This window comes from Komagataeibacter xylinus, from assembly GCF_004302915.1.
GTDB classification, from domain to species: Bacteria; Pseudomonadota; Alphaproteobacteria; order Acetobacterales; family Acetobacteraceae; genus Komagataeibacter; species Komagataeibacter xylinus_C.
Map to the genome: position 1 here is coordinate 170,569 of NZ_QQBI01000002.1, position 57,671 is coordinate 228,239.

Consider the following 57,671-nt stretch of genomic DNA (forward strand, 5'->3'; position numbering starts at 1 on the left):
AGGCAGCACCTGCCCGCGTGGCACCATGGTCAGTGACACGCCATCTTCCGCCGCCAGCGGGTCGAGGTCATCAAAATTGGCGATCATGGGCAGGCACGGCACGGCAATGCGCACGCCCGCCCCACGCGGGCCACTGGCGGCGGCCAGATCGGCTGCATCTTCCGCCGGCAGGGCGCGTACGTTGTCGAGGAATGGTACAAGGCCCACGGCCTGCCAGCCGGTCATGCGGGCAATCGTGCCCATGCCCGCGGCAAACAGCGCGGGGTCGCCGCGCATGCGGTTGACGATAAAGCCCCTTATGCGCCGCGCATCATCGGGCGCCACCACCACCTTCGTGCCCACGAGGCTCGCGATCACGCCGCCCCGGTCGATATCACCAATCAGCACCACATCGATATCCGCCGCCTGTGCAAAGCCCATATTGGCGATGTCATCGGCGCGCAGGTTGACCTCAGAGGCAGAACCCGCCCCTTCCACCAGCACGATATCGGCCTGTTCGGCAAGGGTGTGGAAGCTGCCCAGCACCTCGGGCATCAGCCCGCGCTTGAAGGACTGGAAATCACGCGCGCGCACCTGCCCGCGCATCTGCCCGCGCACCACAAGCTGCGAGCCGGTCATGCCCTGCGGCTTGAGCAGCACCGGGTTCATATGCACCGAAAGCGGCACCCCGCACGCCCGTGCCTGCAATGCCTGCGCGCGCCCGATCTCGCCGCCATCAGCAGTTACGGCGGCGTTGTTGGACATGTTCTGCGGCTTGAACGGGCGCACGCGCAGCCCGCGCCGGGTCAGGGCGCGGCACAGGCCCGCCACCAGCACGGACTTGCCAACACTCGAGCCCGTGCCCTGAAACATGAGTGCGCGCGCCATGCTCAGAACTCGATCCCGGCCTGCGCCTTGACGCCCTTCTTGAAGTGATGCGCCACCTGCGTCATCTCGGTCACGAGGTCGGCAGCCTCGATCATGGCCGGGCGGGCGTTGCGGCCTGTCACCACCACGTGCTGCATGGGGGGGCGGGCGGCGATATCGGCCAGCACCTCGTCAATAGGCAGGTAGTCGTAGCGCAGGGCGATGTTGAGTTCATCAAGGATCACCATGCTTACATCATTGCGCTTCAGCGCGGCCTTGGCCTGATCCCATGCGGCACGGCAGTTGGCGATGTCCTTTGCGCGGTCCTGCGTGTTCCAGGTAAAGCCCTCGCCCAGTGCATGCCATTCCACCTGATCGCCAAAACGCTCCAGCGCCTTGCGCTCGCCAGTGTTCCACGCGCCCTTGATGAACTGGATCACCACGATCCGCCCGCCATGGGCCAGCGTGCGCAGCGCCATGCCAAAGGCCGCGGTGGACTTGCCCTTGCCCGCCCCCGTATGCACGGCCAGCAGCCCCTTCTCGATGGATTTGCTCTCCACCTCGCGGTCCTGCATGGCCTTGCGCTTGGCCATTTTTTCACGGTGGCGGATTTCTTCGGGGGTCAGGGTCATTTCATCTCCATTGGCAGGCCTGCCACCACAAAGACAACACGAGCGGCCTCACGCGCAATAGCCTGATGCATAAGCCCCGCCTCATCACGGAAGCGCCGCGCCAGCGCATTGTCGGGCACGATGCCCTGCCCCACCTCGTTCGAGACCAGTACCGTAGGCCCCGCGCGGCGCTCAAGGGCTGACAGCAGGGCGCGGGTTGCTGCCCTGATATCGTGCCCGCCCAGCATGAGGTTGGTCAGCCACAGGGTCAGGCAATCAACCAGCACGGGGCTTGCGCCCGCCCCGTCGAGCGCGCGGGGCAGGTCGAGCGGCTCCTCTATCGTGCGCCAGTTTTCTCCCCGGCGGGCGCGGTGGCGGGTGATGCGGGCATCCATTTCGCCATCATGGGGCTGGCAGGTGGCAAGATAGGTCCATGGGGCAGGCCAGGCGGTGAACAGCCCCTCGGCAAACGCACTCTTGCCCGAGCGCGCGCCGCCGAGCACGAAAATGCAGCCCTGCAGGCCTGCTGGCATGGTCCGGGCGCCATTGGCGGTCATTTTATTCTCCCCCATCTTGCATCGGCGCGCATAAGACCACACAACGCTGCCCATGCCATCCCGTCTTTCCATACCGCAGGACATGGCCGCGCTGCGCGCGCTGTGCCGCGACCTCCCCACGGCCGACATGGCCGCCAGTGCCGTCATTGCCGCTCATGACAGCCAGCTGACCAAGCCGCCGGGCAGCCTTGGGCGGCTGGAAGAACTGGCCCTGTGGGCCGGGCAGTGGCAACGCACCGACCGACCGCGGGCTGAGCGGGTGGATATCATTGTCTTTGCTGGCAATCATGGCGTGACCGCGCAGGGTGTCACGCCGTGGCCCAGCGATGTCACGCGCCAGATGGTCGAGAATTTTCGCACCGGTGGGGCGGCCATCAACCAGATCGCCCGCGTGGCGGGCGCCCGGCTGCGCGTGGTCGAGGTTGAAAGCCTGCGCCCCACGGCCGATTTCACGCACGCCCCCGCCATGGATGAAGCCACCTTCCTGCGCGCCATTGCCACCGGCATGCGCGCGGTCCAGCCCGGCACCGACCTGCTGTGCGTGGGCGAGATGGGCATTGGCAACACCACCCCTGCCGCCGCCATGTGCGCCGCCCTGTTTGGCGGCGGGGGCGCGCGCTGGGCCGGGCGCGGCACCGGGCTTGACGCGGCTGGCGTGCGCCACAAGGCGGCGGTGATCGACCGCGCCCTGGTCCATCACGCCGGTATGGGCGACCCGCTCGAAATCCTGCGCCATGTGGGCGGGCACGAACTCGCGGCCATATTCGGGGCGGTGCTGGCCGCGCGGTACAGGAATATTCCCGTGCTGGTTGATGGCTTCATCTGCACGGCCGCCGTGGCCCCGCTGGGCGTTATGGCACCCGATGGGCTGGCCCATACGCGGCTGGCCCACTGCTCGGCCGAAGGAGGGCACGCCCACCTTGCGGCAGAGCTGGGGCTGACCCCGCTGCTGGATCTGGGGCTGCGGCTGGGCGAAGGCTCGGGCGCGGGGCTTGCCGTGGGGCTGGTGCGCGCGGCGGTGGCGTGCCTGTGCGGCATGGCCACGTTTGCGCAGGCACAGGTCAGCGGGCGGGAATGAGCATCGCGGCCCGACTGCGCGCCGATCTTGTGTGCGGGCTGGGGCTGCTGACCCGCCTGCCCACGGGCTGGCTGGCACGCGACGGACTGCCCTACAGCATGACGCGCTCGATATGGTGCTGGCCCCTGATCGGGGCTGCCATCAACGCACTTGTGGCCCTTGCCTACGGGGTGGGCCTGCGGCTTGGCCTCGCCCCCCTGCCTGCGGCGGGCTGGTGCGTGGGCGGGCTGCTGCTGCTATGCGGCGGGCTGCATGAAGATGGCCTGGCCGACATGGCCGATGGCTGCGGCGGCGGCCGCGACCGGGCGCGCAAGCTCGAGATCATGCGTGACAGCCGCGTGGGCAGTTATGGCGTGATGGCGCTGGTCGTGGCCCTGCTGGTGCGCATCACGGCCCTTGCCGCCATGCCGGGACCGGTGGCGCTCATGGCCCTGCCGGTGGCGGGCGCGCTGGCCCGCGCCGCCATGGCGGGCGTGCTGTGGCGGCTGCCACCCGCGCGGCGCGATGGGCTGGCCAGCACCATGGACCACCTGCCGCGCGCGGCGCTTGTGGCCTGCCTGGGCCTTGCAGGCGCGCTGGCCGCACTGCTGCTGCCCGGCTGGCGCGCGCTGGCCGCCTGCGGGGTGGCCATGCTGGCCAGCGTGGTCATGTGCCGCCTTGCATGCTGGCAACTTGGCGGACAGACCGGTGACGTTCTTGGTGCAACGGCAGTCGTGACGGAATGCGCAGTTCTGACGGCCCTGTGCTGAACGGGGCGCCCCCCTGCTCGATCACCCGCACCGACCCCATGGGCGGCGAGGGCGCCAGCAGGTTGCCCGCACTGCCCTGAACCATGCCGTGCATGAGGCGCAGCGGGCCGCCATGGGTAATGATGGCGCAGGACTGGCCGCGCTGGTGCATCTCGGTCCAGAAATGGCGCACGCGGGCCCGCAGCGCGGTGCCGCTCTCGCCGCCGGGCGGGGCAAACCCGCTCACATCCGCCGCCCATGCATCGAGTGCCGCGCGCGAGATTCGGCTCCAGGGACGGCCCTCCCACTCCCCGAAGCTGATCTCACGCAGACGTGAATCCACCCTTAAGTCCAGATTCATGAATTGCGCCACCCGCTCCGCCACCATGCGGCACCGCCGCGCGGGCGACGAGAACAGAATCCGGCACCCCACACCCTGCATGACGGTACGCAGGCCATCGGCCATGCGCTCCCAGCCCTCGGCCAGGGCAACGTCGTGTTGGCCGTAACACACGCCTTCCGCGCCGATTACGGCGGGATGGCGCGCCAGCACTACTGCAAAACGGTCAGTCATCCGCTCCTGCTTTCCAACATGTCGCGCTGAGCATCCGCGAAGTTCGTGAACATCGCCATAAGAGCGGCAAGGGGGCAGATACCCGATAAGCACATGCCACTTTTTTGTCCCACCCTGTTCGGCAGGATGAAGATTCAAACATACAGGACTAAATAAAGCCTGTTTACAAGAACAACCGTATTCTGCATATCGGCATCTGCACGTTAAAACATCTTGATTTGCTGATACCCAGGGTCTGCGCCAGTCATTACACCAGACCGGAAGGATAAAGAGCATCATGCGCATATGGGCGAGTGCCTGCCTGCTCCTGTGGCTGCCTGCCAGCGCCAGCGCCGCGGGCCTGTTCAGCGCGACCCATCCCACCCTTGCCTGTGGGGATGATGCCGCCCTGCGTACCCTGTCCGATGCCACCGAGGTTGCCCGGCACCCCCCCGCCTGGCGCAGGACGCTGATCAGGCAGGGCGACTGCCATGCCGTGACCCCTGATATCAAGTGGGAAAAGATCGCCAACCGCAACGGGCTGCCGCTCATGCGCCGCGTGCCGCCGGTGCCGGGGCTGGCGCCGCAGTATTTCATGACCGGTGACATCACGCCCGTTGGTGCGCCCGCCCCTCCGCCGGTTCATGTCGCGCCGCCGGTTATCGTGCAGAACCGGGAAACGCCGCTGCCCACCGACCTGTTTTTCATGACGCGCGGCTTCCAGAAGCTCGGCTCGCTCATCCTGACGCTGATGCTCATTACCGGCGCCGGGTGGATCATGATGCGGGTGCTGCGCACGGTCTGGATCATGGCGCGGCGGCGCAAGGCCATCAACACCTGCCTAAAACTGGCCGAGCGCCATCGCCCCATGCTCGCGCGCTGGTACCAGCAGGCCGATGATGACAACGCCGCCACCCTGACCCACAGCCGCATGCCATGGAGCACGCATGTGGAACGCTTCACGCGCACCACGCTCCTGCCCGCGCTCGCGCGTGACGGCCAGAGCGCGCTCTGGCCTGCCATCAACAAGACGGTGTGCGCGCATCTTACCACGCTTGCGGCCAATACCGCCCGCACGCCCTCCGCTACCGTGCTGACGTCTGGCATTTACCACCCGGACATGAACCAGGCGGAATATGCGGCCTTCTGCTCGCAATGGATTGAGAAAGCGGGATGGGAAATCCGCCCCCCGGTGGCCACCGGCCTGGGCTCGGTCATCCATTGCAACCGCAACGGGCTGAAAATGCTGGTGCATTGCTGGATCGACCGCAAGCCCGTGCATGATGATGTGATCTGGCAGGGCATAAAGGAAAAGACCGAAAGCCGCGCCGATATTGGCGCCATCGTCTCCAACGCGCCCTACACGCAGGAAGCCCTGCTGCTGGGCAAGAAGCACCGTGTCTTCCTGCTGCACCATGAAGATGTCTATAAATTCGTCTCGGGCATTGAAGTGCCCGATGTGGCCTGAACGCCCTGCGGCCTAATCGCGCGCCTGGCGGGCCGCAAGCGCATTGAAGCACAGCGCCACGCCATCCGCCTGGGCGGGGTTGGCATCGAAAAAGATCGTATCATCCGCCCGCTTCTGCCCGGTAATGCGGGCGGCGCAATAATCGAACACGGCCCTGCTGTCATGCCCGCGCGCGCAGTTGAGCAGGCCGGCAAAGCTGACATAACCCGCATGTTCGCGCCGCCCCGTAACATAGGCCGCGCACTGCCTGAGCACGGGCGGCGCGATCTGGCGCGCCATGATGGCGGCATAGGCTGATTCCTCGCGCGCTGTGCAGGTGGCCTGCGTGTCATGCGCGTGATGGCGGGCGCAGTACTGCGCCACCGCCCCATGCAGGTAGCCGCTCTCGGCCGGGCTATGCGCCCAGACCGTATCGGTGGCGCGGGTGTAATGAAAGACGGCAGCGCTGCGCCCTGCGCCAATCGCACGGAACGGCACCACGCGCGAGCTGCAGTACAGCGTCATGTCATAATGCGCTTCGTCATCGTCATGGGTGACAAAATCAAGGTAAAGCGGGTTGAGGGGGGCTGCGCACAGCAGGTTCCCCGTCGGTGTGACCGGATTCTGCCCATATTCCACCCGGTAGAGCAGATGCCCCGCCCGGCCGCTGGGATCAAGCGTGACGTCAAGCCGCTCGCCATTGCTCAAATCAATGCTGTTTTCAGACAGGCGCAGCTCGCCCATCTGCGTGGTGGTGGCCGCATCATCGGGGCGCAGCACAAAATACTGCGGCGCATCCTGTGCAAGTTCGCCACCGTCAAAACGCTGGTTGTCGGCATGGGCCGCGACCGGGGCGATGAGAATGCCGAGCAGGCCAGCAATCACGGCGGCGGCGCGGACTCTCACGGGGCCAGATTCCGGTTCAGACATGGTGCAGCGGCTCTCTTTCATGATTAAATATAATGCATTTTCTGCCAAAGCTTTAAAAATAATGTTCATTTTTTAATCATAACGCTTTTATCAAGGCATCTTTGCTTGTCAGCAGTTAACGCGTCTGACAATGTTCGCGACAGAACAACTATTTGATGCTGCATGATATTTCTTTCTGTTTCCTCTCCACCGCACAGGATCCGCCCCCTAGAGGCCGGATCTGTACGGACCAGGCCAAACCATTTTTATCATACAGCAAAACTGCATATTTTTTGTACATGGTTTAGGCCTGCCCCGAACAATGCCACGCCAGACAACCGGCTGGCCCCTCCTTCACCCTCCCATCTGCGATGACCACGGCGGAGACGACAGCATGAGCATACCGGACCACGCGCAGGAAGACAGCACCCCCATTTTGCCGGCAGAAGATGACGAGGGCTATCACAAGGGCCTGGGCAGCCGCCAGATCCAGATGATCGCCGTGGGCGGCGCGATCGGCACGGGCCTGTTCCTTGGCGCGGGCTCGCGGCTTCAGGCGGCGGGGCCATCGCTCGCGCTGGTCTATCTTGTGTGTGGCATGTTCTCGTTCCTGATCATGCGCGCACTGGGCGAACTGGTGATGTACCGCCCCACCTGCGGCAGCTTCGTGTCCTACACGCGCGAGTTCCTGGGCGAGAAAGCGGCATTCGTGGCAGGCTGGCTGTCATTCATGAACTGGGCCATGACCGGCATTGTCGATATTACGGCGGTGGCGCTGTACATGCATTTCTGGGGCACGTTCGCTTTCGTGCCGCAATGGGTCTTTGCCCTCATGGCGCTGTGCGTGGTGACAACGCTGAACCTGGTGGGCGTGAAGTGGTTTGGCGAGATCGAGTTCTGGTTCTCGCTCATCAAGATCGTGGCTTTGTGCCTGTTCCTTGTCGTGGGCAGCATCATACTGGGCGTGCGCATGCCCGTGGATGGCCACCAGACCGGCCTGCACCTGATTGCCGATAACGGCGGCATTTTTCCGCACGGGCTGATTGCCAGCCTGCTGCTGGTGCAGGGCGTGGTGTTCGCCTATTCGGGCATAGAACTGATCGGCACCGCGGCGGGGGAGTGCGCGGATGTGCGCACCGTGCTGCCGCGCAGCATCAACAGCGTGATCTGGCGTATCGGCCTGTTCTATGTGCTGTCGGTGGTGCTGCTGGTCAACCTGCTGCCCTGGACCGCCTATCACGGTGGCACCAGCCCGTTTGTTACGTTTTTTGAAGCCCTTGGCGTGCCGGGCGTTGATACGATCATGAACATCGTGGTGCTGACGGCGGCCCTGTCCAGCCTCAACTCGGGGCTGTATTCCACCGGGCGGGTACTGCGCGCCATGGCGCTGGGCGGCGCCGCACCCGAGCCGCTGGCCCGCATGAACGCAAGCGCCGTGCCGGCCAACGGCATCCTGCTTACGGTTGCGGTGTACCTGGTGGGCGTGGTGCTCAATTACATCGTGCCCTCCCAGGTGTTCGAAATCGTGCTGAACATGGCGGCGATCGGCATCATCAGCACATGGGGGTTCATCCTGCTCAGCCAGATCAAGCTGCGCCAGGCGGTACGCAGCGGACGCATGGCCTCATCCGGTTTTGAAATGCCGGGCGCGCCCTTCACCTCGTGGCTGACGCTGGCCTACCTGGCCGGCGTGCTCGTGCTGATGCTGTTTGATTACCCCAATGGCACCTACACCATTGCCAGCATGTCCATCGTGGCCGTGCTGCTGGTGATCGGCTGGAAATGCCTCAACCCCGCGCACCCTGCCCCGCGTGACGGGCAGGAGCCGCCACACATGACCACGCCGTAAAGGAAAACGGCGGGAGAACTGCCATTCCCCCGCCGTCTCACCGGTCTGTCAGCCTGAGGAGCCCTGTCGTGATGTCCTGATCCCTTCCCTGCGACTGCAGTTTGTATAGCAGGCACCCGAACACTTACCCCCCATAAGACCCGGCATGCACTGCCATGCATGCAGGGACGCCCTGAGCAGGAAATGGCCGCAACCATGATTTCCCTGACACGTACCCACGCCGCAAGGCCGGGCACCACATCCCCTACCCGCGCCCTGACAGCACGGGAAAAAGACGCTGGTCGCCCCTATGGAAGAGCATCATACATTCCGCTACCGGAATCAATATTATTCGTTGCGATTCCATTCCTTATTGCTTTTTCCAGCTTTTCATCCGCGCAGGCGGCGGGCACGGGCAATGGCACGGCGGCGGGCTCGCAGGGCGTGAACGAGCATTACACCCAGTGGTACACCGGCTCGCTCGTCTCCCCCTCCGGCGCGCTGACCAAGAAGGGCGTGTTTGCGTGGGAGCCGTATTTTGCCTACAGCCAGCCGGTGGGCAACCTTGATAGCGTGGGCCGTGCGGCGCCCATAAAAGACAGGGCCCACATGGTCTCGAGCTTTACGCTGTACAAATATTCCATCACCAATTCGATCAGCCTGCAGATGACGCCCACCATCAGTTACGGCTGGCGGCATGGCGGCTATGGCGGCACGACAAGTGGCGCGAAAATGGGCGACCTGCCGGTGGATGTGATGTGGCGCTACCTTGATGCCGACCCAAAGCGCTACATCCCGGCACTCAGCCTGTTCGTGGGCGTGGCCTTTCCTTCCGGGGATTATACAAAACTGGGCCGCGCGGAAGATGGCGTGGGCACCGGCACCTACACCTTCCGCGTGGCGCTGACGGAGCAGTCAACCTACACCCTGCCCGGCCACCATGAACTGCGGCTGCGTACATGGGGCACCTTTCGCCGCGCGCTGACGCAGGCGCATATTGCCGATATCAGCAGTTACGGCACCTCGGCGGGGTTTCGGGGGCTTGCGCATCCGGGCATGTATGGCGAGAGCGGCTTCTCGCTGGAATATGGCGTGAACCAGAAATGGGTCATCGCCATGGATCTGGCACGCGACTGGGCCAATGGTGCGCGGGTGCGTGGCTATAACGCACAGGGCAAATACCAGGACATACTGGGGCAGGCCTCGGGTGACTGGGTGATCGCCCCTGCGGTGGAATATAACTGGTCGCCGCGCTTTGGCATCATTGCCGGTGTTACCGCCATCTTTGCGGGCCATAACACCGGGCAGATCATCTCGCCGCAATTTGCTTTCAACAGCGTGTTCTGACGGCAGCCGGGGATGCTTTTTTAAAAGGTTTTGTCCATAAATGGTCCCGGATCAGGGTCGGTCGAACAACGCCTGGATGGCATCGGTATCCGCGCCGGTCATGAGCGCAAGGGCCAGCAGGATGCGCGCCTGCCGGGGGCGCATGTGGCCCGCGGCAAGCAGGCCGCGCTGGCACAGCTCCTGACGCCGCACCACGCCGCCACAATACCCGCTGCTGGCCTGCACCACCACAACGCCCGCCGCCACGGCCTCATCAAGGGCAGCGTTCTCGGCGGGCGTGCACATGCCGGGCAGCATGCCTGCCGCGATGAGGCCACGCGCACCGGCGCGCATAAAGGCGCGTATGCCCACGCCATCGGCGCCTGCATGACTGTAGGTTATGTCAACGCGCGGAATTTCGCCGCCCGCGCCATAAGCGGGTGGCCAGCCCACATGCCGGCGGTAGCCGCTTGCGCGCCCAAAGAAGACCCGGTTGGCCTCGATCATGCCGAGTGGGCCGAAATCGGGCGAGCGGAAGGTTTCAAGCTGGTACGTGGAAGCCTTGGTCACTTCCTGGGCGGCATGGATCTCGTTATTGGCCACCACCAGCACGCCGCGACTGGCCGCCTGTGGGGCTGATGCCACCAGCAGGGCGGCATACAGGTTGGCCGGGCCATCGGCGCTGATGGCGCTGGCCGGACGCTGCGCGCCCACTACCACCACCGGACAGGGCACATCGAGCACGAGATCGAGGAAGCAGGCGCCCTCCTCCAGCGAGGACGTGCCATGGGTCACGACCACGCCGCTCAGATCAGGCTGGCTTGCAACCGTGTGGTTGATGACGCTGGCCAGTTCAAACCAACGGGGCAGGGTCATTTCCACGCTGTCGCAACTGGAAAAAGGAATGCCCCGCACCGCAAAGCGCGCCCGCACGGCCTCGGGCAGGGCCGCAAGCAGGTCGGCCCCACCAAGACTTGTGCCGATCTCGGCATAATCGACCGTATCGCGCGGGTCCATCGCCTGGCGGGCAATGGTGCCGCCGGTTGATATGATGGCTATGACGGGTCGCTGCATTCCGCTCTACCTTCTGGTTCAGGCACACTCAGGCGCGATCAATCACGCAGGCGGGTCGCCTGTCAAACCCGTAAATCAAAGTTTCGGGGTGCTTCTTTTTTTAAAAAAATCAGTATCTTTCAAAGCTTTTTGAAAAAAGCTTCACCAAAAACTTTTTACTGATATGGCCCCGGCTCCGGCACCCAGCCCGTCAGCAGGTTGCGCCCGATTTCAGCATTTTTCCAGTCCACGGGGTCATGCAGCGACAGGGTGCGGGCATCGCGCCAGTAACGGTCCAGCCCTTGGGCTGCATCCGTGCCCCGCGCGCCTGCCGCAGCGGGCGCATCGCTGGCCGCACGCAGGGCCGCGCGCGTGGCGACCGAACGCGCAGCACTTGCCGCCATGGCCACCGTTGCGCGGGGCACTTCGCCCTGCTCATGCTGGTCAAGCAGGCGGCCCGCCTGCGCCACGCTGCACCAGGCGCCGGACAGGTCGGCCCCGATCTCGCCCAGCAGGCGGCGCACATAGGGGTCCTGATCCGCGCTTTCCACCCCTGCCGCCCCCCACGGGCGCGCGTGTTGCGGCACAAAGGCACAGACCGCGCGCAATGCGCCAATGCCGATACCGGTCAGGATGGCGCTGAAACCGGCCTGAAAGCGCAGGGCGACATGCTGCGGCAGGTCGGTATCAGGCGCGAGCGCGTTCCAGAAATCATCAACCACCACATTCTCCAGCGTAACGGTGCCGGAATCGGTCGCGCGCTGGCCCATGCGGTTCCAGTCATGGTGAAAGCGCAGCCCCGCCGCCCCGCGCGGCACGAGGTCCATGCGCACGCCCGCGCGCACGTTCCCCCCCATCTGCTGCGCCCGCAAGGGATCGAAAGAGGACACGGCCACAAGGTCCGCGCCCGAGGCCCCCGTGGCATAGATCTTGCGGCCTGACACGACATGCGTGCCAGCATGACCTGGCCTGGCCAGTGTCTGCATGAAGCTGTCGGCCCTGCGCCCGTTCTCGGCCACGGCCATGCCAAGAATGACGTGCTCATGCACGATGCGGCGCGCCAGCACGGGCCTGAGCGCTGCGGGCGCATAGGCAAATATCTCGCGCACCAGATCGTCATGCACCTTGTAGATCTGGGCAATGGCGGGGTCCGCCACGGCAAGGCGCAGCATGAATTCGAGCGAGAGTTCCTGCGTCACCCCAAGCCCACCCCAGGCGCAGGGCACCGCAAGGGCCAGCACGCCGGTGGCCTTCAGCGCCGCCATGGCCTGGTGGGGGTAGCCACCCGCGCGGTCACGCTGCGCTGCCGTGGGGGCGATGACCGTGTCGATCACCGCCTGCGCCCGCAGCAGCACGGCACCCACGTCACCCTGCACGGAACGGGCAGGAAACAGGTCACCTAACAGCGGGGGCAGGCACGGATCCTGTGCCGATGAAATGCTCATGCGGCACGATAGGAAGGATGGCATGGCGCATCAACCATCCCCCTGATTTAAAAAAACAAATGTTTCCGGGTGTCGCCTTTTTTAAAAAACGATGTTCTTTCAAAGCGTTTTGAAAAAGCTTCACCAAAAACTTTTACACCAATCAGCCACCGGCCTGCCTGCGGGCTGCGGCGCGGATGTCGCTTAGCGACAAAAGCCAGATCACGAAGCCGCCCATGGCCAGGCAACTGCCCACCCAGCCCACGGATTCCCAGCCCAGCCCGGCGCTGATCGCCATGCCGCCCAGCCAGGGGCCAATGGCGTTGGCCATGTTGAAGGCGCTCTGGTTCATCGCTGCCGCCAGCGCCTGGGCATCGACCGCCACACTGAGCAGGCGCGACTGGATGACCGTGCCCAGCCCCCCGCCACAGCCGATCAGGAACACGATGGGCATCATGCCCCACACGGAATGCACCGAACCGGGAAAGCCCGCGAGTGCTGCCGCATTGACCAGAAGTGTTCCGCCAATGGTGGGCATCATCTTGTGGTCGGCCGCCCATGCACAGGTCATGGTGCCAACCGTCATGCCCACGCCAAATACCGCCAGCAGCACGGGCGTCATGTAGGCAGGCGCATGCGTGACCTCCTGCAAGATGGAGGCAAGATAGGTATAGACGCAGAAGATGCCGCCAAAACCTACCACGCCAATGCCCAGCGTCAGCCACACCTGCCGGTTTTTAAGGGCGCGTATCTCGGTCATGGCGCTGGCGTTGGGGCGCGGCGGGTCGGTGGGCACGAAGCGCATGATGAGCAGCATGGTGCATAGCGCCAGCCCCGCAATCAGCACGAACGCCCAGCGCCACCCCACCAGCATGCCCAGCCCGTTGGCCATGGGCACGCCGCCAATGGTCGCGATGGTCAGGCCCAGCACCACGCGGGCCACGGCCTGCGTGCGGCGGTTTTCAGGCACGAGGGCGGAGGCGACAATACCAGCCGTGCCAAAATAGGCCCCATGCGGCAACCCGCTGATGAACCGGCACAAAAGCAGGCACAGGTAATTGGGAGCGAGTGCTGTCAGCCCATTACCAATGACATAGAGCACCATCATGCCAATCAGCAGGTATTTACGGCTGCATCTGGCCCCCAGCATGGCAATGAGCGGCGCACCCACGCACACGCCTGCGGCATAGGCCTCGATGGCGTGGCCCGCCTGCGGCACGGTCACATGCATGCCTGCCGAGATCATGGGCACGAGGCTCATAGCCGCGAATTCAGCCGTGCCGATGGCAAAGCCGCCAAGGGCAAGAATAAAAAAGATCAGGCCGGGGCTGCCAACGTGGCGGATGGGCGCAGGCGCCCCTCCACGGTCATGGATCATTGTCTGTGTCATGCATATGCTCTGGACGAATGGAGTAAAGCGCGCGTGTTGCACGCAACAGGTTGCGCGCCGTTACACCCATGCCGACATGCCGACAAGCCCCGTTGGGCAATGTATTTCCACCCGCGCCCAGGCCATGCGGGCAAAAGGGGCGGTAAACGCCCGCCATGGCATTTTACAAAGCTTTTTGAAAAAATCGTCGCCTGGAACGCGCTGATACTGGTCCCGCGCAGGCAAGCATGACGCCTGTACGTGCAGGCAGGCGCTTCATGGTCGCTCAGGCAAAATTCCGGGCACAAAAAAAGACGCCGAAGCGCCTGTCATGGTCATTCTTTTTGGCCTGCTGGCTGCCGGCCATTCCCACATTAGCGTGGGAATTCCGGCGGCAGGGGTGTCAGGACAGAAACCCCACAGCTCAGGCAGCGCGATCGGACACGATGGTAGCGATCATCAGGGCAGCGATCATGGGCAGGAAAGCAACCATGGTCAGGGAGGACATGGCGTCAACGGAGTGGGCAATCATGGTGCTGATGTTTTCAATAAACATGTTTTCAGTTCCTTTGGTGTCGTGTTGGTGAGACGGAAGGAACACCAGAACCGAAATACTGGCAATAAAAAATCTGGAACAGTTGGCGATAACCAGCAGAACATTACAGTATCGGCATATTATTATTGTTCAATAAATACGCACAACCTCAAGGCCACCCTGATCCTTTTCCCGGTGCCCGGAAAAACTGTGCCATGCAAAGCAGCATAATGGCCGCGCGCCTCATCAGAGGGGCACGAGGCCAGATTAAAATCTGTGCAAATGCACAATATTTAATCTTCTATTATCACGATTTCGTGAACTGTCTGGCTATCTGACAGGCCCGGTTTTGGGCCCTGCCAGCCCGTTTCAGGCCACTCCAGACGCAGGCCCAAAAAAACTGTCCTGTTTTCAATAGCCTGCGTTGCAGCACCCGTCCAGCATAAAAACAGGTCATTTTTGCCCGCAGGCAAAAAAGTGACCTGCCCGCGGGCACCGGCCCCAATCAGCCCTGCTCAGGCAGATCGATTCCATAATCATAGCGCCGCACCGCCTCCCCCATCCTGGCCATGCCCGCCGGGGCATCCATGGGGGTGAACAGCACCTCGATAAAGTTTACGCCCTTATGGGCCGCCGCCTGGTCCAGCGCGGCTTCGAGCTCATCCATGCTGACCACCCTGAACGCACGCGGCGCCCGGTCCGGGCCAAAGACCTGCGGCAGGTCGGCATAACGCCAGTTGGCAACGTCGTTATAAGCCGATTTTGGGCCAAGGATCATGCGCTCGATGGTGTAGCCACCGTTATTGATGAGGAAGATGGTGATATTGGCCTCATGGCGCAGCAGGGTGGAGAGTTCCTGCACGGTCATCTGAAAGGAGCCATCGCCAATAAACAGCACATGCCGCCGCTCGGGCCGGGCGAGGCACGCGCCAAGGCTGGCGGGCAGAGAATACCCGATCGCAGCCCATACCGGCTGCACCAGCAGGCTGCACCCTGCCGGCAGGCGCGCATGCAGCATGGCCGTCATGGAGGAGCCGTTATCGGCCACCACCACGTCAGCCGGTTGCAGGAAGGTTTCGACCCGGCGCCAGAACGGGGCCTGTCCCCAGCCTTCATCCTGCGGCGCGGGCACCGTGGAGGTGGCGGGCGCGGCTGTCCGCTCGGGCCGCGCCATGCGCACGCTGGCCAGGCGCTGGTGCACGCTGTCAAGCAGGTCGGCAGCCGTAATGCCCTGAATGTTCTCGCCATTACAGTTCAGGCTGAAGGGCTGTACATCCACCATCGCCCCCGGCGCGATCTGCTGCGAGAAATACCCCGATGTGGAGTCAACGAACCGGACCCCCAGCGCAATCACGCAATCCGCGGCCTTTACGTAATCCGCAACAGCCGGGGCGGAGGCAGCTCCCCCATACTGCCCCAGCCATTCAGGCCCGGATTCAGGCAGCAGCGTGCGCGCGGTGGACAGCGCGGCATAGGGAATGCCGAAGGTCGTGCACAGCGCCTGCACGCGTTCGTGCAGGCCATACTGGCGCACCATGGCATCAACCAGCACCACGGGCCTGCGGGCCTGGCTGATGCGCCGGACCACCTGCTCCGCAGCACGGGCAAGCAGGCCGGGATCGGACACGGCAGCGACCGTGGGCGGCGGCGGCACATCAACCGCAACATAGCAGATATCGGAGGGGAACTGGATATAGACCGGGCGGCGCAGCGCCTGCACGGCCTGCAGCACGCGGTCGGTCTCGGCCACGGCGGTGGCGGGGTTGAGTCGCGCGCAGGCGACCGTGAACTGCCGGTAGCAGTTCAGCACGTTGTCATAATTGCCATCGGCCAGGGTATGGTGCACCAGCGCGCGCGACTGGATGGCATGCCACGGCGGCATGCCTGAAATCACGACCAGCGGCACGCCCTCCGCACTCGCCCCCGCCACGGCGGAGAGGCATGACAGATCGCCCACCCCGTAGGTGACCAGCACGGCCCCGATGCCCGCCAGCCGCGCATCGCCATCCGCCGCATAGGCCGCATTGAGTTCATTGCAGGTGCCGATGAACTCAATGCCCGGCGTGCGCTCGATGAGCTCGAGGAATTCAAGGTTGTAATCACCAGGGACGCCATAGATACGCGAAACACCAAGATGCCGGAGCCGGTCCAGCAGCATACTACCGATTGATCCGCGCATGCCGTCTTTCCCCTATCTGTTGCCACCTCCGCCGAAATTGGCGGGGGCAAGGTCAATAGATATCAAAATCATTGTTTCCGGTGGATGAAAAGGCCATACGGCGTTCCGTCATGTTCAGGATCCATGATGACATGTCCGAGCGCGTACGCGGGAAGGGCAGGCGATGCACCATGGAGCGCATGCTGTAGAATTTGCGGTACATGCTCTGGATGCGCTGCTCCATCTGCCCCGGCGTGCAGTTCTTGGGCCAGATATGGCAGACCTGGCCGGGCCAGCGGTCGATATCCTCGGGGTCGATGATGCGGCCCGCCTTCTTCATCCGCTCGAACAGGGCCGTGCCCTTGGTTGGGGTCAGGATATTGAAATAGGCCGCAGGCACCTTGTGCGCCTCGAGGAAGGAGAGGGTCGCCTCGTACACATCGGGGTGCTCGTCATCATAGCCGAAGATGAAGTTGAGCGAGTAGCTGATGTCACGCCGGCGCAGGTTGTCGAACATCTCGCCATAGCGGCTGGCCTTGTTCCATCCCTTCTTCATGCCCTGCAGCATTTCCTCGTCAATGCTCTCGATGCCGATATTGACGTGCATGACCCCGCTGCGCCGGGCAAGGTCGAGGAAGTTCGTATCAAGGCACAGGTTGGACGACCACAGCGTAGACCAGCGGATCCTGAGCGGTACCAGCCCTTCCATCAGTTCCATGGCGCGGCTTTTCTTGCCGCCGAAATTGCTCTCGCCAAAGAAGAAGTGGCTGCCCTTGTCCTTGATGCGCTCAAGCTCGGCCACCATCTGGTCGACCGGCCGCCAGCGGAAGCGCCCGCCAAGATAGAACCGCTCAGAACAGAAATCACACACGAACGGGCACCCGCGCGAGGACTGCACGGCAAAGGTGCGGAAGGGGCCGAACTTTTTCAGGTCCAGCAGGTCGTAGCGCGGGGGCGGCAGGTCATTGAGTTCCTTGAGCGGCGTGGCGCGGTAGATCTTTTGCAGCCGGTCGGCCGCCGCATCCTCGAGCATGGTGCGCCAGATGGGTTCGGCCTCGCCCACGCCCACCGCATCACAATGCTCGGCCGCCTCCTCGGCATAGAAGAACACGTGCGGGCCACCCATGATGACCTTGACCCCGCGCCTGCGGAACTCGGCGGCAATATCGTATGCGCGGGGGGAATGCAGCGTCCAGGCGCTGAGTGCGACCACATCGACCGGCACCTCGAAGTTGATGTCCTCCAGCTGCTCGTCAAGCAGGGTGACGGTCCATTCGCGCGGCGTGAGGGCTGCAAGATAAGGCAGGGCCAGCGGCACCATCTGCCGCCGCTTGGTCTTGAAAATGGTCCGGTCGGTCTTGGAACGGTAATGCGATGGCTGGATGATCAGCAGCTTGAGATCTGCCTTGGACATGCTTCAACTCCATGGACCGGGACGTGAAGGAAAATGCTTGATAAATAACTGTCAGGCATATCGTACGGTTTTTGTCCCACATGTCCACCACGCACAGTAAACACGATTATATTCAGGCGCGGCCATATAGAGCATTCATATTTCATATATCAAAAATTTGCATGATTATTTATTGAACAGATTTTTTATTACTTATTTATTATTTATTTTGTTTTTCTTACTACAAACCATAAGGCCGCAACTTCAAACCAGCCACATATCAGGTTTAAGCCTGCTGCATGCCTGCGGCCCCTGCATGCAAACAGGCCCGCTCCTTGCGGAACGGGCCCCTGCAATGTCACCCGATTTCAGGGTACGCGTTGATCCACAACATCCCCGTAACCTTCGGCAATCAGGAATCGCCAGCCGGGCGACAGGCCCAGATAGGGGATGACCAGCGCGCACCAGTTGCCAATGTGGCTGGTATGGAGCGGCACGAAAAAATTGACATCGTCCGAAGTCTCCTCGCCTGCCCATATGTACCAGCCGCCCGTGCCATTTTCAGGTTCAAGGCGCACGCCGTTTATGGGCCGCAGGCTGTCCTGACATTGCAGGCAATGCCCGGCTTCAGGTGCCGTCCACAATCCAGATAGGGCACCTTGAAGCGTGTGCAGGTTTAGGCCTGGATGGCCTCATAAAGGTGAACCGCCATGGCGGCTCCCTTCAACCGATTTCACGCACGGCGCCATAGATGTGGTACAGCGAGCTCGCGGGCATGTAGCCATCAAGCGGCGTGCCATCCGCCCCCAGCCGGTCAAACCAGCCGCCGCGCAACCCGGGCGGCACATAGGCGCGTGCAAAACGGGCGCAGGCCGGGGCCAGCAGGTCCTGTGCCCCGCCATCGCCCCCTGCGGCGCGGCGGGCGAGCTGGCGGATGAATTCGGTCTGCTGCCAGATGCGCGTCGTGGCTTCGAGCGGCGCGCCGTGATCGGTCACCGCATCGCACACGGCCAGCGTGCCAGGGCAGACGCCATGGCGCATGCCAAACGCATGCAACCGCGCCGAGGCATGCATGAAGGGCGAGTCCGCCCCCTCCCCCGCAAGGCGTGCATATTCCGCCAGCAGCCAGGCCCATTCAAACACATGGCCCGGCTCGGTCCGGTTCTGCCCCGGCGGCGCGCTCGGCTGCCACAGCGGCGTGAACAGTTCGCCCACGGCACCGCCGGGCAGCATGAAATGCCGCATGCCCAGCACCGCAAGGGCGCGGGCGTGATCGAGATACATCTCCCCGCCACCCACCTCGGCCAGCGCGAGGAAGGCTTCAAGCAGGTGCATGTGCGGGTTCTGGCGGCGAAAGCCATCCTGCCCCGGCACGGTATCAAGATAGCCGCCGGGCTGCGGCGTGCCGAACAGGGTGGTTATTTCATCCACCGTCTGCCGTGCCGTCTCCAGCCACGTCCGCTCGCCCGAAAGCCTGTATGACCACGCGCAGGCATAAAGAATGAAGGCATGGGCATACAGGTCGCGCCGCGTATCGGCCAAGGCGCCATCGGGGCCAAGCGAAAAGACCCAGCCTGGCGCGCCATCCGCCCGCCAGTACCCTTTACGCACCTGCGCCATGCAGGCCAGCGCCGTGGCGCCGGCAGAACTATGGCCATCATCGGCGGCCCGCACATAGGTCGCGATCTGGCGGGCCTGCACCATAAGCCGCAGGGCGGGCGGGTTGCATGGCGCCGCGTCAAAGCCCAGCCGCTCATGAAACAGCTTGCGCACGGGGTCGAACCCCGCCTCGATCCATAACGGCAGGGCGGCCTGCGCCATCCAGTCGCGCAATGCCCCAAAGGGTTGTGCGCCCACGGGCTGCTGCTCACCCATTGGCCGGACCCGCGCCTGCGCGCTGCACCAGCGATGTGGTCGAACGCCCATCAATCAGGTCAATCAGGGCCACGCGACCGCCATAACCACGCACGAAGGGCGCGCCCACCACCTGCTCTTCCGTATAGTCCGCGCCCTTGACCAGCACATCGGGGCGCAGGGCCCTGATGGCCTCGATGGGCGTTTCCTCATCAAACAGCACCACAAGGTCGACATCACGCAGGGCGCCGAGCACGGTGGCCCGGGCCAGTTCATCCTGCACGGGGCGCGACGGTCCCTTGAGGGCTGCCACCGAGCGGTCGGTATTAAGTGCCACCACCAGCCTGTCGCCCTGCCGGGCCGCACCACGCAGCAGGGCGATATGGCCGGGGTGCAGCAGGTCGAAACAGCCATTGGTGAACACGATGCGCGCGCCATGGCGCCGCCAGTCCGCCACGATGCGCGTAGCCTCGCCCAGGCTGACAAGGTTGCCGTGGCCCGTGGTTTCCCCGTTAAGGGCGTGCTGCAGTTCATGGCGCGAGACCGTGGCCGTGCCGTGCTTGCTGACCGAGATCGCCGCCGCCGTGGTAGCGATGACCACCGCCGTCTCGAGCGGCAGCCCGGCAGAGAGCATGGTGGCGATGGTGGCCACCACCGTATCCCCCGCGCCGCACACATCAAACACTTCCGAGCGCTGGGCCGAGACATGCCGCACGGTGCCTGCCTGCTGCCACAGCGACATGCCCTGCTCGGAGCGCGTGACCAGCACGTCACCGCCAAACTGGCTGCCCGCTGCGCGCGCCGCCGCCTCCACCTGCGCATCGGTGTCGGTGGGCAGGAAGGTGGCGCGGCTGATCTCGGCGCGGTTGGGCGTAATCAGCGCCGCCCCTGCGTAAATGCCGAATGTCGGGCGCTTGGGGTCCACGATCACGGGCACGCTGGCTGCGGCCGCCCGCGCCATGATGCCCCGTATCACCTCATCCGACAGCACGCCCTTGGCGTAATCCGAACACACCAGCACCCGCGCGCCCGGCAGGGCCGCATCAACGGCGGCGAGCAGGCGGGCATTGGTTTCGGCGCTGAAGGGGGCGAGAATTTCCTCATCAATGCGGATGATCTGCTGCTGCCCACCAAGGATGCGGGTCTTGGTGATGGTGGTCCATGCGGGGTCGATCACCCATCCGCCCGTGTCGATGCCGGGCCACGCGGCCAGTTTTTCACGCAGGGTGTGGGCCGCGCCATCAGCACCCGCCACCCCGATCAGGCTGACCGGGGCGCCAAGGGCTGCCGCGTTGGCCGCGACATTGGCAGCGCCCCCCGGCGTTGCGTGCTCGCGCGCATGCAGCAGCACGGGCACCGGGGCCTCGGGCGAGATCCGGTTGACCGAGCCGGTAATATAGCGGTCCAGCAGAAGATCACCCACGACAATAATCCGGCCGGGTGTGAGTGTATCAATCATCCATGATCCATCAGGACAGAAAAAAGGCAGGCGCACGCGCTATCGCAGCAATAGGATATGGCGGCGTATCTGTCACGTCGCCCCGGTTGGATACGACCTGCCCCCCTGGGCGGATTTCAAAAATGACAAAAGTTTTTGGGTGCCGCCTTTTTTCAAAAACTTTTATCTCACGCCTTAAACGGCAGGCAGGATGCTGCTGGCGCCGTCATGCTCGAGCATGTCGATGATGGCGGCTGCCGTTTCCTCCACCGAGCGGTGGGTGACATTAATGACCGGCCATTTATGCCGCGTGCACAGCCGTCGCGCCCAGAGCAGTTCCTCCTGCACGTTGACCGGGTCGATATAGGGCTTGACCGATGTTTCCGACATGCCGGGGGCCGCCATGGAGCGGCCGGGCAGCATCATGCCCACGCGTGAGCGGCGGATTTCGAGCAGGGTATGCGCATCAATGGTCAGGCCCACCACAAGGCCGGGAAAATGCTCCAGCCCCGCAGGCAGAGGCGCATGCGGCACGAGTGGAATATTGGCGGCCCTGATGCCCCGGTTGGCCAGATAGAAACAGGTGGGTGTCTTGGATGTGCGCGAGACCCCCACCAGCACCACCTCCGCGCGGGTCAGGTCGGTTGTCTTCTGCCCGTCATCATGGGCGATGACGTACTGCATTGCATCGATGCGGCGGCGGTAGCTGTCATCCATAACGTACTGGCCGCCGGGGTGGCGCTCGGCGGGGATGCCGGTCTGCTGTTCAAGGAAATGGATGGTGCCATCAAGGATGTTCTTGACCTGCACGCCAAGGCGCGCGCACCCCACCCGCAGCATGGTCTGCAATTCGGGTGATGTGAGCGAGGACAGGACCGGCCCCGGCTCGTGGCTGATCCCGGCCAGCACGCGGCCAACCTGCATGCGCGTGCGCACGAGGTTCCAGTTACGCAGGGCAAACTCGGCATCCTGGAACTGGGCGCCACAGGCGCGCATGACCGCCTCGAGCGCCTGTCCCGTCGCCTCGGATACAAGATGCAGGATAATCGGCTTTTCGCTCATGGTCCTGCCTGACAGGCGCGCCGCTGCCTGAAGGCAGGCGGACGCGCCATTTTTTTCAGTCTCTAGGCCACCACGGGTGTCAGGCGGGGTTGCCGACCCTGTTGCGGGTGGCAAGGGCCGCCTGGGCCGCCGCAAGGCGGGCCACCGGCACGCGGAAGGGCGAGCACGATACGTAATCCAGCCCGACTTCATCAAAGAAGGCGATGGAATCCGGGTCACCACCATGCTCGCCGCAGATGCCCAGCTTGAGGTCGGGGCTGGTCTTGCGCCCCCGCTCCACGCCAAGGCGCACGAGCGCGCCCACGCCATCACGGTCGATGGACACGAACGGGTCGCGCGGCAACAGGCCGTTATCGACATAATAAGGCAGGAACGAACCCGCATCATCACGCGACAGGCCAAAGGTGGTCTGGGTCAGGTCATTGGTGCCGAACGAGAAGAAATCGGCATATTCCGCAATCCTGTCCGCCTGGATGGCGGCGCGCGGCAGTTCGATCATGGTGCCGATATAGTAGTTGAGGTTGGTGCCCTCTTCCTTCAGCACGCGGGCGATCTCGTCTTCGGCAGCGCGGCGGGTGGTGGCCAGTTCGGCCTGTGTTGCCACCAGCGGGATCATGATCTCGGGGCGGATCGGCTTGCCGAGTTCCTTCTCCACGATCACGGCGGCCTGGATCAGCGCGCGCACCTGCATGGCATAGATTTCCGGGCTGGTCAGGCCAAGGCGGCAGCCCCGGTGGCCAAGCATCGGGTTGGTCTCGGCCAGTGCCGCGCAGCGGGCACGCACCTCTTCCACGCTCTTGCCCAGCGCCTGCGCCACTTCGGCCATCTCGGCTTCCGCATGCGGCAGGAACTCGTGCAGCGGCGGATCGAGCAGGCGCACGGTTACCGGCAGCCCCGCCATGATGCGGAACAGGCTGGCGAAGTCATCACGCTGGAAAGGCAGCAGCCCCGCAATGGCCTTCTGGCGCACCAGTTCGTCATCGGCAATGATCATCTGGCGCACGAGGCCAATGCGATCAGGGCCGAAGAACATATGCTCCGTGCGGGCAAGGCCGATGCCCTCCGCGCCAAAGCGCCGGGCGGTGGCGGCATCGTCGGGCGTTTCGGCATTGGCGCGCACGCCAAGGCGGCGCACGCTGTCGGCCCAGCCCATGAGCGTGTTGAAATCATCGGACAGGGTAGGTGCGATGGTGGGCACGCGGCCCAGATAGACAGCCCCCGTGCCGCCATCGAGCGTGATCCACTCGCCCTGCGCGATGGTATGCGTGCCGATGGTCATGGTGCCGGCGGCGTAATCGACATGAATGCTGCCAGCGCCTGCCACGCACACGCGGCCCATGCCACGCGCCACCACGGCGGCGTGCGAGGTCATGCCGCCACGGGTGGTGAGCACGCCACGGGCGGCGTGCATGCCGTGCACGTCCTCCGGCGAGGTCTCGATACGGACCAGGATCACGTCCTCGCCCTTGGCGGCCCGTGCTTCACATTCCTCGGCCGAGAACACGACGGCACCGGCAGCAGCCCCCGGCGAGGCGGGCAGGCCGCGCGTGAGCTGCACGCGCTCGGCCTTGGGGTCGAGCGTGGGGTGCAGAAGCTGGTCAAGCGAGGAGGCGGGCACGCGGCGGATCGCATCCTCCTGCGTGATCAGGCCTTCACGCGCCATGTCGATGGCGATCTTGAGTGCTGCGGCAGCCGTGCGCTTGCCGCTGCGGGTCTGGAGAATGTAGAGGACATTGCGCTGGACTGTGAATTCGATGTCCTGCATGTCCTTGTAATGGGTTTCGAGCACCGAGCGCACGCGCATCAGCTCGGCGTATGCCTGCGGCAGGGTGGTTTCCATCGGGTGCTGGCCCGCCTCGGCCCGCGCGCACGCCATGGGCTGCGGCGTGCGGATGCCCGCCACCACATCCTCGCCCTGCGCGTTGATGAGGTATTCACCATAGAAGATGTTCTCGCCCGTGGACGGATCGCGCGTGAAGCACACGCCCGTGGCGCAGTCATCGCCCATGTTGCCGAACACCATGGACTGCACGTTCACCGCCGTGCCCCATGAGGCCGGGATCTCGTGCAGCCTGCGGTAGGTGTTGGCGCGCGGGTTCATCCACGAGCCGAACACCGCCCCGATCGCACCCCAGAGCTGGTCCTGCGGGTTGGTGGGGAATTCGGTGCCGGCATGGGTGCTGATGAGGTGGCGGTAATCGGCCACGATGGTGCGCCACTGCTCTGCCGTGATGGCAGTGTCGTCTTCCACCTTGCTGGCGCGCTTGAACTGCTCGAGCACGTCCTCGAAATGGTGGTGGGGCACGCCCATCACCACCGAGCCGTACATCTGGATGAAGCGGCGGTAGCTGTCCCATGCGAAGCGGGCATCGCCGGAGGAGCGGGCAAGGCCTTCCACCGTCTCGTCATTGAGGCCGAGGTTGAGCACGGTATCCATCATGCCCGGCATGGACACGCGCGCGCCCGAGCGCACCGAGACCAGCAGCGGGGCCGCGGCATCGCCAAAGCGCAGGCCCATGGATTTTTCAACCCGGGCCAGCGCATCGGCTACCTGGGCGCGCAGGTCATCGGGATATTTGCGGCCATTTTCGTAGAAGGCCGAACAGACTTCCGTCGTAATGGTGAAGCCAGGCGGCACGGGCAGGCCGTTGGCCGCCATTTCCGCAAGGTTGGCGCCTTTGCCACCCAGAAGGTTGCGCATTTCCGCGCGCCCTTCGTTCAGGCCATCTCCGAAGCTATAAACCCATTTGGTCATGTCTGTTCGTTCCTACGCGCGTCCGTCTGTCAAGGGTAACGCCTGCTCCGGCACAGGGTAAAAACAGACGACCGTGCTTTAATATTGTTTGTTGTTGGCAGGTCCGGGCAGTGAATTTAACCGGCACGGGCAAGGGCGGGCAATCACTATTTTCGCGCGCCCCGGCCCGCCACGCAGCCCGGCTCCGGGCGCGAGAAGTCGGACATGATGCGAAAAATGAAAATAATATCGTTTAATTACAAAGATATATTTTTATAAACTGTCATAACAAACACAGGTGCCCGGAAAGTGGGACACACATTATATTATTTTAATGATTTTAGTTATTTGATTTATGAATGAGTTTTTCCGTGCCGGGAAATGCCTGATTTTGCTGCATTGCGTTGTGCGTTGCAGCAAAAACGTTGCGCACCGCACAATAACGAAATGTAATTACAAAATAACCCGATCAATTCTTCAAAAAATACTTTAAAAATACCTCCAATCATGTTGACACCCTACCGGGCTTTCCAGAAAAATTGCTGACGGCCACACAAAAACAAGAAGTTCGGTCAACATGAAAAAAACCATACTCCTCCTGCTGCCCTTTGCCGGGCTGCTCTGGGTGCCGCTGTATAACCGGCACGATCCGGTGCTGCTCGGCTTCCCGTTCTTTTACTGGTACCAGCTTGCCTGGGTGCCCGTCACTTCCGTCCTGATCTGGATGGCATGGAAGGCGGACAAGCAGTCATGAGCATCTCCCTGCCTGATAACGCCGCCATTGGCGTGTTTATCCTCTTTTTTGTCGCGACCATCGTGCTGGGCAGCACGGTGCGGTTCTGGCGCCCGCTGCTCAACCGCCGCAAGGCCGCGACCCACCACAGCCAGGGCGAGGAATGGGGGCTGGGCGGGCGGGAATTCGGCGCCTGGGTCACGTGGTTCCTGGTAGGGGGTGACTTTTATACCGCCTATACGGTCATCGCGGTGCCGGCGCTGGTCTATTCCACCGGGGGCTTCGGCTTTTTCGCGCTGCCCTACACTATCATCGTCTATCCGTTCATCTTTGCCGTAATGCCAAAACTGTGGACCATCGCGCGCGATGGCGGGCACGCCACGGCGGCTGACATCGTGCGCGCGCGCTTTGACAGCCGCACGCTGGAACTGGCCGTGGCCATAAGCGGGCTGGTGGCCGTGCTGCCCTATATTGCGCTGCAGCTGATCGGCATCCGCACGGTTGTCGAGGCGCTGGGCTATACCGGCATGCTGCCGCTTTTGTTCGCGTTCGTGTCGCTGGCGGCCTATACGTGGCTGGGCGGGCTGCATGCCCCGGCGCTGACCGCATTCATCAAGGATGTGATGATCTATATCGCCGTGCTGGCCGCCGTCATCATCGTGCCGATCCATCTTGGTGGCTATGGCGCCATGTTCCATGCGGCGACGGAACACCTGCCCGCCATTCCCGGCGGCCGCGTCGTGAGCCAGGACCAGACGGTGCCCTATGCAACACTTGCGCTCTCCTCGGCTTTTGCAGCCTTTCTGTACCCCCATACGCTGACCGGCATCCTGGCGGCGAAATCCGCCGATACCATCCGGCAGAACGCCGTGTTCCTGCCCATCTACACCATTGTGCTCGGGCTGATCGCGCTGCTGGGGCTGATGGCGCATGCGGCGGGGATCGTGACCACCTCGTCCTCGCAGGTGGTGCCGCAGCTTTTCCTGGCCATCTTCCCCTCATGGTTTGCCGGCTTCTGTTTTGCGGCCATCGCGGTGGGGGCACTTGTGCCGGCCTCGGTCATGGCGATCGGTGCGGCCAACCTGATCATGCACAACATCCTGCCCCGCCACAGCGAATCGGTTACCGGCTCGCGCCTGGCCGGGCTGGGGGTAAAAGTGGGCGCGCTGGGCTGTGTCGTATTCCTCAACGCCAAGTTCGCCATCGACCTGCAACTGCTGGGCGGCGTCATCATCCTGCAGACCTTCCCCGCCCTGATCATGGGGCTGCTGCCGCTGCGACTTTCGGCGCCTGCGCTGATTGGCGGCTGGGCCAGTGGCTCGCTGTTCGGGCTGGGGCTGTGCTGGCTGGATGGGCTCAAGCCCGTGCACCCCATTGCGTTTGGCGGCTTCTCGGCTTCCGTTTCAACCGGGTTGCTGGCGCTGGGCGTCAATATCGTGGTGACGATGGTACTGGGCAGCGTGATCCGGCTGGCGCTGGGGGCATCGCCCTCCACCCTCCAGCCCCGCAGCGTGCGGCGGCAGGGCTGACGGGCGGCTATTAACAGACAGCGCTTCGGGACGCCGTTTTTTTCAAGGGAATGCGGCGCTTCCTGAAGTCTGCTGAAAAAGCTTCACCAAAAAATTCTTTTATTTCGATCTTGTGAAACATAGCGGCACGCCTGGCAGGCGTGCCGTTTTTTTCATGCCTTCAATCAGACTGGCGCCACACGCCTCTATCCCGATGAGGCGCCCCGCCCCGCGCGACGATGGCAGGGCAGGAAGAACCATCACAAGCCGGAAAGCGGGTCAGATGGCCTGCATATCAGATGGTACATGCGGCACCTCGGGCATGACCATGCGCCCCTGGCGGGCAAGCTGGCGCAAAATGCACACCACACCGGGCACGCAGTTGCCGCACTGGGCCCGACAGCCCTTGGATTCATAGACTTCCTTGGGCCTGACCGCGCCATTGCGGGCTGCGGTCTCCACGTCTGTGTCAGTCAGCATATTGCAGGAGCAGACAAACATTTATCCATCCCATTCATGATGTGGCAGCACCATAATCACGAATGAGAACAAATCGCAATACCGGAAAACCTTAAAAAATAGTGAGTTCCTGCGTGGTAGGCTCCGCATCATGCCTGCTATATTTCCGTCGTGAGCGATAACATTATTTTTTTGACAGGTAGACCCACCAGGGGAACAGGCTCCATGCCCTTCCCGTGCGGATGCCAACCTTTATCTCAATACATATTTGTACAGTCCATGCGCCGCCCTCCTGCACGCACCCGGATGACGGCAGGCGCAAAATACCATACCCCTACAATCCTTTTTCATGATGCAGGGGTTCACACGCATGCAGCAGTATTCCGCGCCCGAAACACGCGCCCTTCTCCCCTTCCCTGCCCTGATCGATGCCCTGGCACAGGCAGCGCTTGATGTGGCCGCAGGGCAGATCCTATGCCCCGAGCGCACCACCATCCGCACCCGCAACCAGCACGGCGCACTCATGAGCATGCCCTGCGTTGCCGATGACATCATGGTCACCAAACTGCTGACCCTGTTTGCCAACAATCCGGCCGCCGGGTTGCCCACCATACAGGGGCAGGTCATCTGTGCCGAAGCGCAGGCCGGGCGTTTCCTGTTCACGCTTGATGGCCCCACCGTCACCATGCGCCGCACCGCGGCCATCAGCCTGCTCGGTATCCGCACGCTGGCCCGCGCGCCCGTGCGGCGCGTGCTGCTGATTGGCACCGGCACGCAGGCCATTGCGCATTTGCAGGCCCTTGATGCCGTCCATCCCGGCATTACCGTTGCCATACGCGGGCGCACGCCCGAGCGGGCGCAGGCCTTCTGCGCGGCACACGCCATGCCCGCACTGAACATGCGCCCCGAACAGGCGCATGAAGAGCCCTTTGATGTGGTGCTGACACTCACGGCCAGCACATCGGCCATCTATAATGAACCTGCCCGCGCCTCCTGCCTCGTCATAGGCGTTGGCGCCTACCGGACCGACATGGTGGAAATTGGCCCGACCACCATTGCGGGCAGCACCCTTTATGTTGACGACCCCATCGGCGCACCCACGGAAGCAGGCGACCTGTATCAGGCCGGAGTAGACTGGCAGACCGTCCACCCCCTCTCGCTGGCGCTGCAGGGCAGGCTTCCAGCCCCGGACCAGCCCGTGTTCTTCAAATCCGTCGGGTGCGCGGCGTGGGATCTGGCCGCCTGCCGGGCGGCCCGCCTGCAGGGAGGATAGCCCCCTCCTCCGGCCGGGCATCGGTCACACAGAATCAAAAAGGGCTGGTCGGGTCGACTCTCCTGCCGCAGGCGCGGGCACGCCGATTCCAGCCCTTTCCCAGCCGTCGGGAACAGCCCATGCCCCACATCCGCAACCGAGGCGACAGGTGCGCCTCCAGTGCTTCGGCACAGGATGTGGGCTGCCACCAGCACACAGGAGATTGTATCTTTTATATCACATTTCTTTAAGACATATGGAAACACGCAATACCTTGTTTTCAAGTTGTTATTACAAAGAACCAAATAACTTTTTATCCCCCGTCAACCACGAAAATGCATCAAAATAGCGGAGCATGCTGGAAATTATTAGTTTATTGAAAATAAAAGATATTATCAGGGCATGCCCAGAAATTTCCAGGCCGCCATTAGTTTCGTTTTTCTTAAAGTTAACTTAAAGTAATGCATAACATTGTGTTGCCATGTCGCAACACACCGCATCCGCAATGACCGGGAGGCATTTTTCCCTCTCGTCAATTGTTACGAGCAGCCAATAAATAGCATGACGAGCTATGGATTGCGGGGCCATCAATGAACAGACGCACTTCTCTTTTGATTACGACTATCTGCTCTTTTGTTTCCTGTGGAGCGGTAGCCGCCACACCATCTGGTAGCGCGACGACAGCGGATCAGAAGGGAAGCACCGTGCGGGCGCACCACACGGCAACCGCACAGACACAGGCGCACAGCCGTGCCGCTACCACCCTCAAGGCCAACAGGGCAGATAATGGGGGCGTGAACAGTTCCGGTGTCGAGCAGATCAGCGTCTCCACCGGCACGCACTCCACCAACCGCAAGGCGCGTGACAGCATGAGCCCGGTCTCGGTCATCAGCGGGGCAGCACTGCGCCGCTCGGGCCAGATGAACCTTGCCGATGCGCTGACCCGCACCAATGCCTCGATCAATGTCAGCGCCATGGGCGCCGATGCGGGTGCGCTGACATCCGCCATCCGCATGCGCGGCCTGAACCCCAATGAAGTGCTCGTGCTCGTGGATGGCAAGCGCCGCCACACCACGGCCAACCTCTATGCCGATTCAGGCCCGGAATCAGGGTCCACCCCCGTTGACCTGAACATGATCCCCGCCAACGCCATCGACCATATCGAAGTGCTCGAGGATGGCGCGGCCGCCATGTATGGCTCGGACGCGATCGCGGGCGTGGTCAACATCATTACCAAGAAGCAGGATCACGGCTTCAATTTCAGCGGCCAGACCGGTGCCAACGCCTATAACGGTGATGGCTGGAACTACCAGCTCAACGCCGATGGCGGCATGAAGCTCGGCCAGGACGGCTTCCTGCATATCAGCGGGCAGATGTACCACTCCGACCATTTCGTGGCCAACAACGCGCGTGATCACCGCCTGCTCGGCTCACAGCCCGCCAGCGCCTCCAGTGCGACCTATACAGGCCCCAATGCTGGCAAGATTGCCACGAACTCCAACATGATCATGAGCACGCCGGAAGAAACGCGTGAAAATCTGGCGATTGAATGGGGCAAGCAGTTCACGCCTGGCATTAATTTTTACGGGCTTATCACCTATGCCCATCGTCACTCGGAAGCTTATGAAAACTACCGTACACCTTCCGTAGGCGGTAGCTGCACCGCGTGCGAAAGCATCGCCCCTTATGGTTTCTCCCCTCTGGAAACCATGGAAGAAAACGATTTTGCCGCAACACTGGGCCTGAAGGGTGACAACTTCATGGGCTTCAACTGGGATCTCAGCACCACCTACGGCGAAGATATCGATAAGATCGGCAACAAGAATACCCTGAACACCAGTTATGTTACTGCTTACGGCTCCAGCCCCCGTACGGCACGAGCCGAGACCTACAGCATGACGCAGTGGACCAACAACCTCGATTTCCGCCGTCACTTCAAGATCGGTGATGTCGTTCCGATGACGCTGGCCTTTGGTGCCGAAGAGCGTATGGAATCCTATAACATTACCGCAGGTGAGCCGGTCTCCTACGAAAACGGTGGCACGCAGGGTTATGCCGGTATTTCACCAGGTTCGGCCGGCACGTGGTATCGTGACATCTGGGCGTGGTACATGGATGGCGACTTCCGCCTGACCAAGAAGTGGGAGCTCGATTTCGCGGGTCGACTGGAGCATTACACCGACGTCGGCAATACCGAGAACGGCAAGATTTCAACCCGCTACAATTTCAACAAGCGCATTGCCATCCGCGGCACCATCAGCACTGGCTTCCGTGCGCCCACACTGGCTGAATCGCACTTCAGCGCCGTCAACGTCTCGCCTACCGGTGCAAGTGGCCTACTGGCCGCCGATTCCGCCGCGGCACAAGCTATTGGCGCAACCAAGCTGAAGCCTGAGCGCTCGACCAGCGTCAGCGGTGGCATCGTGCTGGAGCCTGTCGATAACTTCCATGTGGAAGCCGATGTCTACCAGATCAACCTGCGTGACCGTATCGTGCAGGATACCAACTTCGGTGGCAGCACCCCCTACGGCAACACGACGGAGGGCTATATCGCATCCCAGGCCATTGCCCAGCTTGCTTCGCTGCCAACTGGCTTTACTGGCTACAACAATGTCTATGCCGACTACTTCACCAACGGCGCCAGCACCCGCACACAGGGTGTAGACATCAAGGCGGATTATCTTTTCCGGCTGCACAAGTATGGCAACCTTGCACTGTCGATGTCGATCGATCTCAACCGCACCCGCCTGCACCATAACGGTGCCAACCTGAACCTGGCGGATATTGCCTCGATCACATCTGACAACCCGCGTAGCAAGATCATCCTGAACGCCTACTACACCTATAAAAACTGGGACTTCAACATCCGTCAGACCCGGTATGGCCAGACGACTTCCATGCTGCAGTACCAGGACTGGGGCCCCTCTGCCCTGCAGTATTCCAACAATGCCCTGCAGCAGTTCATCAACACCCCGCACTGGATGACCGATATCGAAATTGGCGTACGCTTCCAGAAGAACTGGCACTTCGCCGTCGGCGCGAACAACGTGTTCAACGTCCGCCCGCGCATGATGTCGCAGGAACTCAATGCCCTTGGCGCCGAGCCGTATGACGAGAACTCGGCGCAGATCCCCATCACGGGTGGCTACTACTACGGTCGCCTGAACGCCAACTTCTGACCGTTTCCACCTGCCCTGACGACAATGCCCATGGTGAAAGCCATGGGCATTTTTTTGTCCCCTGCTGGAGCCCAATCCACGCCCGGGCGCAGCCCTGCCACGGCGATTCCCTGTCGGGTAACCGTTATTGAGACCCTTGCATGTCCGGATTGCGCCCGGAAGCCGCCTTCCCCCGCAGTCGCACCGCCAGCGTGCAACCGGCCTGATGATGTTGATCTTTTCCCCCTGCCAGGCTGCCCTTTCCCCCACCCCTATCGGACGCAGCCGGGACGGAGAATAGCATTAACCACTGGAATTAACGGGAAAACTCTATATATCTCCTTCCATGCGCCTGACCCTGCATACCGATTACGCCCTCAGAACCCTGATCTACCTGGGCACCCATACCGATCGCCTGACATCGATCAGGGAGGTTGCGCAGGCTTATGGCATTTCGGAAAATCATCTCATCAAGATCATCCACCGGCTGGGACAGGGCGGCTTTGTGGAAACCATCCGTGGTCGCAACGGCGGCCTGCGGCTGGGGCGGCCTGCCGCGACGATCCTGATCGGTGATGTCGTGCGCTATACGGAAGAAGACATGGGGCTGGTGGCCTGTATGCAGCCACCACCGCCTGAAGGCGTGAACCGCAGGGGAGGCTGCCTCCTGAGCGATGTGTGCCGCCTGCGCGGCGTACTGCATGAAGCGCTGGGGTTATTCATCTCCGTGCTCGACCGCTACACGCTGGCTGATGTCATAACGGACCGGGAACGCAAACTGCTCGGTAGCCCGCTTTCCGCCTGAGCGCCTGAAACCCATGGTGCGCAGATGGTAAATTCCATTTTACCATAGCCACCCGCTACCGGCACAGGGCAGGCCAGAGGGCAGAAAAGTCAGGTTTTCCGTAAAGAATCCCGCCATCTTTTCTACCTTGATGGAAAATCAGCTTTTGCACGTTCGGGGCGTTGGTGATAGCTGAAACGATTCTTGCACGCCTGCACGTGGAATATATACTTGACGAAACTCTAAGGAACAGATTGTCCATGGCTTATGCTACGACCAACCCTTATACTGGTGAAAAGCTGAAGACTTTCCCCGATGCTACGGATCAGGAAGTCCAGGCCGCGCTGACCGATGCCTATGATGCCTTCAAGGCATGGCGCCACACCTCGTTTGCCAAACGTGCGGAAGTGATGAAGGCGGCAGCAACCATCCTGCGCCGCGACATTGACAAATATGCCCGCCTGATCACGCTGGAGATGGGCAAGACGTATGCGGAGTCCAAGGCCGAGACCATCCTGTCGGCAGAGATCTTCGAGTATTACGCCGAACATGCCGAGCGCCTGCTGAAAGCCGAAAAGCTGCCGGTCGCCAGCCCCGATGAGGGCGAGGCCATGATCATCCACCAGCCCCAGGGCATCGTTTTCGCCATCGAGCCGTGGAACTTCCCTTACTATCAGGTAGCCCGCATCATTGCGCCGCAGCTTTCCGCCGGTAACACGGTGCTGCTCAAGCATGCCTCCAACGTGCCGCAGTGTGCCGCAGCCTTCGATACGCTGATGCAGGAAGCAGGCCTGCCCAAGGGCGGCTTCCGCAACCTGTATGCCGCCCGCCACCACACCGAGGTGATCCTGAGCGATCCGCGCGTGTGTGGCGTTGCCCTGACCGGCTCCGAAGGCGCTGGCGCCATTGTGGCAGGCATTGCGGCCAAGGCGCTCAAGAAATCCACGATGGAACTTGGTGGTTCCGACGCGTTCGTGGTGCTGGAAGATGCCGACCTGGAAAAGACCGTGAAGTGGGCCGTGTTCGGACGCCACTGGAATGCGGGCCAGGTCTGTGTCTCCGCCAAGCGCCTCATCGTGGCTGACGCGATCTATGACCGCTTTGTGGAGCTGTATAAGAAAGGTGTTGCCAGCCTGAAGGCAGGCGACCCGATGGACCCGGCAACACAGCTGGCCCCCCTCTCCTCGCAGAAGGCGGCGGACGACCTGCGCGCGCAGGTTGAGGAAGCCAAGAAGCATGGTGCCGTTGTGGAAGTGATCGGCGCGCCCGTGCCGGAAAAGGGCGCCTTCTTCCAGCCGCTGCTCATGACCAACCTGCACGAGAACAATGAAGCCCGCCACTGGGAGTTCTTTGGCCCCGTAACGCAGCTCTACCGCGCCAAGGACGAGGCTGATGCCATCCGCATCGCCAATGATTCGCCCTACGGCCTGGGCGGCGCCGTGTTCACGAAGGACACCAAGCGCGGCGTGAAGGTAGCCGAGCAGATCTATACCGGCATGGTCTATGTCAACCACCCGACCATGGTGAAGGCCGACCTGCCGTTTGGCGGCGTGGCGCGCTCGGGCTATGGCCGTGAACTGATCGGCCTTGGCATCAAGGAATTCGTCAATCACAAGCTGATCGACGTGGTGGACATCGACGCCCCGTTCTGATCCGGCAAAAACCGGGCGCTGGTCGAGGCATGATGCCTTGGCCGGTGCCCGTCCGGGCCATCTGGCCACGAATAATGCAAAAGTTTTTGGTGAAGCTTTCTTTCAAAAAACTTCAAAGAACTTTGTCTTTGAAAATAAAGCCTGAAATTTCTATTCTTCCAATTTGATCATGTAATAATTTTCCTGGGTAGGAACATGGAGCGTATTGCACCTTCAATACCCAGATGCGCCCCATGGAACAGCACGGCCACGCACGCCACTCCAGGCAGCAGGTACAGCCATAACCGCTGCGGCACAGGCCCGCAGGCCCGCCCCAGCACCAGGCCTGCAGCACAGCCAACCACACCCCCTGTTACAACCTCGAACAGGGTATGGGTATGCAATGCCACGCGGGTACATGCCACGCCAATGCCAATACCCGATAACGGCACCAGCATAAGCGCCGGGAAACGCACGAAATACCGCTGCCCCAGCAGCACAAGCAGCCCGCCATACACCATGCACGCTGCCGCGACATGCCCGCTGGGGCTGATGATGGTGGTCTGCTCTATCGCGGCATAATAAAGACCGGCTATTTTAAGCAGCAGCATGACCGCCAGCATCGCGATGGCAGTACCCGTCCAGACCATGGCACCGCGCCGCCATCCGTACACAGCCATGATAAGGACTACAGTTACCATCACCGGCAGCATTACGGCCTGATCGGCAAAATCGGTGATGAAATGCATCATGATGATCCGGGACCCCGTTTTGCACCTGTCGTGCCTATCACAGACACCACCAGGTCGCCAGACGACCCATGAGCAGGCACGCCTTCCCCTTCCGGCAGCATCCGCCCTGTTTTCGCAACTGTAATAAACAAGAACGCCGCCTTTTTTACAAAAGGCGGCGTTCTCGTGATGAACAGCTTTTGAAAGCACAGACCCGGCAGCCCCGCCCCTGTCAAAGGAATACAGGCAGCCACCGGATTATCTGGCCTCAGGGCGTCTTGGGCAGTTCCTTGCCCATTTTTTCCACCTGCTCGGCGGTGACACCGTGGTCGCCGCTGCCAAATGTGGCCGTGACGTAGTTCACCACGCTGGCAACCTCGGCATTGCTCAGGCGCTCCACGTCGGAGCTCTGGTTGAAGGCAGGCATATGCACATGCACCCCACCCGCATTCCGGTCCACGCCGTTGAGCACGGCCATAATCAGGTCATCGGGCCGGGCCGAACCCACAACCGAGTTATGGAACAGCGAGGGTGCATAATGGTCGGCCGTGCCCGCGCCGTTACCGCCATGGCAGGCCGCGCAGTTCGCATCATAGATCTGCGCGCCATCCATCGGGTCAAGCTTGTCGATACGGGTGAGTTCACCCGAACGGACATCGGCCTGCTCCAGCGGCTTGCCAAACTGCTCGCGCGGGCTGTGCTCGGCCTCGTCATCCTTGGCAGGAACCTGCAGGATGTAGGCCGCAAGCGCATGCAGGTCATCATCGGTCAGGTGACTGGTGCTGTGCTCGACCGCCTCGCCCATCGGGCCGGCCGCCTGGCTCAGCCCGGCCACATGGCCGGTCTTGAGGTATTCAACGAGATTGTCCTCGCTCCAGTTCCCGATGCCGCCGGTCTTGCTTGAGGTGATGTTCGGGGCATACCACCCGAGCAGGCTCGCGCCGGCGAGGTAGCTGTCCTCTTTCTCGCTCAGCATGATGTTGCGCGGGGTATGGCAGGTGCCGCAATGCTCAAGGGCATGGGCGAGGTATTTGCCCCGGCGCATCTTGTCAAAGGTGGCGGAATCACCCGTCTCCGGGGTTTCGCTGGTCGCCACCATGTTCCACAGGCCCATGGTGATGCGCAGGTTGGCCGGGAAGTTGAGCGATGTGACCGGCGGCGTCTCGGCCACCGGCTTCACCCCGTGCATAAACCACGTGTACAGCGCCTTCACGTCGCCATCCGTCATGCCGGCATAGGACACGTAGGGCATGGCGGGATAAAGCCTGCTGCCATCACGGCGGATGCCGTGGCGCAGGCTCTTCTCGAAATCCTCTTCCGTGTATTTGCCGATACCATGATCGGGATCAGGCGTGATGTTGGTCGTCACCACATCGCCCATGGGCGTGCTGATCTTCAGGCCACCGGCAAATGGCTTGCCGCCGGGTGCTGTATGACAGGCAACGCAGTCACCTGCCGTGGCGATATATTCGCCACGGGCCATCAGGTCGGCAGAAGGGTCATCCGCCCGGGCGGGAACGGCAGAAAATGTTGCAAGAGCAGTGCCTGCGGTCAGGACCGACCACAGGATCTTGCGCGTCACGTCAGGCATGGGCGAGTTCTTTTTTAAGCGTATCAGCCACGCGCAGGGCAAGTGCGGCGACTGTCAGGGTGATGTTGCCGGTTCCGACCGAAGAGAAAACGGACGAACTCGCGATGAACAGGTTCTCGTGGTCATGCGTGCGGCAGAAGCCGTCCACCACGGAATCCTTCGGGTCGGTGCCCATGATGGTGCTGCCCGCGGGATGGTCCTGCGGGAAGTAGCCGGGCGTCCATTCCTCGTCCGTGCCATGCATGAGGCCGATCAGGTCGCGGAACAGGCCACGCGTGTGCTCGCAGCTCTTCACGGTATATTCGGGCAGCTTGTAATAGACCTCGGGGTGCGGGATGCCGAGGATGTCCTTGTTGGTCTTGCTCAGCGTCAGGCGGTTATCCGGGTCGGCCAGGCCTTCGTTATGGCTGAACAGGCGGACCGTGTGCGAGGCGAGATAGCGGATCTGCTCCTCAAGCTCGCGGCCCACATACCCCTTGGCGATGGCAAGCTGCGTGGCCAGGTCGACCTGGTTGTCATCAACCATGTGCACGAGGTACGCGCCGCGCTCGTTGCGCCAGTCACCATCGCGGAAATTGTCGATCACGTTGGTTTCGAGCGGGCCACGACCGGGCCACAGGGCCTTATCGCCACTGATGAAGCTCACCTGCACGCCGGTGTGATCCATCATGTTGCGGCCAACATGGCCCGAGCTGTTGGCAATGCCGTCCGGGCTCTGCTCATCGGCGGAGAACAGCATGAGTTTCGCGGTCTCGATGCAGTGCGCCGCAATCACGAAATACTTGCCGGTCACGCGATGCGAGCCCTTGTCGGGATCATAATAATGCACCGCGGTAACGCGCTTGTTGGCGCTGTCACGCTCAATTCGGTACACCACGGCGTTGGGCACGAACTTCGCCCCTGCCGCCTCGGCATGGTAGACGGAGTAACTGCCGTTATACATCGCCCCGATCGGGCAGATGGGCATGCAGTTGTTATGCCCCTCACAAGTCGGGCGGCTGTCATACGGGCGGGTGTTGCGGGCCTGCGGCTCATGCACCACGCGATACGGCGTCTTCTCGCCAATCAGCTTGCGGAACTGCTGGGCGGCGTAGGAAATGGGCAGCGCATCCATCGGATAAGGCTGCCTGCGCGGCGAGCCGAGGTCTTCCACCTTCGGGTCCGGGCCGCACACGCCCATCATCACCTCGGCCTGGTAGTAGAACGGCTCGAGGTCATCATATTTCAGCGCCCAGTCACGGCCCTGGCCATAGCGGGTCTTGAGCTCGAAATCCGATGGCAGGTAACGCCACGCACAGCCCGCCCAGTGCCAGGTGGTGCCACCCATCATGCGCAGGTAGACCTGCTGGTAGGCCTCGGCATCGGGACCGGTGGTGTGCAGGTAATCGTTGGGGGTAACCTGGTCGGGCGGATGACGCGCCCATGGCACCGCCGGGAACGGCCCCTGATAGGAGGGCTTGTTCTCGAGGTTGCGGAAATTCTCGACAAAGTGCTGGCGGTCGACCCGGGGCCCCGCTTCGAGCACGATGACGGAAATACCCGCGCGCGCCAGTTCGTTGGCAATGGAGCTGCCAGCGACGCCGGAGCCGACGATTACGACGTCAGCAGATAGGTCTTGTTCGGACGGCATAAAAAAGGCTCCGGATATCAGGTAGGTTCGATCACGAGTTTCGAAGGCGAAAGGGCGGGTTCACCTGTTGGCACAGCCACTTCCGGCGGGGTCTGGGTCCAGTAGAACGGACCACCCGTTGCATAGGTCTTGGGATAGATCGCATCCTTGGTGATGTCGAACATCAGCGCGGAGCGGTAGACCACGACCTTGTGGTCGGCCAGGCCACGATACCAGCCGGTCAGGATATCCTGAATGACAGCCTTGAACACGGGGTCCTGATGCTCGGCGGCGGCGGCCAGCGCATGGGCCGATGTAAAGTTGCCGCCAGCCATGAAGTCATGCAGCTTCTGGATCTGGTCACGCCGCTCGGGCACGGCGTGGATGATGCCTGCATACAGGGCGTTGCCAATGCGCGGGTCGAGCGTGTCACGATCCGTCAGGCGCTGCGACAGCGCCATGAACAGCGGCACGACCGTGTCCTGCTCCGCCGTGGCGGCCATTCCCTGCCTGCTGCCCGTCACGACAACGGCAGCCCCGAACGCGCCAAGCAGCGCATCGCGGCGCGACATGCGCAGGGCCCGGTTCAGTCTGATGGCGTTGGGGGTGGAACGATGAATACTGGTAGGAAAACAGGGCCGGTCTGCAGCCATCTAGCGTCGCCTCTCATGCACGTTGGTCCAGCAGGAATGCCGGAAGACAGGCATGACCATGCGGGATGCAATAGTTTTATACCGATACCGCTACTTAATGCAGTCCTGCAACCTTTTATACCCCTATCTCCGCGTATAGCTGCTTCACATCTCATGAGTAAAAGCAGCCGCCAGACAGGCAGGACATGTTTTGTAAAAATATAGTGACATGGCCAGACCATCGGCCACCACACCTGCATGGCATCACCGTGGCGACAGAACCATGAAAGACAGCCATTATGATGGCAGGACACATGCTGATTATGCAACGTGCCTGAATATGTATTGAAGAAGTATCATTAATATTTCTACTCTCCCTGAAAATAATGATGTCATGCCCGCAGGGAGAAAGCCTTTTTGAAATGGCTGCCCCGGACACGCCAGATGCGTCTGGGGCCACGACGCGCGCCTGCCGTGGCAAGTAAAAAACACGCAAACCACACCGGAGGCGGACCGTCATGGCAGGAATGGCAATCGAAAAAGCGGTTTTCTCTTCTTGCGGGCGCATTTTCATTAAACTGTCATATAAGATTCCCGGCCAACCGCCATTCAGGCCAATCGCCCGCCATTGCCCCGTGTGTATTCTTGCCTAAAATTGGCGCACGCTTTTATTTAAAGGACAGAGGCATGCTGACCCGCAGACAGGCCATGACAGGCACATTGACGAGCATGGCCGCGCTGGCAGCCCGGCAGGCTTTTGCAAACCCTTCCCTGGCGCCGGTGCCCGCTGTCATGGCGCATCGGGGGGCATCGGCCCTGCGGCCCGAACATACGCTGGCCGCCTATGCCCGCGCCATTGCCGATGGGGCGGATTATGTCGAGCCCGACCTCGTGCCCACCCGCGATGGCGTGCTCATCGCCCGCCATGAAAGCAACATCGCCGACACGTCCGATGTGGCCAGCCACCCGGAATTTGCCAGCCGCCGCCGCACCATGACCATAGATGGCAAGGCGGAAACCGGCTGGTTCACGACCGACTTCACCCTGGCCGAACTCAAGACCCTGCGCGCCAGGGAACGCCTGCCCGCCCTCCGCGCCCACAACACGCGCTATGACGGGCATTTCGATATTCCGACATTTGAGGAAGTGATCGACTTTGTGGCAGCCGAGGCAGCAAGCCGCGGGCGCATGATCGGGCTGATACCTGAAATCAAGAATTCAACGCATTTCCATAAACTCGGCCACACGCCAGAGGAGACGTTCCTCCACGTCATCGCAGCCCACGACTACACCCGTTACTGCCCGCTTGAGGTCCAGTCCTTCGAGACGGCGAACCTGCGCATGCTCCATGGCCGGGTGCAGGCCATCAACCCGCAGGCGCGGCTCATGTTCCTCATGGGCGGGCGCACGGAAACGGTGCCTGACACGCTGGGCACGGCCAGGCCGGTCACGTTTGGCGACCTCATGACCCCTGATGGCCTGCGCGGCCTGCGGGCCTATACGGATGTCATCGGTCCCTCGAACGACGACATCATTCCGCGTGATGCCGCTGGCGCGTGGCTTGCCCCCACCACACTCATTGATGACGCCCACGCGGCGGGCCTGCTGGTGCATTCCTACACCTTCCGCCCCGAGAACCACTTCCTGCCCGCCCAGCTACGCAATGGCGAGGGCGACAGCGCGCGCAACGTGCCCGGCGCGATTGCCGAAATACGCCGCCATCTGGATCTGGGGCTTGATGGTTTCTTTACCGATGACCCGGCCATAGGCCGCATGGCGCTGGGCATGTAACGCCGCCATGCGCGCAAACGCAGGGATATGGAAAATGATGGCGGGAGGCACCCCTGAAACATCAGGGGCGCCACGATACATTACCAGTTCTTTGATATTTTATTGATGACGTATTTATAGACTTTATGTGTTGCCAGTTCCCTGCTTTCCACAAAATCCAAATCGTAATAATCATCTCTCATTCTTGATGATTCAACCTGGATGTTCCGGACATCCTCCCATTCACTTGTGCATTCATCACAGCGAAAAAAAGGGCATGTATTGCGTTGGCCCGTGCAACGAGCACCCATCCTTGGCCACAAATGGGACATACCTCGCGCACTTTTTCATAATCAGGCGGTGCGGTCATTTTAATAATTCTCTGGTAAAGATACGCCGGAAACCAGTTGCGTTCCTGATGACGATGGAACGAACATGTCCGGATGCTGCCTTTTTTTCAGCAAAGGCAGCATCTTCCACTCAGATCAGGATCACCCCTGGAGCAATTCATTGTTTATCGGGCATCTTCACCAGTTCGAATGTGTTCATTCAAACTGGATCTGCCCTAGCGGATCAGCTTGCGGATGATGCCGAGCAGTTCTTCCATCGTTTCCTCGCCGCCATCTTCCTGCACCGCCTTGCGCACGCAGCCTTTGGCGTGAGAGGACAGGATCTGGATCGCAACCCCATCCAGCGCTGATTTGACCGCCGATATCTGGGTCAGGATATCCACGCAGTAGCGGTCATTCTCGATCATGTTCATTACGCCGCCCACCTGCCCCTCAATGCGGCGCACGCGGTTGATCAGGGCTTTCTTGTGCGGCTGTTCCACGATCCTGTCCTGCGGCGGGGGGGCGCACTGCGTGCACGAGGCAGGGTCTGTTCCCTGCTGTTTATGTCTGGTCACGCGTCGTTCTATCCCTTGAATCGTGCTGGGTCATGCAACTGGCAATAGCATAGGCGAGCGCACGCACGCGGAACAGACCGTAACAGGGTGTGAACGTCATTCAGTGACCGGGCGCGCGCGGCCTCCAGCGATTGAGCAGCAGCGCGTTGCTGACCACCGAGACCGAACTCATGGCCATGGCCCCTGCCGCCACAATGGGGTTGAGCAGGCCGAAGGCCGCGAGCGGCAGGCCAAGAATATTATAGATGAACGCAAAAAACAGGTTCTGCCTGATCTTGGCCAATGTGGCGCGCGAGAGCGAGATGGCATCGTTCACGCTGGCCAGTTCGTTTTTCATCAGCACGATATCCGCCGTCTCGCGCGCGATGGCCGTACCGGCCCCGATGGCAAACCCCACATCGGCCGCCGCCAGCGCCGGGGCGTCATTGATGCCATCGCCCACCATGCCCACCACATGGCCCTGCGCGCGGTACTGTTCGATAATCCTTGCCTTGTCAGCAGGCAGCACGCCCGCGCGGCAGTCATCCACCCCCACCGCAGCCGCAATGGGGCCTGCCGCCTGCGGGCTGTCGCCCGTGAGCATGACAACCCGGATGCCCGCTGCCCGGAGTGCTGACACACTCGCCACCGCATCGGGCCGCAACGTGTCGGACAGGATGATGTGGCCCAGCAGATGCCCCGCCTGCGCAACACCGATCACGGTGCGCCCCGCGCCTGCCGGCCTGTCTGTCCCGTCCGGGTCCAGCGCCATGCCACGTTCGGCCAGAAAGCGCGGTGCGCCGAGGCAGGCAGGCAACCCGTCTACCATGCCCGCAACCCCCAGCCCCGGCGTGGCCTCAAAACCGGCCAGCGTGCCGGGCCGCACGCCAAGGCTGGCTGCATGCGCCATGATGGCGCGGGCCAGCGGGTGCTCGGACTCCTGCTCCAGCGTGCAGGCCACGCCCAGCAGGCGGGCCGGGTCCACGCCGGGCACGGGCTGCATGTCCTGCACCGTGGGGGCGCCTTCGGTCAGGGTGCCGGTCTTGTCGAGCATGATCGTATCGAGCCTCTGGGCCTGTTCCAGCGCATCGGCGTTGCGAAACAGGATGCCCGCGCGCGCCCCGAGCCCGGTGCCCACCATGATGGCGGTGGGCGTGGCCAGCCCCAGCGAACACGGGCACGCAATGACCAGCACCGATACGGCGGCGATGAGGCTGGGCGCAACCTGCCCGCTCATCCCCCACCACACGCCAAAGGTCAGGCCTGCCAGCACCAGCACCACCGGCACGAACACACCCGCCACCCGGTCGGCCAGGCGCTGCACATGCGCCTTGCTGCCCTGCGCCTGCTCCACCATTTTCACGATATGCGCCAGCGCGGTATCCGCCCCCACGCCGGTGGCCTTCACCCGCAGGCTGCCGGTGGTGTTGAGTGTGCCCGCGAAAACCGTGTCATGCACCCGTTTGGCAACAGGCAGGCTCTCGCCGGTCAGCATGGCTTCATTCACATCCGATGCGCCATCAAGCACCGTGCCATCCACCGGCAGGCTCTCGCCGGGGCGCACGACAAATACATCGCCCACGCGCACCTGTTCCACCGGGCAGTCATGCACCACGCCGTCGCGTTCCACATGGGCCTGCGCTGGCTGGAGCTTCAGCAGGCTTTCCAGCCCTGCCGCCGTCCTGTCACGCGCGCGGCTTTCCATGAGGCGCCCCAATGAGATGAGCGTGATGATGGCCACGCTGCTCTCGAAATACAGCGGCTGCGGCAGGCGCAGGAGCAGCACGGCCATGCTGAAAAAATAGGCGATGCCCGTGCCCAGCACCACCAGCACATCCATGTTGGCAGCGCCCCCGCGCACGGCCTTCCACGCGCGCGGATAAAGCTGGCGCGCGCAGTAGAACTGCACCACCGTGGCGAGTACGGCCTGCACCCAGCCGGGCAGCATGAACGCCATGCCCCCCAGCATGCCCAGCATCTGCGCCCCAAACGGCAGCGCCAGCACAAGAGTCAGGGCAAACTGGTTGCGTTCCGCCCGCCATGCCTGCATGCGCAGGGCGTGCGGGTCCGGGTGCGGCGCCGCGTCATCCACCAGGGTTGCGCCAAAACCGGCTTTTTCAATGCGGGCAATGAAGGTTTCCGGCCCGCTCACGCCGGGCACGTACGTGACATGCGCACGCCCGGTGGCAAAATTCACGCTGGCCTGTGTCAGCGGCAGGCGGTTGAGGATTTTCTCCACCCGCGCGGCACAGGCGGCACAGCTCATGCCGGTAACCGACAGGTCCACGCTGCCCTGGTCCACCGTAAAACCCGCCTTGCCAATGGCCGTGGCCATGGCAGGCAGCGCGGTTGCGGGGTCATCAACCTTGGCCTGCACCCGGTTTGTGGCGAAGTTGACCGTGGCCTGCACGCCCGCCTGCCGGTTGAGCACCTTTTCAAGCCGCGTGGCGCAGGCCGCACAGCTCATGCCCCCTACGGGGAAACTGACAGTCTGGACCACGGCGGCGCTCCTCATGCTCACCACCCTGACTTTATACCCCCCAATGGTATTTTCAAGGGCAGATCTGCCGGGTCAGGCGTGCAGGCCGGGGGCTTCCTGCCCGGTGCGGGCGACATATTCCGTGTAACCGCCATCATACTGGTGAATGCCACCGGGGGTGACTTCCAGCACCCGGTTGGACAGGGCGGCAAGGAAGTGCCGGTCATGCGATACGAACAGCATCGTGCCTTCGTACTGCGCAAGCGAGGCAATCAGCATTTCCTTGGTGGCGATGTCGAGGTGGTTGGTCGGTTCATCAAGCACCAGGAAGTTTGGCGGGTCATACAGCATCAGCGCCATGACCAGCCGCGCCTTCTCGCCGCCTGACAGCACGCGGCAGCTTTTCTCCACCTCATCGCCCGAGAAGCCGAAGCTGCCTGCAAGAGCGCGCAGCGACCCCTGGCTGGCCAGCGGAAAGGCATCATCCAGCGTTTCAAACACCGTGCGGCTGCCATCGAGCAGGTCCATGGCATGCTGGGCGAAATAGCCCAGCTTCACGCTGCCACCCAGCGTGACCGTGCCCGCATCGGGCTGGGTGGCGCCGGTAACCAGCTTGAGCAGCGTGGACTTGCCCGCGCCGTTTACACCCAGCACGCAGCAGCGCTCGCGCCTGCGGATCAGCAGGTCGAGGTTATGGTAGATCACGCGGCTGCCATAGCTTTTATCCACGCCACGCAGCTTGACCACGTCCTCGCCCGAGCGCGGCGGGGGCGGAAAGTCGAAGCTCAGCGCCTGCCTGCGCTTAGGCGGCTCAACGCGGTCGATCTTTTCCAGCTTCTTGACCCGGCTCTGCACCTGGGCTGCGTGCGAGGCACGGGCCTTGAAGCGTTCGATGAAGCTGATTTCCTTGGCGAGCGCGGCCTGCTGGCGCTCGAACTGGGCCTGCTGCTGCTTCTCGTTCTGGGCGCGCTGCTGCTCATAGAACTCGTAATCGCCCGAAAAACTGGTCAGGCTCCCGCCATCGATCTCGATCACCTTGTTGATGACCCGGTTCATGAACGCCCGGTCATGCGATGTCATGAGCAGCGCGCCATCGTAACCGGCCAGAAACTGTTCCAGCCAGATCAGGCTTTCAAGGTCGAGATGGTTGCTTGGCTCATCGAGCAGCATCACATCGGGGCGCATGAGCAGGATGCGGCCAAGGGCCACGCGCATCTTCCACCCGCCTGAAAGGCGGCTGACATCGCCGTCCATCATTTCCTGGCTGAAGCCCAGCCCGTGCAGTACTTCACGCGCTTTGCTGTCGAGCGCATAGCCGCCGAGTTCCTCAAAACGGGCCTGCACCTCGCCAAAGCGTTCAAGGATGGTTTCAAGCTGGTCGGCCTGTTCGGGGTCGGCCAGTGCCGTTTCCAGCGTGGCGAGTTCGGAGGCCACCTCCGATACCGCGCCCGCGCCTTCCATCACCTCGGCCACGGCGCTGCGGCCTGCCATCTCGCCCACATCCTGGCTGAAAAAGCCGATGGTGATGCCGCGATCGGTCAGGATCTGGCCTTCATCGGGTTCATCCTGCCCGGTGATCATGCGGAACAGCGTGGTCTTGCCTGCCCCGTTTGGCCCCACGAGGCCGATCTTCTCGCCCTTCTGCAACGCAGCCGAGGCTTCAATGAAGACCAGGCGCTGGCCGTTATGCTTGCTGATACTGTCGAGACGAATCATGGAACCTCGGGGGGGCGCGGAAGGAATGCGCGCACTTAATACGAACCGAGGTAGGGCGTAAACCGCAGCCCTGCTGTCAGGCCGGCACGTCGCCTGCCGCGGCAAAGGCATAGGCCCCGCCCCTGACCAGCGCGCGCTGATAGGCGGGCCGCGCATGGATGCGCCGCAAAAAGGCCCCTACATGCGGCCTGCCCGGCAGCGCCCCGGCGCGGGTGGCGGCGGCCTCAAGCGGAAAGCTCATCTGGATATCGGCTGCGGTGAAGTCCTTGCCGGTGAACCATTCGCGCTGGCTGAGCGACTGCTCCCAGAAATCCATGTGCAGCCTGAGTTGCGGATTGATGATGCGTGACTGCACCCCGCGCGCGATCAGGCTGGCCACGGGGCGGATGATGAAGGGCACGCGCGTGGGCAGCAGGCCGAACACCAGCTTGAGCAGCAGCGGCGGCATGGCCGAGCCTTCGGCATAGTGCAGCCAGTACAGGAACTGCACGTGCTCCGGCGTGCCGCGTTCAGGCTGCAGGCGGCCGTTGCCGTAGCGCTCGACGAGGTATTCGATAATGGCCCCGCTTTCCGCAAGCGTCACGTCGCCTTCGGTATCGGTGATGATCGGGGCCTTGCCCAGCGGGTGGATCCTGCGCAGGCTCCTGGGAGCCTGCATGGTTCTGGGGTCGCGCTTGTAAAAGCGGATCTCGTAGGGCAGTTCGAGTTCCTCAAGCAGCCACAGGATGCGCTGGGAACGTGAATTGTCGAGATGATGCACGGTAATCATGGCGGCGGACCTTCCGGGGCAATGCACAGGACCCGCCCGGCACCACGCGCGATGCGGATACTGGCGTTAAGGGCATGGCCATGTGTTTGGTTCCGCCTGATCTGCCCGCAGCGTGCCGGATGACGACCAGAAGGCTAAATGTTTTTGGGCGCCGCCTTTTTTTTAAAGGCGGCGTTCTCCCGAAGCTTTCTGAAAAAAAGCTTCACCAAAAACGTCTTTGTTTTTTAAGGCATGTTTACAAAACGATTACCCGCCTCATAGCGCCGGATCATCGGCAGGCCCAAAGAATTCGTAGCGGATCTGCGCAGGCGGCACGCCCGCTGCCTTCAGCGCGCCCACCATGTCGCGCATGAAGCCATCGGGGCCACAGATGTAATAGGTTGCATTCCTGTCCGCCCTGCCCTGTAGCCATGCGGGCGTGATGCGCCCCTCATGGCAGCTCACCCCCGGCACGGGTGCTGCAGCCTGCAGAGCCTGCCGGGTGTAGAAAATATCCGCCTGCAACCGCCCGCGCCCTGCCAGCGCCCGGATGGCCGGGCCAAAGGCTTCCGTGCCCGGACTGCGGGTGGTGTGAATGTAATGGATGGGGGGATGCGCGTCACTGCCCGTCAGCTCCGCCAGCATGGACATGAACGGCGTCAGCCCCACCCCTGCGCTCAGGAACACGATCGGCCCGGTTGCGGGCGTGAGCGTGAACGCGCCAGCGGGGGCGGAAACCTGCAACACACTGCCTTCACGCACGCTGTCATGCAGCCAGTCCGACACCACACCACCGTCGATGCGGCGCACGCTGATGCGATAGCCCTGCGAAGAAGGCGCTGACGAGATACTGTAATTGCGCCGTTCACTGCCATGCCCCGGCACATCAAGGCGGAAGCTGAGATACTGCCCCGGCGCATGCCGCATCACCGGGCCACCATCCTCAGGCACCAGTTCAAAGGAGGTCACGGTCTCGCTCTCGGCCTTGCGGGCCTGCACGCGGAAGGGCCGCCACCCCACCCAGCCGCCGGATGCCGCCTCGTGGGCGTCATAGATCTGTTTTTCACGCCCGATCAGGATATCGGCCAGGAACCAGTAGGCCTTGCCCCATGCCTCCAGAATTTCAGGGGTCGCGGCATCACCCAGCACTGTTGCAATCGCGCCCAGCAGGGCCTCGGCCACATAGGGGTAGTGTTCGGGCCTGATGTTCAGCCCCACATGCTTTTCAGCAATGCGTTCGACAGCGCCCGCCATGGCGCCAAGGTTATCGATGTTGCGGGCATAGGCCAGCACGGCCAGCGCCAGCGCCCTGGGTTGCGCGCCATCCTCCTGGTGCGAGAGGTTGAACAGGTCGCGGATGGCGGGATTGGCCAGTAGGCGGCGATACATTTCGGTCGTGATCGCGAGGCCATGGGCCTCAAGCGCAGGCACGCAGGCCTTGATGATGCTGCGGGTTGTGTCATCGAGTGGCGGCGCCATTCTGGCCTCCATTAAGGTGTATTTAACAAGAACCTTTTATGGCGCACAAAAAAGATGTCAACAGAACATACCTTTTTTCAGGCACCTGCCTGCGCATGCCAGCCCCGCATCGGCAGGACAGGATATGTGGGTGGCAAGACTGAAATTGACAGTGATAATAAGTCGCAATATTTTGCCGTCATTCCACGCGGAGTCTGTTCATGCGTTACGCGACCATCCTGTCCTGCCTCGGGCTTGCGGCCCTGCTGTCCGCCCCACCGGCATGGGCGCAGGACCCCGTGCACCTGGTGGTGAAGGACCATCATTTCAGCCCGGACCATTTTACGGTGCCCGCGGGCACGCGCTTCCTCATCATGCTGGACAACCAGGATGACACGACGGACGAATTTGAGAGCTATGACCTGAAATTCGAGAAGATCGTGGTGCCGGGCAGCACCATTACGGTCCATGCCGGGCCGCTGCATCCCGGCACCTACAAATTCTTCGATGACTACCACCCCGACCAGGCAACGGGCACCGTTACCGTAACGCAGGAGCCCTGAACATGCTGGGAAGTCTGCTCATTGTTTTTCGCGAGGTCATGGAAGCGGGCCTGATCATCGGCATCGTGCTGGCGGCAACGCAGGGCATAGCGGGACGGGGGCGCTGGGTGGCGGGCGGCATTGCCGCTGGCGTGGCGGGGGCCGCGGTGGTGGCGGTGTTTGCGGGCAGCCTCTCGGCGGCGCTGTCGGGCAACGGGCAGGATGTGTTCTCGGCCACCATCCTGTGCATCGCGGTGGTCATGCTGGGCTGGCACAATATCTGGATGACCCGGCACGGGCGCGAGATGGCGGGCGACATGAAGGCGCTGGGCACGCAGGTGGCAACCGGCCAGCGCTCGCTTGCCGCCATGGCCGTGGTGGTGGCCGTAGCCGTGCTGCGCGAAGGGGTGGAGGTGGTGCTGTTCCTGTATGGCATCGCGGTCTCCACCCATTCCGGCCCGGTGCCCATGCTGGTGGGCGGGCTGCTGGGCATTGTGGCGGGCGGCGGCATATCATGGCTGCTGTATCGCGGGCTGATCGTCATTCCGCTGCACCGGCTGTTTGCCGTGACCGGCCTGCTCATTGCCCTTCTGGCCGCGGGCATGGCCAGCCAGGCCGCGGCCCTGCTGGCGGGCGATGATATCGTGCCTGCCCTGGGCTATGAGGTGTGGGATACGTCGTGGCTGCTGTCCGATGGCAGCATGGTGGGGCGGGCCGCCAAGGCGCTGGTGGGCTATTCCGACCGGCCCATGGGCATCCAGCTCGTGGCCTGGGGGGTTACGCTGGCGGTAATGCTGATCGCGACCCGGATGGTGCGCAGGCGGCCTGTCACCAAATAGGGTGCCGCCCTTTGCCTGATACAGCCTCGGGCAGGCGGGCATAAAAAGCTTCCCTTTATGCCCCCCATGGGTATTATGGGCAACAGTTTGCAACGCTTCATGGCGGATGGGAGTGCAGAATGTTCAGGGCACGCGGCCGGACATGGGTTGGCCTGCTGGTCTGGCTGCTGATGCAGGCAGGGCTGCTTGCTGGCGCTGTGCCCACGCCTGCCGCCCATGCCCATCCGCTGGCTCCCGCCTGCGCCATGGCGCCTGATTGCATGACCCCCGCCCATGCCCTGCACATGGCCCGCATGCATCATGCCCGCCACGATCCCGCCCCCACCAGCCAGGATCCGTGCTGCCATGTCCATGCGGGCCTGTCGGACATGCCTGCGCCCCTCGTGGCCGAGCGCCTGAGCGGCCTGCCTGCCGAAGGGGGGCGTGCTTTCCCTGCTGCCCGGCAGGCGCCGGCCGTGGGCGGCGACTGGCTGCCGCCCCTGCGGCCACCCAAAATCCGCAACATCTGAACACGTCACCGCGTTTTGGCGCCTGCCCTGGCTTGTGTGGGGCGGGATCTGAATGACCTGTTTTTTTGCCGGATTTTTCTCATGTTGATTCCGTCTCGCAACCGGGGCGGCCTGAGCCGTCGCCGTTTTGTAACGGGGCTGGGCGCGGGCGCGCTCATGGCCGCCCTGCCCCGCCCGCTGCACGCCCGCACCGCCCCCTCCGGCGCGGTGCCCCCCATGGCCCGCGCACGGTGGGATTTGCGCGTGGGCCGCACCCGTATTGAAATCGACCGCAAGGTGCTGCACGCGCCCTGCATTGGCGGGGATGTGCCCGGCCCGATCCTGCGCTGGCGGCAGGGTGATACGGTGTGCATCAACGTCACCAACACGCTGGCGGATGAAGACACCTCCATCCACTGGCATGGCCTGCGCCTGCCCGCCACCATGGATGGCGTGCCGGGGCTGAGCTTTGCCGGCATTGCCCCCGGCCAGACCTTTGCCTACCGCTTTCCCGTCACCCAGAGCGGCACGTACTGGTACCACAGCCATTCCGGCATGCAGGAGGCACAGGGGCTGTATGGCGCGATCGTCATCGACCCGCCGGAGCCCGACCCGCAGGCCTGCGCGCGTGATTATGTCATTCTTCTATCAGAATGGACGGATGTCTCGCCCATGGGCATGCTCTCCAACCTCAAGATGCAGGATGACTACTATGTCTTCCGCCAGCGCACGCTGGCCTCCTTCCCGCGTGAGGCCAGGGCCGCAGGCAGCCCGCTGGCCGCGCTGAAGGACCGGCTGGCCTGGTCGCGCATGCGCATGGCCGCAACCGACATCGCTGACGTAACCGGCGTGATCTATACCTACCTGCTCAACGGCCATGCGCCCGACATGAACTGGAACGCCCTTTTCACTCCCGGCGAGCGGGTGCGGCTGCGCTTCATCAATGGCGCCTCGATGACGTTTTTCGATATCCGCATACCGGGGCTGGAAATGCTGGTGGTGGCAGCCGATGGCAACGCGGTCGAGCCCGTGGCGGTCGATGAGTTCCGCATTGGCGTGGCCGAGACCTATGACGTGATCGTGCAACCAAGGGAGGCACGTGCCTACACCCTCTTTGCCCAGAGCGAGGACCGCACCGGCTACGCCCGGGGCACGCTGGCCCCGCAGCCGGGCATGAGCGCCCCCATTCCGCCCATGGACCCGCGCCCGGTGCGCACCATGGTCGATATGGGCATGGGCGACATGAAACCGGGCGAAAGCATGAACGGCATGGCGATGCCGGACCCTGCGCCCGACATGCACGCATCGCACACCCACCCCATGCCGCGCCCCGAAAGCGGCATGATGGACGGCATGGACATGACTGACCCCCAGCACCCCATGGGCGGCATGCAGGCATCCACCCCGAACCCGACACCGCACGGGCATGGCACCCCAATGCCAGCCCCCCAGGATGGCATGATGGCTGGCATGGACATGGAGGACATGCAGCCATCGCCCCCGGAACCGGCCGGACACGGCATGTCCATGCCTGAACACCACATGGATGCCCCCGCACACCACAAGCCTGCCGCCCCCATGCACACGCAGGCAGCCATGCGCCATGACGCGCCCGCCACCCACACTGCATCCGTAATGGAAGTGGATGACCCCGGCCCCCCGCCCCTGAACGTGGAAAACCAGAATATCGCCCGCATGCCCACCGACCGCCTGGCCAGCCCCGGCGATGGGCTGGAGCATAATGGCCGCCGCGTGCTGAACTACAGCCAGTTGCGCGCCACCCGGCCGGGCAGCGACCCAAGGCCGCCCACGCGCGAGATCATCATGCATCTCACGGGCAACATGGAGCGCTATATCTGGGGCTTCAACGGGCGCAAGTTTTCCGAATCCGGGCCAATCCGCCTCAGGCGCAACGAACGCGTGCGCTTTACCCTCATCAACGACACGATGATGGAGCACCCCATCCATCTGCATGGAATGTGGAGCGAACTTGAAAACGGCCAGGGCGCCTACCGCCCCTACAAGCACACCCTCATCTCGCAGCCCGGCTCGAAGCTGAGCTACCTTGTCACGGCCGATGCGCCGGGGATGTGGGCCTATCACTGCCACCTCATGCTGCATATGGAAACGGGCATGTTCCGCACGGTGATCGTGGAATGAGGTACGCGCTCCCTGTTGCAGCCCTGCTGCTGGCCACGGCCCTGCCTGCGCAGGCCCAGAGCCAGGCCACGACCACGACCACGACGGCGGCCCGGAAAACCGCAACGGCACACCCACGCAAACTCCCGCCACGGCCCGCCTATCACGCCGCCGATGCGCCCACCAACGCCCCCGTGGCCTATGTGGGCGGCATGAAGCCGGTCATGGACCAGGGGCGCTACTTTCATGGCATTCTTGATCAGCTTGAGGGGCGTTACGCGCCCGGCGGCACGGATTTCCGCTGGGATGGCGAGACGTGGTACGGTGGCGACTACAACAGGCTGTGGCTCAAGTCGGAAGGCACGCTGGAGCATGGTCGCCTGCATGATGGCGACCATGAACTGCTGTACAGCCGCGCGGTCTCGCCCTACTGGAATGTGCAGGCCGGTGTCCGCGCCGATATTGATGATGGCCCCACCCGCACATGGGGGGCGCTGGGCGTGCAGGGGCTGGCGCTGTACCAGTTCGAGTTCCAGGCCACCGCCTATGTCAGCGACCGGGGGCGCTTCGCCTCCCGCATTGAGGGGTCATATGATTTCCTGCTCACCAACCGGCTCATCTTGCAGCCACAGGCGGAGTTCAATCTTTATACCAAAGCCGACCCCGCGCGGCAGGTTGGGGCAGGGCTTTCGGATGTGGATGCGGGGCTGCGCCTGCGCTACGAGGTCTGGCGCAAATTCGCGCCTTATGTGGCCGTGTCCTATGCGGGGTATCTGACACAGGCCCGCCGCATCGTGCATGACCAGCACGGCGAGGGCGGGGCGCTGCGCCTGACCTTTGGCGTGCGGAGCTGGTTCTGAGCCTGGCCGAACAAAAGCAGTAAAGATAAAAACGCCGCCTTTTTGGAAATAAGGCGGCACCCAAGAACTTTTATTTTATTTTGCCTGTCTGTTTTTCTGCGCCCGCGTTCAGGCGTCAGTTGGCAGGCTGTAATAGTCGCGGTACCACGCCACGAAGGCATCCACCCCGGCCTGCACCGAGGTGGTGGGGCGAAAGCCGGTCAGTTCCTGCAGGGCCGTGCAGTCCGCCCAGGTGCGCGGCACGTCACCGGGCTGCATGGGCAGGTAATTGCACACGCATCTGCGCCCCAGCGCCGCCTCGATCGCCTTGATGAACGCCATGAGGCTGACCGGCTCGCCATTGCCGATATTGACAACCCTGTAAGGGGCCACGGGGCTTGCGCCACGGTCGCTTTCCCCCCGTGCTGGCGCTGGGCGGACGGCCAGGCGGTAAATCGCCTCGACGATATCGTCGATATAGGTAAAGTCCCGCTCCATGTCGCCATTGTTGTAGACATCGATCGCGCGGCCCGCGAGCGTGTTGGCGGTGAATTTGAACAGCGCCATGTCAGGCCGCCCCCACGGCCCGTACACCGTAAAGAAACGACAGGCCGTTATGGGCAGGTTCCACAGATGGGCATAGGAATGCGCAAGATCCTCATCCGCCTTCTTGGTGGCGGCGTACAGGCTGAGCGGATGGTCGCAGCGCTGGTCCTCGGCAAAGGGTATGGCCGCATTGGCCCCGTAGACGGATGATGTCGAGGCAATCATGAGGTGGGGCGTGGCGCAGCGCCGGGCCTGCTCAAGCACGTTATAGGTGCCCACGAGGTTGGCGCTGACATACGAGCCCGGATTTTCCATCCCATAGCGTACCCCTGCCTGGGCGGCGAGGTGAATGACCCGTTCCGGCCTGCACTGCTCAAAGGCATCGTGCAGGGCCTGCGCATCCTCGAGCATGAATTCATGGCAGGCAAAACCCGCCTCCCTGCGCAGCAGGGCATGGCGTGCGTGCTTGAGCGTGACATCGTAATAGGGGGTCATGCCATCAATGCCGGTCACCTCGTGGCCTTCGCGCAGCAGGCGCCGGGCCACATGAAAACCGATGAACCCGGCGGTGCCAGTAACAAGAATACGCATCATGAACTCCACAAACCCGCAGCCGCCTGCCCCGGCCACCGCGTGCGGTCTTAGCGTGAAAGGACGGAATTGATGAGTCCTGTTATCGGGACACACCCGGTGCATACACACATGCGCCGCCCCTGCGCGCTGCCCGCTCCTGCCTAGATCGGCAGGTCACGGTTGGCTGCGATCGCCTCCATGGCGATATAGGATGTGACCGTGTCGAGGTCGACCCGGCTGATCAGGGTGCGGTATATGGTGTCAAACGCGGCCATGTCCTGGGTGATGATCTTGAGCATGTAATCGTAATCGCCCGCGATGCGGTAGAAATCGATCACATTGGGGATGTCATTGACAGCCTTGTGAAACCGCTCCAGCCACTCGCGCGAATGGCTGCGCGTGCGGATCATGACAAAAACCGTAAGCCCCAGCCCCAGCCGTGCCGGATCAAGCCGCAGGGTGCGCTCGCCTGCCAGGCCACGCGCGCGCAGGGCGTTGAGCCGCCGCCAGCAGGCATTCTGTGACAGGCCGACCCGCTCGGCCAGTTCGCGCTGCGACAGGCCCGCATCCTTTTGCAGGGCACGCAATATGGCGCGATCAAAATGATCCATTTTTTCGCTCATAACCGATCATATGACACCATATGACCGCATGGATAGCATGAAATAGGGAAAAATATTGCCCTAAAGCCGATTAACATCGCCCTGCAACGCGCTTTCGGGGGAACAGGCCATGCAGATGGATGACACGTCTTTTTCAGAGTTTGCCGCCAGCCTGCTTGCAGGCGGCCATGAGGGCCTGCGCGCGGGCCTGATCGGGGAAGGCGCGCCCGTTCCCGGCCCGTTTGGCGTCAAACCACTGGTTTATGCCGATTATGTCGCCTCGGGCCGGGCGCTGAAGCAGATCGAGGAATTCGTTCTCACCCGCGTGCTGCCCTATTACGCCAACTCCCATACCGAGGCCTCGTTCTGTGGGGGGTACATGACCCGCATGCGCCACGCCGCGCGGGCGCAGATCGCGCGTCTGTGCGGGGCGGGCGAAGGGTTCTCCACCGTATTCTGCGGCGCGGGCGCCACGGCGGGGCTCAACCGGCTGGTGCATCTGCTTGGCGTGCCCGAGGCCGCACAGGCCGGCGCACGGCCCGTGCTGTTCATCGGGCCGTACGAGCATCACTCCAACATCCTGCCCTGGCGCGAGAGCGGGGCGGAGGTCATCACCATTGGCGAAGCCCCTGAAGGCGGCCCGGACCTTGAACAGCTTGACCGTGCCCTTGCCCAGACCGACCCCGCGCGGCTGCGCATCGGCGCGTTCTCGGCCGCCTCCAACGTCACGGGCATCATGACCGACGTGGATGCCGTGACAAAAATGCTCAAAAGCCACGGCGCGCTGGCAGTGTGGGATTATGCTGGTGGCGGGCCGTACCTGCCCATCAACATGCGGGCGGGCACGCCATATGAAAAGGATGCCGTTGTGCTCTCGGCGCATAAATTCGTGGGCGGGCCTGCGGCATCGGGCATCATGATCGTGCGCGATGCCGCCGTGTCGCGCACGCGCCCGGTCTTTACCGGCGGCGGCACGGTGCGGTTTGTCTCGCCGTGGGGGCATGATTACGCGACACGCCTCGAAAGCCGCGAGGAAGCGGGCACCCCCAATGTCATTGGTGACATCCGCGCGGCCCTGGCCTTCCTGGTCAAGGACGCCATGGGGCAGGACTGGCTCGACGGGCGCCACCATGCCCTGCGCCGCCGCGCCGAGCAGGTCTGGCGGCGCAACCCGCATATCGAGATCGTGGGCAACGCGCAGGCACGCCATGCGCTGCCCATCTTCTCCTTGCGCGTGCATGGGTCCGAGCCGGGCGAGATGGTGCACCAGCAGCTTTTCACGCGCATGCTGTCCGACGGGTATGGCATTCAGGCCCGTGGCGGCTGCGCCTGTGCGGGGCCTTACGCGCACAGCCTGCTTGGTATTGATGAACCCCTGTCAAACACCCTGCGCCACGCCATTCTCAATGGTGAGGAGATCCGCAAGCCGGGCTGGACACGGCTGAATTTCTGCGCCCTGATGGACGACGCCAAGGCGGATTTCATCATCCGCTCGGTTGATGAACTCGCCCGCAACCCCGCCGCCATGGCGCAGGCCTATGTGTGCGATCCCAAAACCGCGCGCTTCCGCGCACAGACAATGCCAAAGGCCGAAACCATGGCCTGAAAAGAATAAGAGTTTTTGGGTGCCGCCTTTTTACAAAAAGGCGGCGTTCCTTACCCCAGTAAAACCGGCGCATCGCCTTCGCGCCAGGGGGCCACGCGTTCCATCACCCGCTCGAACAGTGGCAGGGCCACAAACGCCCCCAGCCACCCCTGCACGCGCGGCAGAGGGCAGGCCGCGAACCAGTCAGGATCGGTCGCCGCGAACTGGCGCACGAAGGGCGCAATGGCGGCATCCGTCATGCCCGGCCGTGCACCGTGCAGGAACGGACCGGGATGCAGCATGACTTCAAGCTCATGGAGGATCTGCAACGCTTCCCCCCGGTGGTGCAGCGCATCCGACTGGTAGCGGGTCGCGTATTTGTAGCGATCGAGATGATATTTGAACGGCCCGTCATTGCGCGCAATCAGGTCGCGCCGCGTGCCGGGCCGCCAGTGCCACGGGTCGTGACGGGCCAGCGCCCAGTCCATGATCTCGAGGCTTTCGGCCATCACCCGGCCATCGGGCAACACCAGCACCGGCACCGTGCCCTTGGGCGAGGCCCGCAGCATGGCGGCAGGCTTGGCCGCCAGCCTGACCTCGCGCAAAGCACAGGGCGTTTCACTCACAAGCAGCGCCAGCCGCGCCCGCATGGCATACGGGCAGCGACGGAAACTGTACAGCACGGGCCATGTCATCACGCCTGCCCTCAATCCTCATGGTCCGTATCGACCAGACGGTGGGGAAAGGCGCGGGGATTGGCCATGGCCACAGCCATCCCCACCACCACCGTGATGATGGCCATGGGCGTGAGCACCCCGAAGCCCGCAGCAGTCAGCACCTGCCCGCCCACGGCGGACCCCATGAGAATGCCCACATTGCTCGCGGCATTGATCCCGGCGCCAGCCACGTCGGGCCGTGTGGCCCGCGCGCGGATCGCACCTGACATGACGCAGGGAATGACCGCCGAATACCCCATGCACCACAGCCCGACCGGCGCCACCGCCGCCCAGCCTGACAGGATATGCCCGTACATCAGCCCCATGCCGATCAGCATGGCGCCCCCACCGCCCAGCAGGCCCGTTGCGGGCCGGGTATCGACAAACAGCCCAGCCCCCCACAGGCCCACGATGCTCACGCTGCCGGTCAGCAGCAGGGCGATGCTCAGGCTGCCCGTCGCCAGCCCGTGGTCGAGCAGCAGGGGCGTGACATAGGTGTAAAGCAGGTTATGGGCGAAGAAGAGGATGGCATTGACCGCGATCACGACCAGGAAAATGCGCATGGCCCGGCTGGGCCCCGCCGAGGGCAGTCCGTTCCTGACCTGCACCGGTGTCGTGACCGGCGGCAGGAAGAAGGCGATGCACAGCGTCAGGATAACGGACAGGCCCGCCATGACGTACATCGCCATCCGCCAGCCTGCCAGATGCCCGATGGCCGCAGCACCGGGCACGCCCAGAACCGCGCCAAGCGACG

General features: G+C 62.9%; 48 protein-coding genes (2 of these 48 only partly in view). 18 read left to right on the plus strand and 30 right to left on the minus strand.

The features are described from left to right. The 3 genes in view from DV027_RS02490 to cobU are tightly spaced (at most 2 nt apart) and all read right to left on the minus strand, a layout consistent with a single transcriptional unit that may run on beyond the window. Positions 1-867 carry the 5' portion of a cobyric acid synthase gene (locus DV027_RS02490; RefSeq protein WP_130730374.1) on the minus strand. It extends 612 nt beyond the left edge of the window, so 867 of the gene's 1,479 nt are visible here — the first part of the coding sequence; it begins with the start codon at positions 865-867; the stop codon falls past the left edge of the window. Positions 868-869: 2 nt separating this feature from the next. After that, on the minus strand, positions 870-1,478 hold the full coding sequence (cobO, locus tag DV027_RS02495; protein WP_130730375.1) for a cob(I)yrinic acid a,c-diamide adenosyltransferase: 609 nt from the start codon (positions 1,476-1,478) through the stop codon (positions 870-872). Beyond that, positions 1,475-2,068 (minus strand): bifunctional adenosylcobinamide kinase/adenosylcobinamide-phosphate guanylyltransferase, encoded by a 594-nt coding sequence (gene cobU / locus DV027_RS02500; protein ID WP_130730376.1) that lies wholly within the window; start codon positions 2,066-2,068, stop codon positions 1,475-1,477. Before cobU ends, cobO begins: the two co-directional genes overlap by 4 nt. Here cobU and cobT point away from each other — a divergent pair. Continuing rightward, entirely contained in the window at positions 2,067-3,092 is a 1,026-nt protein-coding gene (gene cobT, locus DV027_RS02505; protein ID WP_130730377.1) for a nicotinate-nucleotide--dimethylbenzimidazole phosphoribosyltransferase, read from the plus strand. The two genes, cobU and cobT, sit on opposite strands and share 2 nt — an antisense overlap. Continuing rightward, positions 3,089-3,841 (plus strand): adenosylcobinamide-GDP ribazoletransferase, encoded by a 753-nt coding sequence (gene cobS / locus DV027_RS02510; protein WP_130730378.1) that lies wholly within the window; start codon positions 3,089-3,091, stop codon positions 3,839-3,841. Before cobT ends, cobS begins: the two co-directional genes overlap by 4 nt. Here the strand turns inward: cobS and DV027_RS02515 are convergent. Then, entirely contained in the window at positions 3,738-4,394 is a 657-nt protein-coding gene (locus DV027_RS02515; protein ID WP_130730379.1) for a histidine phosphatase family protein, read from the minus strand. The genes cobS and DV027_RS02515 overlap by 104 nt on opposite strands. Positions 4,395-4,671: 277 nt before the next feature. On the opposite strand from DV027_RS02515, the gene DV027_RS02520 reads away from it, so the two are divergent. After that, complete coding sequence (locus DV027_RS02520; protein ID WP_130730380.1) at positions 4,672-5,841, plus strand: restriction endonuclease; 1,170 nt, start codon at positions 4,672-4,674, stop codon at positions 5,839-5,841. Positions 5,842-5,853: 12 nt separating this feature from the next. On the opposite strand, the gene DV027_RS02525 is transcribed toward DV027_RS02520, so the two are convergent. Next, positions 5,854-6,726: a hypothetical protein gene (locus tag DV027_RS02525; RefSeq protein ID WP_342633697.1), complete on the minus strand. Its 873-nt coding sequence runs from the start codon at positions 6,724-6,726 to the stop codon at positions 5,854-5,856. Positions 6,727-7,123: 397 nt separating this feature from the next. On the opposite strand from DV027_RS02525, the gene DV027_RS02530 reads away from it, so the two are divergent. Both DV027_RS02530 and DV027_RS02535 read left to right on the plus strand, forming a co-directional pair. Continuing rightward, positions 7,124-8,578 carry an amino acid permease gene (locus tag DV027_RS02530; protein ID WP_130730382.1) on the plus strand — a complete coding sequence of 485 codons (1,455 nt, stop codon included), beginning with the start codon at positions 7,124-7,126 and terminating at the stop codon, positions 8,576-8,578. Positions 8,579-8,761: 183 nt separating this feature from the next. Continuing rightward, positions 8,762-9,904, plus strand: coding sequence for a hypothetical protein (locus tag DV027_RS02535; RefSeq protein ID WP_130730426.1), 1,143 nt, complete (start codon positions 8,762-8,764; stop codon positions 9,902-9,904). 51 nt (positions 9,905-9,955) lie between these two features. Here the strand turns inward: DV027_RS02535 and DV027_RS02540 are convergent, their stop codons facing one another. The 11 genes from DV027_RS02540 to ppdK form a co-directional block, all read right to left on the minus strand. Next, positions 9,956-10,957 (minus strand): asparaginase, encoded by a 1,002-nt coding sequence (locus DV027_RS02540; protein ID WP_130730383.1) that lies wholly within the window; start codon positions 10,955-10,957, stop codon positions 9,956-9,958. Between the two features lie 155 nt (positions 10,958-11,112). Continuing rightward, the gene (locus DV027_RS02545; protein WP_242621698.1) at positions 11,113-12,405 is read right to left on the minus strand and encodes an acyl-CoA dehydrogenase family protein; all 1,293 of its coding nucleotides are present in this window, start codon (positions 12,403-12,405) and stop codon (positions 11,113-11,115) included. 118 nt (positions 12,406-12,523) lie between these two features. Next, on the minus strand, positions 12,524-13,750 hold the full coding sequence (locus DV027_RS02550; protein WP_130730384.1) for an MFS transporter: 1,227 nt from the start codon (positions 13,748-13,750) through the stop codon (positions 12,524-12,526). A gap of 403 nt (positions 13,751-14,153) precedes the next feature. After that, entirely contained in the window at positions 14,154-14,285 is a 132-nt protein-coding gene (locus DV027_RS18025) for a hypothetical protein (protein WP_257788376.1), read from the minus strand. 484 nt (positions 14,286-14,769) lie between these two features. Then, the gene (locus tag DV027_RS02555) at positions 14,770-16,443 is read right to left on the minus strand and encodes an alpha-keto acid decarboxylase family protein (RefSeq protein WP_130730385.1); all 1,674 of its coding nucleotides are present in this window, start codon (positions 16,441-16,443) and stop codon (positions 14,770-14,772) included. 52 nt (positions 16,444-16,495) lie between these two features. Next, entirely contained in the window at positions 16,496-17,836 is a 1,341-nt protein-coding gene (locus tag DV027_RS02560; RefSeq protein WP_130730386.1) for a B12-binding domain-containing radical SAM protein, read from the minus strand. A 347-nt stretch (positions 17,837-18,183) separates the two neighbouring features. Continuing rightward, complete coding sequence (locus DV027_RS02565) at positions 18,184-18,459, minus strand: immunity protein Imm33 domain-containing protein (RefSeq protein ID WP_207303398.1); 276 nt, start codon at positions 18,457-18,459, stop codon at positions 18,184-18,186. A 79-nt stretch (positions 18,460-18,538) separates the two neighbouring features. Continuing rightward, entirely contained in the window at positions 18,539-19,690 is a 1,152-nt protein-coding gene (locus DV027_RS02570) for an AGE family epimerase/isomerase (RefSeq protein WP_242621699.1), read from the minus strand. Then, positions 19,683-21,128: a D-glycero-beta-D-manno-heptose 1-phosphate adenylyltransferase gene (gene rfaE2 / locus DV027_RS02575; protein WP_130730387.1), complete on the minus strand. Its 1,446-nt coding sequence runs from the start codon at positions 21,126-21,128 to the stop codon at positions 19,683-19,685. The genes DV027_RS02570 and rfaE2 overlap by 8 nt, the downstream gene beginning before the upstream one ends. A 174-nt stretch (positions 21,129-21,302) precedes the next feature. Continuing rightward, on the minus strand, positions 21,303-22,169 hold the full coding sequence (locus tag DV027_RS02580) for a pyruvate, water dikinase regulatory protein (protein WP_130730388.1): 867 nt from the start codon (positions 22,167-22,169) through the stop codon (positions 21,303-21,305). A 79-nt stretch (positions 22,170-22,248) separates the two neighbouring features. Beyond that, entirely contained in the window at positions 22,249-24,924 is a 2,676-nt protein-coding gene (gene ppdK, locus DV027_RS02585; RefSeq protein ID WP_130730389.1) for a pyruvate, phosphate dikinase, read from the minus strand. A 556-nt stretch (positions 24,925-25,480) separates the two neighbouring features. Here ppdK and DV027_RS02590 point away from each other — a divergent pair. Beyond that, positions 25,481-25,657: a DUF3311 domain-containing protein gene (locus DV027_RS02590; RefSeq protein ID WP_078524723.1), complete on the plus strand. Its 177-nt coding sequence runs from the start codon at positions 25,481-25,483 to the stop codon at positions 25,655-25,657. Beyond that, a complete protein-coding gene (locus tag DV027_RS02595) occupies positions 25,654-27,165 on the plus strand; it encodes a sodium:solute symporter family protein (protein ID WP_130730390.1) in 1,512 nt (503 codons plus the stop codon). The genes DV027_RS02590 and DV027_RS02595 overlap by 4 nt, the downstream gene beginning before the upstream one ends. Before the next feature lie 258 nt (positions 27,166-27,423). Here the strand turns inward: DV027_RS02595 and DV027_RS02600 are convergent, their stop codons facing one another. After that, positions 27,424-27,645: a (2Fe-2S)-binding protein gene (locus DV027_RS02600; RefSeq protein WP_207303399.1), complete on the minus strand. Its 222-nt coding sequence runs from the start codon at positions 27,643-27,645 to the stop codon at positions 27,424-27,426. 328 nt (positions 27,646-27,973) lie between these two features. On the opposite strand from DV027_RS02600, the gene DV027_RS02605 reads away from it, so the two are divergent. The 4 genes from DV027_RS02605 (at position 27,974) to DV027_RS02620 (ending at position 34,449) form a co-directional block, all read left to right on the plus strand. After that, entirely contained in the window at positions 27,974-28,876 is a 903-nt protein-coding gene (locus DV027_RS02605) for a delta(1)-pyrroline-2-carboxylate reductase family protein (RefSeq protein ID WP_130730392.1), read from the plus strand. A gap of 569 nt (positions 28,877-29,445) precedes the next feature. Further along, positions 29,446-32,034, plus strand: a complete 2,589-nt coding sequence (locus DV027_RS02610) for a TonB-dependent receptor plug domain-containing protein (RefSeq protein ID WP_207303400.1) — start codon at positions 29,446-29,448, stop codon at positions 32,032-32,034. Positions 32,035-32,359: 325 nt separating this feature from the next. Then, positions 32,360-32,818 carry an Rrf2 family transcriptional regulator gene (locus DV027_RS02615; protein WP_130730393.1) on the plus strand — a complete coding sequence of 153 codons (459 nt, stop codon included), beginning with the start codon at positions 32,360-32,362 and terminating at the stop codon, positions 32,816-32,818. 239 nt (positions 32,819-33,057) lie between these two features. Beyond that, positions 33,058-34,449, plus strand: coding sequence for an NAD-dependent succinate-semialdehyde dehydrogenase (locus tag DV027_RS02620; protein WP_130730394.1), 1,392 nt, complete (start codon positions 33,058-33,060; stop codon positions 34,447-34,449). Between the two features lie 167 nt (positions 34,450-34,616). On the opposite strand, the gene DV027_RS02625 is transcribed toward DV027_RS02620, so the two are convergent. The 4 genes from DV027_RS02625 to DV027_RS02640 all read right to left on the minus strand — a co-directional run bounded on the left by DV027_RS02625 (position 34,617) and on the right by DV027_RS02640 (position 39,012). Continuing rightward, positions 34,617-35,180: a phosphatase PAP2 family protein gene (locus tag DV027_RS02625; protein WP_130730395.1), complete on the minus strand. Its 564-nt coding sequence runs from the start codon at positions 35,178-35,180 to the stop codon at positions 34,617-34,619. Positions 35,181-35,427: 247 nt separating this feature from the next. Further along, positions 35,428-36,750, minus strand: coding sequence for a cytochrome c (locus DV027_RS02630; RefSeq protein WP_130730396.1), 1,323 nt, complete (start codon positions 36,748-36,750; stop codon positions 35,428-35,430). Then, positions 36,743-38,380, minus strand: a complete 1,638-nt coding sequence (locus DV027_RS02635; RefSeq protein WP_130730397.1) for a GMC family oxidoreductase — start codon at positions 38,378-38,380, stop codon at positions 36,743-36,745. Before DV027_RS02635 ends, DV027_RS02630 begins: the two co-directional genes overlap by 8 nt. A 17-nt stretch (positions 38,381-38,397) precedes the next feature. Further along, positions 38,398-39,012, minus strand: coding sequence for a sorbitol dehydrogenase family protein (locus DV027_RS02640; RefSeq protein WP_130730398.1), 615 nt, complete (start codon positions 39,010-39,012; stop codon positions 38,398-38,400). A gap of 666 nt (positions 39,013-39,678) precedes the next feature. On the opposite strand from DV027_RS02640, the gene DV027_RS02645 reads away from it, so the two are divergent. Next, positions 39,679-40,782 carry a glycerophosphodiester phosphodiesterase family protein gene (locus DV027_RS02645; protein WP_130730399.1) on the plus strand — a complete coding sequence of 368 codons (1,104 nt, stop codon included), beginning with the start codon at positions 39,679-39,681 and terminating at the stop codon, positions 40,780-40,782. 544 nt (positions 40,783-41,326) lie between these two features. Here DV027_RS02645 and DV027_RS02650 read toward each other — a convergent pair. The 5 genes from DV027_RS02650 to hmpA form a co-directional block, all read right to left on the minus strand. Next, positions 41,327-41,668, minus strand: a complete 342-nt coding sequence (locus tag DV027_RS02650; protein WP_130730400.1) for a metal-sensitive transcriptional regulator — start codon at positions 41,666-41,668, stop codon at positions 41,327-41,329. Between the two features lie 100 nt (positions 41,669-41,768). Then, positions 41,769-44,162 carry a heavy metal translocating P-type ATPase gene (locus DV027_RS02655; RefSeq protein ID WP_242621700.1) on the minus strand — a complete coding sequence of 798 codons (2,394 nt, stop codon included), beginning with the start codon at positions 44,160-44,162 and terminating at the stop codon, positions 41,769-41,771. Between the two features lie 57 nt (positions 44,163-44,219). Then, entirely contained in the window at positions 44,220-45,842 is a 1,623-nt protein-coding gene (locus DV027_RS02660; protein ID WP_130730401.1) for an ABC-F family ATP-binding cassette domain-containing protein, read from the minus strand. Between the two features lie 76 nt (positions 45,843-45,918). Next, positions 45,919-46,611, minus strand: coding sequence for a glutathione S-transferase (locus tag DV027_RS02665; RefSeq protein WP_130730402.1), 693 nt, complete (start codon positions 46,609-46,611; stop codon positions 45,919-45,921). A 255-nt stretch (positions 46,612-46,866) separates the two neighbouring features. Beyond that, positions 46,867-48,069 (minus strand): NO-inducible flavohemoprotein, encoded by a 1,203-nt coding sequence (gene hmpA / locus DV027_RS02670; RefSeq protein WP_130730403.1) that lies wholly within the window; start codon positions 48,067-48,069, stop codon positions 46,867-46,869. A gap of 200 nt (positions 48,070-48,269) precedes the next feature. Between hmpA and DV027_RS02675 the strand changes: the two genes are divergently transcribed. From DV027_RS02675 to DV027_RS02695, 5 genes are all read left to right on the plus strand, one after another. Continuing rightward, entirely contained in the window at positions 48,270-48,611 is a 342-nt protein-coding gene (locus tag DV027_RS02675; RefSeq protein WP_172155388.1) for a cupredoxin domain-containing protein, read from the plus strand. 2 nt (positions 48,612-48,613) lie between these two features. Further along, on the plus strand, positions 48,614-49,429 hold the full coding sequence (locus DV027_RS02680; protein ID WP_130730404.1) for an FTR1 family iron permease: 816 nt from the start codon (positions 48,614-48,616) through the stop codon (positions 49,427-49,429). Between the two features lie 119 nt (positions 49,430-49,548). Further along, entirely contained in the window at positions 49,549-49,938 is a 390-nt protein-coding gene (locus tag DV027_RS02685; RefSeq protein WP_130730405.1) for a hypothetical protein, read from the plus strand. An 81-nt stretch (positions 49,939-50,019) separates the two neighbouring features. Then, positions 50,020-52,077, plus strand: a complete 2,058-nt coding sequence (locus tag DV027_RS02690; protein ID WP_130730406.1) for a copper resistance system multicopper oxidase — start codon at positions 50,020-50,022, stop codon at positions 52,075-52,077. Next, complete coding sequence (locus DV027_RS02695; protein ID WP_130730407.1) at positions 52,074-52,916, plus strand: copper resistance protein B; 843 nt, start codon at positions 52,074-52,076, stop codon at positions 52,914-52,916. Before DV027_RS02690 ends, DV027_RS02695 begins: the two co-directional genes overlap by 4 nt. Before the next feature lie 108 nt (positions 52,917-53,024). Here the strand turns inward: DV027_RS02695 and DV027_RS02700 are convergent, their stop codons facing one another. Continuing rightward, positions 53,025-54,032 carry an NAD-dependent epimerase gene (locus DV027_RS02700; RefSeq protein ID WP_130730431.1) on the minus strand — a complete coding sequence of 336 codons (1,008 nt, stop codon included), beginning with the start codon at positions 54,030-54,032 and terminating at the stop codon, positions 53,025-53,027. Between the two features lie 143 nt (positions 54,033-54,175). Further along, positions 54,176-54,637: an Lrp/AsnC family transcriptional regulator gene (locus tag DV027_RS02705; protein ID WP_130730408.1), complete on the minus strand. Its 462-nt coding sequence runs from the start codon at positions 54,635-54,637 to the stop codon at positions 54,176-54,178. Between the two features lie 115 nt (positions 54,638-54,752). On the opposite strand from DV027_RS02705, the gene DV027_RS02710 reads away from it, so the two are divergent. After that, positions 54,753-56,222 carry an aminotransferase class V-fold PLP-dependent enzyme gene (locus DV027_RS02710; RefSeq protein WP_130730409.1) on the plus strand — a complete coding sequence of 490 codons (1,470 nt, stop codon included), beginning with the start codon at positions 54,753-54,755 and terminating at the stop codon, positions 56,220-56,222. 50 nt (positions 56,223-56,272) lie between these two features. Here the strand turns inward: DV027_RS02710 and DV027_RS02715 are convergent, their stop codons facing one another. Then, a complete protein-coding gene (locus tag DV027_RS02715) occupies positions 56,273-56,896 on the minus strand; it encodes a glutathione S-transferase N-terminal domain-containing protein (protein ID WP_130730432.1) in 624 nt (207 codons plus the stop codon). A gap of 11 nt (positions 56,897-56,907) precedes the next feature. Beyond that, a protein-coding gene (locus tag DV027_RS02720) for an MFS transporter (RefSeq protein ID WP_130730410.1) crosses the window boundary here: on the minus strand, positions 56,908-57,671 show its 3' portion. Its footprint extends 433 nt past the window's final position; 764 of the gene's 1,197 nt are visible here — the last part of the coding sequence; the start codon falls outside the window, past its right edge; it ends in the stop codon at positions 56,908-56,910.

Coding starts and splice junctions, on each gene's coding strand:
- cobO (WP_130730375.1), bottom strand. CDS start 1,478: ATGACCCTGACCCCCGAAGAAATCCGCCACCGTGAAAAAATGGCCAAG.
- cobT (WP_130730377.1), top strand. CDS start 2,067: ATGCCATCCCGTCTTTCCATACCGCAGGACATGGCCGCGCTGCGCGCG.
- cobU (WP_130730376.1), bottom strand. CDS start 2,068: ATGGGCAGCGTTGTGTGGTCTTATGCGCGCCGATGCAAGATGGGGGAG.
- cobS (WP_130730378.1), top strand. CDS start 3,089: ATGAGCATCGCGGCCCGACTGCGCGCCGATCTTGTGTGCGGGCTGGGG.
- DV027_RS02515 (WP_130730379.1), bottom strand. CDS start 4,394: ATGACTGACCGTTTTGCAGTAGTGCTGGCGCGCCATCCCGCCGTAATC.
- DV027_RS02520 (WP_130730380.1), top strand. CDS start 4,672: ATGCGCATATGGGCGAGTGCCTGCCTGCTCCTGTGGCTGCCTGCCAGC.
- DV027_RS02530 (WP_130730382.1), top strand. CDS start 7,124: ATGAGCATACCGGACCACGCGCAGGAAGACAGCACCCCCATTTTGCCG.
- DV027_RS02535 (WP_130730426.1), top strand. CDS start 8,762: ATGGCCGCAACCATGATTTCCCTGACACGTACCCACGCCGCAAGGCCG.
- DV027_RS02540 (WP_130730383.1), bottom strand. CDS start 10,957: ATGCAGCGACCCGTCATAGCCATCATATCAACCGGCGGCACCATTGCC.
- DV027_RS02545 (WP_242621698.1), bottom strand. CDS start 12,405: ATGCCATCCTTCCTATCGTGCCGCATGAGCATTTCATCGGCACAGGAT.
- DV027_RS02550 (WP_130730384.1), bottom strand. CDS start 13,750: ATGACACAGACAATGATCCATGACCGTGGAGGGGCGCCTGCGCCCATC.
- DV027_RS18025 (WP_257788376.1), bottom strand. CDS start 14,285: ATGTTTATTGAAAACATCAGCACCATGATTGCCCACTCCGTTGACGCC.
- DV027_RS02555 (WP_130730385.1), bottom strand. CDS start 16,443: ATGCGCGGATCAATCGGTAGTATGCTGCTGGACCGGCTCCGGCATCTT.
- DV027_RS02560 (WP_130730386.1), bottom strand. CDS start 17,836: ATGTCCAAGGCAGATCTCAAGCTGCTGATCATCCAGCCATCGCATTAC.
- DV027_RS02570 (WP_242621699.1), bottom strand. CDS start 19,690: ATGGGTGAGCAGCAGCCCGTGGGCGCACAACCCTTTGGGGCATTGCGC.
- rfaE2 (WP_130730387.1), bottom strand. CDS start 21,128: ATGATTGATACACTCACACCCGGCCGGATTATTGTCGTGGGTGATCTT.
- DV027_RS02580 (WP_130730388.1), bottom strand. CDS start 22,169: ATGAGCGAAAAGCCGATTATCCTGCATCTTGTATCCGAGGCGACGGGA.
- ppdK (WP_130730389.1), bottom strand. CDS start 24,924: ATGACCAAATGGGTTTATAGCTTCGGAGATGGCCTGAACGAAGGGCGC.
- DV027_RS02590 (WP_078524723.1), top strand. CDS start 25,481: ATGAAAAAAACCATACTCCTCCTGCTGCCCTTTGCCGGGCTGCTCTGG.
- DV027_RS02595 (WP_130730390.1), top strand. CDS start 25,654: ATGAGCATCTCCCTGCCTGATAACGCCGCCATTGGCGTGTTTATCCTC.
- DV027_RS02600 (WP_207303399.1), bottom strand. CDS start 27,645: ATGTTTGTCTGCTCCTGCAATATGCTGACTGACACAGACGTGGAGACC.
- DV027_RS02605 (WP_130730392.1), top strand. CDS start 27,974: ATGCAGCAGTATTCCGCGCCCGAAACACGCGCCCTTCTCCCCTTCCCT.
- DV027_RS02610 (WP_207303400.1), top strand. CDS start 29,446: ATGAACAGACGCACTTCTCTTTTGATTACGACTATCTGCTCTTTTGTT.
- DV027_RS02615 (WP_130730393.1), top strand. CDS start 32,360: ATGCGCCTGACCCTGCATACCGATTACGCCCTCAGAACCCTGATCTAC.
- DV027_RS02620 (WP_130730394.1), top strand. CDS start 33,058: ATGGCTTATGCTACGACCAACCCTTATACTGGTGAAAAGCTGAAGACT.
- DV027_RS02625 (WP_130730395.1), bottom strand. CDS start 35,180: ATGATGCATTTCATCACCGATTTTGCCGATCAGGCCGTAATGCTGCCG.
- DV027_RS02630 (WP_130730396.1), bottom strand. CDS start 36,750: ATGCCTGACGTGACGCGCAAGATCCTGTGGTCGGTCCTGACCGCAGGC.
- DV027_RS02635 (WP_130730397.1), bottom strand. CDS start 38,380: ATGCCGTCCGAACAAGACCTATCTGCTGACGTCGTAATCGTCGGCTCC.
- DV027_RS02640 (WP_130730398.1), bottom strand. CDS start 39,012: ATGGCTGCAGACCGGCCCTGTTTTCCTACCAGTATTCATCGTTCCACC.
- DV027_RS02645 (WP_130730399.1), top strand. CDS start 39,679: ATGCTGACCCGCAGACAGGCCATGACAGGCACATTGACGAGCATGGCC.
- DV027_RS02655 (WP_242621700.1), bottom strand. CDS start 44,162: ATGAGGAGCGCCGCCGTGGTCCAGACTGTCAGTTTCCCCGTAGGGGGC.
- DV027_RS02660 (WP_130730401.1), bottom strand. CDS start 45,842: ATGATTCGTCTCGACAGTATCAGCAAGCATAACGGCCAGCGCCTGGTC.
- DV027_RS02665 (WP_130730402.1), bottom strand. CDS start 46,611: ATGATTACCGTGCATCATCTCGACAATTCACGTTCCCAGCGCATCCTG.
- hmpA (WP_130730403.1), bottom strand. CDS start 48,069: ATGGCGCCGCCACTCGATGACACAACCCGCAGCATCATCAAGGCCTGC.
- DV027_RS02675 (WP_172155388.1), top strand. CDS start 48,270: ATGCGTTACGCGACCATCCTGTCCTGCCTCGGGCTTGCGGCCCTGCTG.
- DV027_RS02680 (WP_130730404.1), top strand. CDS start 48,614: ATGCTGGGAAGTCTGCTCATTGTTTTTCGCGAGGTCATGGAAGCGGGC.
- DV027_RS02685 (WP_130730405.1), top strand. CDS start 49,549: ATGTTCAGGGCACGCGGCCGGACATGGGTTGGCCTGCTGGTCTGGCTG.
- DV027_RS02690 (WP_130730406.1), top strand. CDS start 50,020: ATGTTGATTCCGTCTCGCAACCGGGGCGGCCTGAGCCGTCGCCGTTTT.
- DV027_RS02695 (WP_130730407.1), top strand. CDS start 52,074: ATGAGGTACGCGCTCCCTGTTGCAGCCCTGCTGCTGGCCACGGCCCTG.
- DV027_RS02700 (WP_130730431.1), bottom strand. CDS start 54,032: ATGCGTATTCTTGTTACTGGCACCGCCGGGTTCATCGGTTTTCATGTG.
- DV027_RS02705 (WP_130730408.1), bottom strand. CDS start 54,637: ATGAGCGAAAAAATGGATCATTTTGATCGCGCCATATTGCGTGCCCTG.
- DV027_RS02710 (WP_130730409.1), top strand. CDS start 54,753: ATGGATGACACGTCTTTTTCAGAGTTTGCCGCCAGCCTGCTTGCAGGC.
- DV027_RS02715 (WP_130730432.1), bottom strand. CDS start 56,896: ATGACATGGCCCGTGCTGTACAGTTTCCGTCGCTGCCCGTATGCCATG.